At 49.7% G+C, this 57,671-nt stretch carries 56 protein-coding genes and 4 tRNA genes (2 of these 60 cut by a window edge); 51 read left to right on the top strand and 9 right to left on the bottom strand.

Features of this window, described 5'->3' with window-relative positions:
* Nucleotides 1–584, top strand: partial view of a glutamate synthase subunit beta gene (locus tag DW922_RS05615; RefSeq protein WP_118726070.1) — the end only. The gene continues 904 nt to the left of window position 1, outside the view; the window shows 584 of its 1,488 coding nt (coding positions 905–1,488); its start codon lies off the left edge, out of view; it ends in the stop codon at nt 582–584.
* Nucleotides 585–703: 119 nt separating this feature from the next.
* Here the strand turns inward: DW922_RS05615 and DW922_RS05610 are convergent, their stop codons facing one another.
* Nucleotides 704–1,150 carry a MerR family transcriptional regulator gene (locus DW922_RS05610; protein WP_118726069.1) on the bottom strand — a complete coding sequence of 149 codons (447 nt, stop codon included), beginning with the start codon at nt 1,148–1,150 and terminating at the stop codon, nt 704–706.
* Between the two features lie 242 nt (nt 1,151–1,392).
* On the opposite strand from DW922_RS05610, the gene DW922_RS05605 reads away from it, so the two are divergent.
* The 9 genes from DW922_RS05605 to DW922_RS05570 all read left to right on the top strand — a co-directional run bounded on the left by DW922_RS05605 (nt 1,393) and on the right by DW922_RS05570 (nt 7,727).
* Nucleotides 1,393–2,136 carry a carboxymuconolactone decarboxylase family protein gene (locus DW922_RS05605; protein WP_118726068.1) on the top strand — a complete coding sequence of 248 codons (744 nt, stop codon included), beginning with the start codon at nt 1,393–1,395 and terminating at the stop codon, nt 2,134–2,136.
* 18 nt (nt 2,137–2,154) lie between these two features.
* Nucleotides 2,155–2,631, top strand: coding sequence for a flavodoxin (locus DW922_RS05600; RefSeq protein WP_182431765.1), 477 nt, complete (start codon nt 2,155–2,157; stop codon nt 2,629–2,631).
* Nucleotides 2,632–2,714: 83 nt separating this feature from the next.
* A complete protein-coding gene (locus DW922_RS17460) occupies nt 2,715–2,864 on the top strand; it encodes a hypothetical protein (protein WP_154106744.1) in 150 nt (49 codons plus the stop codon).
* 3 nt (nt 2,865–2,867) lie between these two features.
* Nucleotides 2,868–4,085, top strand: coding sequence for a response regulator (locus DW922_RS05595; RefSeq protein ID WP_279221322.1), 1,218 nt, complete (start codon nt 2,868–2,870; stop codon nt 4,083–4,085).
* Between the two features lie 143 nt (nt 4,086–4,228).
* Nucleotides 4,229–4,302: transfer RNA gene (locus tag DW922_RS05590), tRNA-Asp, on the top strand.
* A 170-nt stretch (nt 4,303–4,472) separates the two neighbouring features.
* Nucleotides 4,473–4,751 carry an ABC transporter permease gene (locus tag DW922_RS05585; RefSeq protein WP_118726066.1) on the top strand — a complete coding sequence of 93 codons (279 nt, stop codon included), beginning with the start codon at nt 4,473–4,475 and terminating at the stop codon, nt 4,749–4,751.
* On the top strand, nt 4,748–5,386 hold the full coding sequence (locus tag DW922_RS05580) for a hypothetical protein (protein ID WP_118726065.1): 639 nt from the start codon (nt 4,748–4,750) through the stop codon (nt 5,384–5,386). The genes DW922_RS05585 and DW922_RS05580 overlap by 4 nt, the downstream gene beginning before the upstream one ends.
* 200 nt (nt 5,387–5,586) lie before the next feature.
* Nucleotides 5,587–6,858, top strand: a complete 1,272-nt coding sequence (gene hflK, locus DW922_RS05575; RefSeq protein ID WP_118726064.1) for an FtsH protease activity modulator HflK — start codon at nt 5,587–5,589, stop codon at nt 6,856–6,858.
* Nucleotides 6,858–7,727, top strand: a complete 870-nt coding sequence (locus DW922_RS05570; RefSeq protein ID WP_118726063.1) for a protease modulator HflC — start codon at nt 6,858–6,860, stop codon at nt 7,725–7,727. Before hflK ends, DW922_RS05570 begins: the two co-directional genes overlap by 1 nt.
* 105 nt (nt 7,728–7,832) lie before the next feature.
* Here the strand turns inward: DW922_RS05570 and hydF are convergent, their stop codons facing one another.
* The 4 genes from hydF to DW922_RS05550 form a co-directional block, all read right to left on the bottom strand.
* On the bottom strand, nt 7,833–9,086 hold the full coding sequence (hydF, locus tag DW922_RS05565; RefSeq protein ID WP_118726062.1) for a [FeFe] hydrogenase H-cluster maturation GTPase HydF: 1,254 nt from the start codon (nt 9,084–9,086) through the stop codon (nt 7,833–7,835).
* Nucleotides 9,087–9,221: 135 nt separating this feature from the next.
* Nucleotides 9,222–10,676 carry a [FeFe] hydrogenase H-cluster radical SAM maturase HydG gene (gene hydG, locus DW922_RS05560; protein ID WP_118726061.1) on the bottom strand — a complete coding sequence of 485 codons (1,455 nt, stop codon included), beginning with the start codon at nt 10,674–10,676 and terminating at the stop codon, nt 9,222–9,224.
* 49 nt (nt 10,677–10,725) lie between these two features.
* Complete coding sequence (gene hydE, locus DW922_RS05555) at nt 10,726–11,778, bottom strand: [FeFe] hydrogenase H-cluster radical SAM maturase HydE (protein ID WP_118718484.1); 1,053 nt, start codon at nt 11,776–11,778, stop codon at nt 10,726–10,728.
* 5 nt (nt 11,779–11,783) lie between these two features.
* Nucleotides 11,784–12,035, bottom strand: coding sequence for a TM1266 family iron-only hydrogenase system putative regulator (locus DW922_RS05550; protein ID WP_118726060.1), 252 nt, complete (start codon nt 12,033–12,035; stop codon nt 11,784–11,786).
* A 517-nt stretch (nt 12,036–12,552) separates the two neighbouring features.
* Between DW922_RS05550 and nhaC the strand changes: the two genes are divergently transcribed.
* The 4 genes from nhaC (at nt 12,553) to galE (ending at nt 16,967) form a co-directional block, all read left to right on the top strand.
* Nucleotides 12,553–13,932 carry a Na+/H+ antiporter NhaC gene (nhaC, locus tag DW922_RS05545; protein WP_118726059.1) on the top strand — a complete coding sequence of 460 codons (1,380 nt, stop codon included), beginning with the start codon at nt 12,553–12,555 and terminating at the stop codon, nt 13,930–13,932.
* 18 nt (nt 13,933–13,950) lie between these two features.
* Complete coding sequence (locus DW922_RS05540; RefSeq protein WP_118726058.1) at nt 13,951–14,826, top strand: MBL fold metallo-hydrolase; 876 nt, start codon at nt 13,951–13,953, stop codon at nt 14,824–14,826.
* 262 nt (nt 14,827–15,088) lie between these two features.
* Entirely contained in the window at nt 15,089–15,715 is a 627-nt protein-coding gene (gene sigK, locus DW922_RS05535) for an RNA polymerase sporulation sigma factor SigK (protein WP_118726057.1), read from the top strand.
* 226 nt (nt 15,716–15,941) lie between these two features.
* Nucleotides 15,942–16,967: a UDP-glucose 4-epimerase GalE gene (gene galE / locus DW922_RS05530; protein ID WP_118718481.1), complete on the top strand. Its 1,026-nt coding sequence runs from the start codon at nt 15,942–15,944 to the stop codon at nt 16,965–16,967.
* A 95-nt stretch (nt 16,968–17,062) separates the two neighbouring features.
* On the opposite strand, the gene DW922_RS05525 is transcribed toward galE, so the two are convergent.
* Nucleotides 17,063–17,593, bottom strand: a complete 531-nt coding sequence (locus DW922_RS05525; protein ID WP_118718480.1) for a DUF4364 family protein — start codon at nt 17,591–17,593, stop codon at nt 17,063–17,065.
* 146 nt (nt 17,594–17,739) lie between these two features.
* On the opposite strand from DW922_RS05525, the gene DW922_RS05520 reads away from it, so the two are divergent.
* The 19 genes from DW922_RS05520 (at nt 17,740) to DW922_RS05430 (ending at nt 34,195) form a co-directional block, all read left to right on the top strand.
* Complete coding sequence (locus DW922_RS05520; protein WP_118726056.1) at nt 17,740–21,225, top strand: DUF5717 family protein; 3,486 nt, start codon at nt 17,740–17,742, stop codon at nt 21,223–21,225.
* Between the two features lie 92 nt (nt 21,226–21,317).
* Nucleotides 21,318–22,544: a DUF5716 family protein gene (locus tag DW922_RS05515; RefSeq protein WP_118726055.1), complete on the top strand. Its 1,227-nt coding sequence runs from the start codon at nt 21,318–21,320 to the stop codon at nt 22,542–22,544.
* A complete protein-coding gene (locus tag DW922_RS05510; protein WP_118726054.1) occupies nt 22,541–23,353 on the top strand; it encodes a hypothetical protein in 813 nt (270 codons plus the stop codon). The genes DW922_RS05515 and DW922_RS05510 overlap by 4 nt, the downstream gene beginning before the upstream one ends.
* 131 nt (nt 23,354–23,484) lie before the next feature.
* Nucleotides 23,485–23,557: transfer RNA gene (locus DW922_RS05505), tRNA-Val, on the top strand.
* Between the two features lie 14 nt (nt 23,558–23,571).
* Nucleotides 23,572–23,645: transfer RNA gene (locus DW922_RS05500), tRNA-Met, on the top strand.
* 60 nt (nt 23,646–23,705) lie between these two features.
* Nucleotides 23,706–23,897 (top strand): hypothetical protein, encoded by a 192-nt coding sequence (locus DW922_RS17800; RefSeq protein ID WP_118726053.1) that lies wholly within the window; start codon nt 23,706–23,708, stop codon nt 23,895–23,897.
* A gap of 59 nt (nt 23,898–23,956) precedes the next feature.
* A complete protein-coding gene (locus DW922_RS05490) occupies nt 23,957–24,613 on the top strand; it encodes a phosphatase PAP2 family protein (protein WP_118726052.1) in 657 nt (218 codons plus the stop codon).
* A 199-nt stretch (nt 24,614–24,812) separates the two neighbouring features.
* Nucleotides 24,813–25,736 carry a diacylglycerol kinase family protein gene (locus DW922_RS05485; protein ID WP_118726051.1) on the top strand — a complete coding sequence of 308 codons (924 nt, stop codon included), beginning with the start codon at nt 24,813–24,815 and terminating at the stop codon, nt 25,734–25,736.
* Nucleotides 25,737–25,818: 82 nt separating this feature from the next.
* On the top strand, nt 25,819–26,394 hold the full coding sequence (gene ispF, locus DW922_RS05480; protein ID WP_118726050.1) for a 2-C-methyl-D-erythritol 2,4-cyclodiphosphate synthase: 576 nt from the start codon (nt 25,819–25,821) through the stop codon (nt 26,392–26,394).
* 116 nt (nt 26,395–26,510) lie between these two features.
* On the top strand, nt 26,511–27,920 hold the full coding sequence (gene cysS, locus DW922_RS05475) for a cysteine--tRNA ligase (RefSeq protein WP_118726049.1): 1,410 nt from the start codon (nt 26,511–26,513) through the stop codon (nt 27,918–27,920).
* On the top strand, nt 27,905–28,345 hold the full coding sequence (locus tag DW922_RS05470) for a ribonuclease III domain-containing protein (RefSeq protein ID WP_118726048.1): 441 nt from the start codon (nt 27,905–27,907) through the stop codon (nt 28,343–28,345). Before cysS ends, DW922_RS05470 begins: the two co-directional genes overlap by 16 nt.
* Nucleotides 28,342–29,082, top strand: coding sequence for a 23S rRNA (guanosine(2251)-2'-O)-methyltransferase RlmB (gene rlmB / locus DW922_RS05465; protein ID WP_118543731.1), 741 nt, complete (start codon nt 28,342–28,344; stop codon nt 29,080–29,082). The genes DW922_RS05470 and rlmB overlap by 4 nt, the downstream gene beginning before the upstream one ends.
* Before the next feature lie 100 nt (nt 29,083–29,182).
* The gene (locus DW922_RS05460; protein ID WP_347560269.1) at nt 29,183–30,295 is read left to right on the top strand and encodes a transglutaminase-like domain-containing protein; all 1,113 of its coding nucleotides are present in this window, start codon (nt 29,183–29,185) and stop codon (nt 30,293–30,295) included.
* 23 nt (nt 30,296–30,318) lie between these two features.
* Nucleotides 30,319–31,362 carry a type II secretion system F family protein gene (locus DW922_RS05455; RefSeq protein WP_118726047.1) on the top strand — a complete coding sequence of 348 codons (1,044 nt, stop codon included), beginning with the start codon at nt 30,319–30,321 and terminating at the stop codon, nt 31,360–31,362.
* A gap of 19 nt (nt 31,363–31,381) precedes the next feature.
* The gene (locus tag DW922_RS05450; protein WP_347560102.1) at nt 31,382–31,726 is read left to right on the top strand and encodes a hypothetical protein; all 345 of its coding nucleotides are present in this window, start codon (nt 31,382–31,384) and stop codon (nt 31,724–31,726) included.
* Nucleotides 31,710–32,204, top strand: coding sequence for a DUF4860 domain-containing protein (locus DW922_RS05445; RefSeq protein WP_118726046.1), 495 nt, complete (start codon nt 31,710–31,712; stop codon nt 32,202–32,204). Before DW922_RS05450 ends, DW922_RS05445 begins: the two co-directional genes overlap by 17 nt.
* Nucleotides 32,201–32,602, top strand: a complete 402-nt coding sequence (locus DW922_RS05440; RefSeq protein ID WP_118726045.1) for a hypothetical protein — start codon at nt 32,201–32,203, stop codon at nt 32,600–32,602. The genes DW922_RS05445 and DW922_RS05440 overlap by 4 nt, the downstream gene beginning before the upstream one ends.
* Nucleotides 32,603–32,687: 85 nt before the next feature.
* Complete coding sequence (locus DW922_RS05435) at nt 32,688–33,113, top strand: short-chain dehydrogenase (RefSeq protein WP_177303307.1); 426 nt, start codon at nt 32,688–32,690, stop codon at nt 33,111–33,113.
* Between the two features lie 17 nt (nt 33,114–33,130).
* Nucleotides 33,131–34,195, top strand: a complete 1,065-nt coding sequence (locus DW922_RS05430) for a PilT/PilU family type 4a pilus ATPase (protein ID WP_118726044.1) — start codon at nt 33,131–33,133, stop codon at nt 34,193–34,195.
* Between the two features lie 140 nt (nt 34,196–34,335).
* Here the strand turns inward: DW922_RS05430 and DW922_RS05425 are convergent, their stop codons facing one another.
* Nucleotides 34,336–35,304: a DUF4397 domain-containing protein gene (locus DW922_RS05425; protein WP_195715010.1), complete on the bottom strand. Its 969-nt coding sequence runs from the start codon at nt 35,302–35,304 to the stop codon at nt 34,336–34,338.
* 114 nt (nt 35,305–35,418) lie between these two features.
* On the opposite strand from DW922_RS05425, the gene DW922_RS05420 reads away from it, so the two are divergent.
* Genes DW922_RS05420 through DW922_RS05410 form a run of 3 tightly spaced genes read left to right on the top strand, consistent with a single transcriptional unit; the run spans nt 35,419 to nt 38,163 of the window.
* Nucleotides 35,419–36,096 (top strand): MBL fold metallo-hydrolase, encoded by a 678-nt coding sequence (locus DW922_RS05420; RefSeq protein ID WP_118726042.1) that lies wholly within the window; start codon nt 35,419–35,421, stop codon nt 36,094–36,096.
* A gap of 59 nt (nt 36,097–36,155) precedes the next feature.
* A complete protein-coding gene (locus tag DW922_RS05415) occupies nt 36,156–37,622 on the top strand; it encodes an HD domain-containing phosphohydrolase (protein WP_118726041.1) in 1,467 nt (488 codons plus the stop codon).
* 49 nt (nt 37,623–37,671) lie between these two features.
* Nucleotides 37,672–38,163: an adenylate/guanylate cyclase domain-containing protein gene (locus DW922_RS05410; protein WP_118726040.1), complete on the top strand. Its 492-nt coding sequence runs from the start codon at nt 37,672–37,674 to the stop codon at nt 38,161–38,163.
* Between the two features lie 50 nt (nt 38,164–38,213).
* Here the strand turns inward: DW922_RS05410 and DW922_RS05405 are convergent.
* Nucleotides 38,214–38,286 (bottom strand) — tRNA-Thr (locus DW922_RS05405).
* A 174-nt stretch (nt 38,287–38,460) separates the two neighbouring features.
* On the opposite strand from DW922_RS05405, the gene DW922_RS05400 reads away from it, so the two are divergent.
* A complete protein-coding gene (locus DW922_RS05400) occupies nt 38,461–40,158 on the top strand; it encodes a glutamine--tRNA ligase/YqeY domain fusion protein (protein WP_118726039.1) in 1,698 nt (565 codons plus the stop codon).
* A 20-nt stretch (nt 40,159–40,178) separates the two neighbouring features.
* On the top strand, nt 40,179–41,591 hold the full coding sequence (locus tag DW922_RS05395; RefSeq protein ID WP_118726038.1) for a PLP-dependent aminotransferase family protein: 1,413 nt from the start codon (nt 40,179–40,181) through the stop codon (nt 41,589–41,591).
* A 101-nt stretch (nt 41,592–41,692) separates the two neighbouring features.
* On the opposite strand, the gene DW922_RS17575 is transcribed toward DW922_RS05395, so the two are convergent.
* Entirely contained in the window at nt 41,693–42,367 is a 675-nt protein-coding gene (locus tag DW922_RS17575; protein ID WP_182436778.1) for a hypothetical protein, read from the bottom strand.
* 214 nt (nt 42,368–42,581) lie between these two features.
* On the opposite strand from DW922_RS17575, the gene DW922_RS05385 reads away from it, so the two are divergent.
* From DW922_RS05385 to ytvI, 13 genes are all read left to right on the top strand, one after another.
* On the top strand, nt 42,582–42,866 hold the full coding sequence (locus DW922_RS05385; protein ID WP_118543715.1) for a co-chaperone GroES: 285 nt from the start codon (nt 42,582–42,584) through the stop codon (nt 42,864–42,866).
* Between the two features lie 44 nt (nt 42,867–42,910).
* Nucleotides 42,911–44,533, top strand: a complete 1,623-nt coding sequence (gene groL, locus DW922_RS05380; protein WP_118726037.1) for a chaperonin GroEL — start codon at nt 42,911–42,913, stop codon at nt 44,531–44,533.
* 456 nt (nt 44,534–44,989) lie between these two features.
* A complete protein-coding gene (gene guaB / locus DW922_RS05375) occupies nt 44,990–46,444 on the top strand; it encodes an IMP dehydrogenase (RefSeq protein ID WP_118726036.1) in 1,455 nt (484 codons plus the stop codon).
* Between the two features lie 292 nt (nt 46,445–46,736).
* Complete coding sequence (locus DW922_RS05370; protein WP_118718465.1) at nt 46,737–47,183, top strand: hypothetical protein; 447 nt, start codon at nt 46,737–46,739, stop codon at nt 47,181–47,183.
* Nucleotides 47,161–48,120, top strand: a complete 960-nt coding sequence (locus DW922_RS05365; protein WP_118726035.1) for an ABC transporter permease — start codon at nt 47,161–47,163, stop codon at nt 48,118–48,120. The genes DW922_RS05370 and DW922_RS05365 overlap by 23 nt, the downstream gene beginning before the upstream one ends.
* 91 nt (nt 48,121–48,211) lie before the next feature.
* A complete protein-coding gene (cdaA, locus tag DW922_RS05360) occupies nt 48,212–49,108 on the top strand; it encodes a diadenylate cyclase CdaA (RefSeq protein ID WP_243032064.1) in 897 nt (298 codons plus the stop codon).
* Complete coding sequence (locus DW922_RS05355; protein WP_118726034.1) at nt 49,086–50,444, top strand: CdaR family protein; 1,359 nt, start codon at nt 49,086–49,088, stop codon at nt 50,442–50,444. The genes cdaA and DW922_RS05355 overlap by 23 nt, the downstream gene beginning before the upstream one ends.
* Before the next feature lie 16 nt (nt 50,445–50,460).
* A complete protein-coding gene (locus DW922_RS05350; protein ID WP_118718463.1) occupies nt 50,461–50,724 on the top strand; it encodes an HPr family phosphocarrier protein in 264 nt (87 codons plus the stop codon).
* A gap of 33 nt (nt 50,725–50,757) precedes the next feature.
* Nucleotides 50,758–52,473, top strand: a complete 1,716-nt coding sequence (gene ptsP / locus DW922_RS05345) for a phosphoenolpyruvate--protein phosphotransferase (protein WP_118726033.1) — start codon at nt 50,758–50,760, stop codon at nt 52,471–52,473.
* 100 nt (nt 52,474–52,573) lie between these two features.
* Complete coding sequence (locus tag DW922_RS05340) at nt 52,574–53,863, top strand: O-antigen polymerase (protein WP_118718462.1); 1,290 nt, start codon at nt 52,574–52,576, stop codon at nt 53,861–53,863.
* Nucleotides 53,864–54,018: 155 nt separating this feature from the next.
* Nucleotides 54,019–55,215 carry a pyridoxal phosphate-dependent aminotransferase gene (locus DW922_RS05335; RefSeq protein WP_118726032.1) on the top strand — a complete coding sequence of 399 codons (1,197 nt, stop codon included), beginning with the start codon at nt 54,019–54,021 and terminating at the stop codon, nt 55,213–55,215.
* 135 nt (nt 55,216–55,350) lie between these two features.
* Nucleotides 55,351–56,409 carry a histidinol-phosphate transaminase gene (gene hisC / locus DW922_RS05330; RefSeq protein ID WP_118726031.1) on the top strand — a complete coding sequence of 353 codons (1,059 nt, stop codon included), beginning with the start codon at nt 55,351–55,353 and terminating at the stop codon, nt 56,407–56,409.
* Between the two features lie 231 nt (nt 56,410–56,640).
* Nucleotides 56,641–57,671 carry the 5' portion of a sporulation integral membrane protein YtvI gene (gene ytvI, locus DW922_RS05325; protein ID WP_118726030.1) on the top strand. It continues 82 nt past the right edge of the window, so 1,031 of the gene's 1,113 nt are visible here — the first part of the coding sequence; the start codon lies at nt 56,641–56,643; its stop codon lies off the right edge, out of view.

Genomic DNA, 57,671 nt, shown 5'->3' with positions numbered 1-57,671 from the left:
ATACCGGAAATGACTGCGTCGGAACCGCGATCCGTCATGGCTGCGCATCCGTGACCCAGCTGGAAATGATGCCGAAGCTTCCGGAAAAACGCGCCGAAAACAACAGCTGGCCGGAGTGGCCGCGCATCTTAAAGACCGATTACGGCCAGGAAGAGGCCATTGCCGTGTTTGGTCATGACCCGCGCATCTACCAGACAACCGTGAAAGAGTTTGTGAAGGATGAGAGCGGGAAGCTGGTAAAAGCCATCTTAGTGAGCCTGAAAGCCGAGAAGAACCCGGAGACCGGATGCATGTCCATGGTGCCGGTGGAGGGCTCCGAAAAGGAAGTACCGGCAGATCTGGTGCTGATCGCAGCAGGATTTTTAGGCGCTCAGGCATATGTAGCCGATGCGTTTGGTGTCGAGTTAAATGCACGCACCAACGTGGCGACCGAAGCCGGGAAATACGCAACGAATGTCGAGAAAGTCTTCACAGCAGGCGATATGCACCGCGGGCAGTCCTTGGTCGTATGGGCCATTCATGAGGGCCGCGATGTGGCAAAAGAAGTCGATAAATATCTGATGGGATATACGAATCTGGCGTGAAAAGCAGTGGATGTGCCACAGGCACCTCCCGATATGCAATGAAAGAAAAAGAAACAGGATCAGGCATTTTGATTTTGCCTGGTCCTGTTTTTGTTTGGTGATGCTGCGCACAGCACAGCCTATTCAGCATCTTCATGCGCATGATCATAGATTTTCTGAATTTCGTCTGGTAATTTGTCCGGCATCATAGCGTGGATCCGATCTTCATTTCCGTCTGCGATCGCCTGGTCGTAATACCAGCATTTGAAACGGAGCATATCGAGCACGCGCTCCATTTTTTCAATCTCTTTTTCTGCGGCAGCTTTTTGCTGTTCAAAAAAGGATTTGCGTTTCTGGTAGGTAGCCGGTCCTTCGGCGCACCATTCCATAAACTGTTTAATATCTTTTAATTCCACACCGGCACGTTTCAGGCATTCGATGAGGTGCAGCGCATCGATTTCGCGCTGACTGAAGCGGCGGATGCCGGAGGTACGCTCTAAATACGGGAAAAGTCCTTCCTTATCATAATAGCGTAAGGTGGAGATGGGAAGATGGAACATCTCCGATACCTGTCCGATGGTATACATGTACATTCTCCTCTATATAAAAATAAATGATTCAAACCTAAAGTTATAGTTAAGGTTACGATAGCATGGGGGAGAAGAAAAGTCAACCATTCTCTTAAGCAGGAGTAAACGGTTAGTACTCAAGAAATGCCTGAAATATCAGTAAACGCTTGACGTAAAGTCAACTTTAGGGGATATAATACACAGCAGAGGGTGGAAATATGCCCGCGTGGATTTCAGAGAAGAACAGGAGGATGATTTGTATGGTAAAACAGACAGCAGGCAGAGACGCCTTAAATGATTTCGCACCGAAATTTGCACAGTTAAACGACGATGTTCTTTTTGGTGAGGTATGGTCCAGAGAGGACAAGCTTTCCTTAAAGCTTCGTTCCGTAGTCACCATTTCCGCACTGATCGGAAAAGGCATTGTGGACAGCTCTTTAAAATATCATCTGGAGAGCGCCAGAAAGAACGGTGTGACAAAAACCGAGATGGCAGAAATCCTGACCCATATTGCATTTTACGCAGGATGGCCGAATGCCTGGGCTGCATTCCGCATGGCAAGGGAAGTATACCAGGATGACTGCAGCAACGAGGAGCACGGCGGCTTTTTCGGACAGGGTGAGCCGAACACGGCTTATGCAAAATACTTTATCGGAAACAGCTATTTAAAACCGCTGACCGATCCGAAAAAGACCGTATTTATCGCAAACGTCACCTTTGAGCCTGGCTGCCGCAACAACTGGCACATTCATCACGCAAAATCCGGCGGCGGACAGCTTCTTATCTGTGTAGACGGCGAGGGCTGGTACCAGGAGGAAGGAAAACCGGCACAGAGCTTAAAGCCGGGTGACATCGTTACGATTCCGGCAGAAGTAAAGCACTGGCATGGTGCAAAGGCCGGAAGCTGGTTCTCCCATCTGGCAGTTGAGTGCCCGGGCGAGGAGACATCCAACGAATGGCTGGAGCCGGTAACCGATGAAGTATATGCAAAACTGGGAGAATAATCAAAGGAGGAAAACATCATGGCAAAATCATTAGTAGCATATTTTTCAGCAAGCGGAGTGACCGGAAAAGTGGCAGAAGTGCTCGCTAAAGCAGCAGGCGCAGACCTTCATGAGATCAAACCGGCAGTACCGTATACCAGTGCGGATTTAAACTGGATGGATAAAAAGAGCCGCAGCAGTGTGGAGATGGCAGACCCGTCTTCCAGACCAGAGATCGCGAATAAAGTAGAAAACATGGATCAGTATGATACCGTATTTGTTGGATTCCCGATCTGGTGGTATGTTGCACCGACTATCATCAACACGTTTCTGGAGCAGTATGACTTCTCCGGCAAGAAGATCGTGCTCTTTGCAACCTCTGGCGGAAGCGGCTTTGGAAAGACGGCCTCTGCATTGAAAAACAGTGTTTCCGCATCGGCCCAGATCGTGGAAGGCCGCCTGTTAAACGGAAGAGTCCAGGAAGCCGAGTTAAAAGACTGGGTAAAGACGCTGTAAAGAAGTTGTAAGTATTCTGAAAAATCAAGAAGCATTGGCATGAAAAGCTGACAAAAAACACCTGGTATTTTGACATTGCACCGGTGAATGGCTGGTATTCCCACAGACAGCTTGTGATTGCCAGCATTGTGTGCGTGACGATGGCAGCATTTATCGCGATTTCTTTTATGCAGACAGAAATGTGCCATTACCGGGAAGCCATCTATATGGAAGAAACCAGAAAATCGGCGTAGGAGATCCGGCATTCTGCAGAAGAAGCGCGGGCAGCCAATGCGTCAAAGACCAGTTTCTTATCGCGCATGAGCCATGATATCCGGACACCGCTCAACGGTATCATTGGTTTGCTGCAGATCAATGAAAAACATCCAGATGATCCAGGTCTGATCGAGAGCAACCGCAAAAAAATCCTGGTAGCGGCAAATCATCTGCTTGACCTGATCAACGATGTACTGCAGATGAGCAAGCTGGAAAACGGAGAGATCGTTCTGGCACATGAGATTTTGAATTTAAATGATCTGTCCAAGGATATCATTGCAATCCTGGATCAGCGGGATGCTGATGCCGGGGTTTCGCTGCAATATGATGAAACTTCTGAACGGGTCACCTACCCGTGGGTATATGGCAGTCCTTTACATATCCGGCAGTTATTTTTAAACATTTACGGCAACTGCATCAAATACAATCATGTTGGCGGAAGCGTCCGCTCAACGTTTCACAGTCTTGGCACATCAGATGACGGCAAGACCGTTACCTATCAGTGGGTAATCACCGATACCGGAATCGGTATGAGCAAAGAGTTCCTGAAGCATATCTATGAGCCATTTGCACAGGAACATTCGGATGACCGGAGCATCCGTCAGGGCACCGGACTTGGCATGGCGATTGTAAAGGGACTGGTGGAACAGATGCAGGGAAGCATTGAGGTACAGAGTGAAGTTGGTGTTGGCTCTGTCTTTATCATCACGATTCCATTTGAGATTGCAGAGGAAGCAGGAGGGAAGGACGAGTCTTGTGCACAGAATTACCAGATAAACGGACTGCATTTGCTGCTGGCAGAAGATAATGAACTGAATGCGGAAATTGCAGAAACGCTTCTGTGTGATGAAGGCGCAGCAGTAACGATTGTTCATGATGGAAAAGAGGCATTGGATTTATTTTTGTCGAAACCTGCACATACTTTTGATGCAATTTTAATGGACATGATGATGCCGAATATGGATGGAATTACTGCGACAAAAGAAATCCGTGCATCCAGCAATGTAAGACCAGATGCCGGACAGATCCCGATCATTGCCATGACTGCAAATGCGTTTGATGAAGATGCAAAGCGATGCACCGATGCAGGCATGAATGCGCACTTATCGAAACCGCTTCAGATGGAAAAAGTGATTCGCATCATCGCACAGTGCTGCGGAGAAGCGGATGTACAAATACAAACAGTTACGGATTGCTAATGGTGAAAATGGCAATGAAAAATGGAAAATTGAAAAAGTAAGGCAATGAAAAATTGGCGGTCCGCTAAAAAAACGCTTGACAGGAGAATGGTCATCTTATATAATGTTGTTATTGCATGAGCAATACATACAATTTATAAAATGGCCTGGTGGCTCAGCTGGTTAGAGCGCCGCCCTGTCACGGCGGAGGTCGTGGGTTCGAACCCCATCCGGGTCGTTATTTTAGAGGAGTCTTTTGCGGACTCCTCTTTTTTTATTTTAAAATTAGTTCGGGTTTTGAAATTCCCTCACAAAAAAATCCCGATTCTCTCACAAAATGAACACATTCTCCTGATATGTTTATAAAAACGAAAGACCGATTCAGAGAGGTCGGTATCGGCAGATGAAATGTATACGTTTTATGAGGAAAATACGGAGAGCTTCGATCATATGACTCCGATGGTGAACATCAGCGGAACCGTAAAAAACGGCACGGATTCCATGACGGCTACATCCATAAACGGTGTCAGTGAGGATTATCTTGGCATCAAAGACTGGAGCCTGAGTTATGGGCGCAATATCCAATATCCGCATATGCCTCCGATAAAGCCGTGGAAACCGTATATCTCGGCGCGCCGGAGCATGTCTGGTGGGAGACTGACACCACCGGAAAGTGGTCCTCTGTGAAGAAAGCCCATGAATACCAGGTGAAACTATACATTGCGGACAATGTGGAGCGGGAGGAGGACAACTGGCGCAAGGTGGATTTCGATGATGAAAGCCTGGAGGAAGCCGAGTGTGTGATGACCAGGAGCACCGGAGAAACCTCCTGCGATTTCAGTGCCTACATGAATGATCTGCACACCTATTTCTTTGTTGTGCGTGCAACTCCCAAAGTCAGCGAACAGGCCTACGTCAAAGCCGGCTCCTGGACAGGTTCCACGGATGTGGACTACCGGGCAAAACAGGTGATCGGCTATACAGATGGAAAATGGCGCAATTACCTGGAAGGAAGCCGCTACCAGCTGGTAGACGGAACGTATCTGGAAGCTGGCTGGCAGCTCATCGAAGCCAGCTGGTATCTGTTTGATGAGCAGGGATACCGTCTTACCGGCTGGCAGGAACGGGACGGGAAAAAATACTATCTCGGAGACAGTGGCCAGCTGGCAACCGGCTGGTTTGTCTGGAATGAAAACTGGTATTACGCAGATTCAGACGGCGTCATGCAGACCGGATGGATCATGACAGAACCGGGAAAATATTATTATATGGATGAAAATGGTATATGGGTAGAAGATAAAGAGAAGGACGTTGATGTGTGAGTCGGCGTCCTTTTTGCTGTTCAGAGAAGTTCACGTCTGTGACCGGCAAATTTTTTATCATGTATTCCGGGAAAGCTGTATTCAGATTCAATAGAATATCCCGCCACTTTATGGTATGATAGATAATATAGCGGACGGCGAGGCAATCGAGTGACGAAGTCACGAGAACGAGCGCACAATATAAAATAAGGAGGAACGCTATGAACCAGAATCCATTTGGGGGACAGGATCCGTTCGATTTTCTGCGCAGGCAGATGGAAGAACAGTTAAAACAGAAGCAGCAGAGCCAGCGGCAAAAAACAAACAAAACCAGCTGGCAGAACCAGGGAGAGGCGGGAGAAAAGCCGGACGGCAGTAAAGAGCAGGAACCGGAGCGCTTTGATTCCGATGGCAATCCGGTAAAAAAGAAAAAGAAGAAGCTTAAGCTTTTCCGGAATGCAGGAACAGCAGTGGTGGTTCTGGTCGTGGCATTTGCTGCCATGAACAGCTATTACATGCTGGATGAAGAAAATTATGCTGTGGTGACGACACTTGGAAGTCCGCAGGCCGAGTCACAGGCCGGCCTGCATTTTAAGATTCCGTTTATTCAGAATGTCCGTATGGTTTCCAAGGGAATCAAAGGCATGCCGATCGGCTATATCCCGGAAACCAGCGAGTCCGTGGATGAGGAATCCATCATGATCACCAAGGACTTCAATTTCGTTAACACGGATTTTTATCTGGAATACATGGTCAATGATCCGGTAAAGTATCTGTACGCTTCTTCAGACCCGGAGTCCACGCTGAAAATGCTGGCGCAGTCTTATATCCGCGACACGGTTGGCATTTATAATGTGGACGATGTCATTACCACTGGAAAAGCCGTGATCCAGTCAGAAATCAAAGAAAAGCTGACTAACCGCATGATCGCGGAGGATATCGGTCTTTCGGTGGTCAACATCACGATCCAGGATGCATTCCCGCCGACCGATGAAGTCTTGAGCGCGTTCAAAAACGTGGAAAACGCAAAGCAGGGAAAAGAAACTGCGATCAATAATGCCAATAAGGACCGGAATGAGAAGATTCCGCAGGCAGAGGCAGAATGCGACCAGATCATCAAGAACGCAGAGGCAGAAAAAGAAGCCCGCATCAATGAGGCGCAGGGCCAGGTAGCGCGTTTTGAACAGATGTATACTGAGTACAGCAAGTATCCGCTCATCACCAAACAGCGTATGTTTTACGAGACGATGGAGGATGTGCTTCCGTCAATGAAGGTTTACATTGTGGATGAGAGCGGAACCCAGAAAATGCTGCCGTTGGACAGCTTCACTTCAGCCATGCAATCTTCAGCAGCAGGAGCGGGGATTTCAGACGGTACTGCGTCTAAGAACAGCGGTGCATCCGGCAATAGCAGCACATCCGGTAGTGGCAGCGCATCCGGTACTTCTGGCAGTGCTGGAGTACCGGATAACACGGAAGGAGGAAACCAGTGATGAAGAAAATCGTAAAAGCTTTTAGCGGCCTGATCCTTGTAGCAGCATTGTTTGTGGCAGGAAGTGCATTGGTCATCACCTATCCGGACGAGTATACGATCGTGCGCCAGTTCGGCGAGATCGTGCGCGTGGTTGATACCCCTGGTGTATCCGTGAAAATCCCGCTGATGCAGACCAGCTCTACCATTCCGCGTGCGCTGCAGATCTATGATATCCCGAAATCGGATGTCATCACCAAAGATAAAAAGAGTATGATCGCAGATGCTTTCGTACTTTGGAAAATATCCGATCCGGTCCTGTTTACCCGCCATTTAAACGGGCAGGTAGCACAGGCACAGTCCCGCATCGCAGCCTCCGTCTTTTCCTCTATGAAATCCGTCATTTCCAATATGGATCAGACCGAAATCATCGAGAACCGTGATGGAAAGCTTGCGGAGGATATCAAGGAGAACATCGGTACCTCACTGGATGGTTATGGGATTGAGGTTCTGGCCGTGGAAACGAAATCCCTGGATATGCCGGATGACAATAAGCAGTCCGTGTATGACCGCATGATCTCCGAGCGAAACAACATTGCGGCATCTTACACCGCACAGGGCAATTCTTCCGCACAGAAGATCAAAAACGATACCACGAAAGAAGTATCAGTCATGAAGTCAGAGGCAAATGCAGAGGCAGAGAAAATCAAGGCGGAGGGCGAGGCACAGTACATGCAGATCTTGTCCAATGCCTACAACGATGCCAGCAAGGCAGATTTTTATAACTTTGTCCGCTCCCTGGATGCAGCGAAAGCATCCTTAAAGAACGGAAACAACACCCTGATCCTCGACAAGAGCTCGCCGATCACGCAGATCTTCTACGGATACTAAAATAACAATATCACACAGTAACGAACGAGGGCCGAAAGGTTTCGTCCCCGCCATTCGGCGGGGACGGAACCTTCCGGCCCATTTGTGTTTACTGTGCGATATTGTTTACTGCAGCTCCGCCTCCACATCCGGGAACATGCCTACGGAGCGTTTCAGGATCCCGTGCACCTGTGCGATGCAGATTCCGTAATTGGTGACCGGTACGTTTTGCGCGACGGCGTGTGCAATCCGGGACTTCATTTCCCGCTCGTTCAGCATGCAGCCGCCGCAGTGGACAACCAGCGCGTAAGGAGACAGATCTTCCGGAAATTCCCCGCCGGAGGTGAACACGAAGTTTAATTCCTTTTTGGTGTAGCTGCGGATCCAGGCGGGCAGCTTTACGGTTCCAATGTCACCGCACTGCCGGTGGTGGGTGCAGCCTTCGGAGATCAGGACTGTATCACCGTCCTGCAGTTTATCCAGCTGCGCGGCTCCATGTACCGCTTCCTTCAAGTCTCCTTTGTAACGGGCAAAGAGAATGGAAAATGAGGTCAGCGGGACATCGGAAGGCGTTTCCTGATCCACTTTTTTGAATGCCTGGGAGTCGGTGATGACCAGTGCCGGTTTTTTTGCAAGAGAATGTAAGGTCTGGGACAGCTCGGTTTCCCTGGTGACCACAGAGATGGCACCGGATTCCAGTACATCGCGGATAGTCTGCTGCTGGGGCAGGATCAGGCGTCCCTTTGGGGCAGCGGAATCGATCGGGACGACCAGGACAACCAGGTCTTGTGGCCGGATCAGGTCAGCGACAATGCGCTTTTCATCACTTTCAGAAGAAACAGCGTTCGCTAGCTTTCCGATCAGCTCTTTCAGCTCCTGAATCTGATCGCCGTTTTTGGCGCTGACGCAGATCTCGTTTTCTTGCTTTGCATATCGAGGATGTGCCGGTGGCACGTCCGCTGATTTTGCGGAGAGCGGAGTGGTGATGAGGTCCGCTTTGTTGTATACCGTGATATGGGGCAGCTTTTTCTCATCGAAGAGCTTCAAAAGCTCCTTGTCAGCCTGCTGCAGTCCTTTTTCTGAGTCCACTACCAGAATGGCAATGTCGGTTTTATCGAGAACCTGCAGGGCACGTTTTACACGCATTTCCCCCAGTGCTCCCACATCGTCAATGCCTGGCGTGTCGATGATGACAACTGGGCCGATGGGCAGAAGCTCCATGGCTTTCTGGACCGGATCGGTCGTGGTGCCTTTGGTTTCAGAGACCAGAGACAGGCTTTGCCCAGTCACAGCGTTGACAACGCTGGATTTTCCGGCGTTGCGCAATCCGAAGAAGCCGATGTGAACGCGTTCGGCGGATACTTTATCATTCAGACTCATGATTTTTCCTCTTTTCCTATTATGTTGCAGCCCGGCAAAGAAAACCGATTCTTTCCCGGGCTGTTTTGTTTCTGTGCATATCAAGAAGACACCAGTGGCGCATCCGCTGCCTGGTTATGCTTACTGTTGGAATTTTCAGAACCGGAAATCCCGGCGGCTGGATGCCTTGATATCTTCGATATTTTTTCTTGCGATCTCACGCACCTTTTCCTTTGGAATCTTTTCCAGTTCCTTTTCAATCAGTGCAAATCCATGTTGTTTCGTTTCCTCGCTGGCATAATCTACCAGATATTCGGTCAGGGTCATCAGTGCATTCGGATGGCAGCAGTTTAAAATCTGGCCGTTTTTGCACAGGCTCATAAAGCGGTCGCCGGTGCGGCCTTCCCGGTAGCAGGCGGTGCAGAAGGACGGAATGAAGCCGAGCTGCATCAGCCAGTCGACAACCTCATCTAAGGAGCGCTGGTCAGAAACATCGAACTGCTCGGAATCGTGCGGGCGTTCTTCCTCACAGTAGCCGCCGACGGAGGTTCTGGAAGCACCGCTGATCTGGGAAACACCCAGCTGCAGCATTTTTTCGCGTACCTCCTGGCTCTCTCTGGTGGAGATGATCATGCCGGTGTATGGGACCGCAATGCGGATGCAGGCTGCAATTTTTTCAAAAATATCGTCGGAAAGGCTGTTGTCAAACGCATCCGGGTCAATATCATCGGCGTGCTTAACACGCGGAACGCTGATGGTGTGCGGGCCGACACCATGCATGGCTTCCAGGTGCTCGGCATGCATCATCAGTCCGGCAAATTCGTACTGGTATCCTTCCAGGCCGAATAAAACGCCAAGACCGACATCATCGATCCCGCCTTCCATGGCGCGATCCATCGCTTCGGTATGGTAGTCATAGTTGTGCTTCGGGCCAGTCGGATGCAGTTCTTCGTAGCTCTTTTTGTTGTAGGTTTCCTGGAACAGGATGTAGGTGCCGATTCCGGCTTCCTTTAATTTCCGGTAGTTTTCCACGGTCGTAGCCGCAATGTTGACATTGACGCGGCGGATATCGCCGTTTTTATGGTGGATGGAGTAGATGGTCCTGATCGATTCCAGAATGTACTCGATCGGGTTGTTGACCGGATCTTCCCCAGCCTCGATGGCTAATCGTTTGTGCCCCATATCCTGCAGGGCGATGACTTCCTTTTTGATCTCCTCTTGGGTCAGCTTGATGCGGGCAATGTGCTTGTTCTTCATATGGTAAGGACAGTATACACAGCCGTTCACGCAGTAGTTGGAGAGATAGAGCGGGGCAAACATGACGATGCGGTTTCCGTAGAAGGCCTGCTTGATCTCTTCTGCCAGCTGGTACATTTGGGCAACCTTTTCCGGAATGTCGCAGGCAAGGAGAACGGATGCCTCACGGTGAGAGAGTCCGGCACAGTGCGTTTGGGTGCCATCAGCACTTTTGACGGGTCTTGCTTTTGCCAGGATCTCATCGATCAGGGCGATGTTATGTTTGTTTTCCTCCGCGTAGCGGATGGTGTCGAGGATTTCCCCGTGGTTGATAAATTCCTCTGCTTTTAAAGATTTTGGGTTGTAGATAGCCATATTGTTTTCTTCCTTTCTTTGCGGTTGGAAGCATTTTAGCAACCTTCCGTCAGAATTTTTCAAGTATGATGTCACCACGTGCGGTGACGATGGAGTAGCCGATGGATTCCATACGGCGGTTTAAACAGGAGCGGCACTGGGCCGATTCATCCCCGGTACAGATCTTATTGTCGTAGAGCGCATATTTTTTCCGCTCGGACACCGGGGAAAGGTTTGGCATGACCACATTGGCGCCTGCCAGGATGCCTTTTTCCCTGCCCTTTGGATCAATCGTGCCAAGGGCCGTGGTCGCGGGCAGCAAAATATTCGGCTTGATCAGCCGGATGAGAGAGAGCAGGTAGATCGTCTGGTCTGCGGTTCCTGCCGGCATATCACGGAAAGGAGTATCTTTCTGCGGGATGAACGGGCCAATACCGCACATTTCGGGCTGAAAGGCCTCGATAAATTTTAAATCCTCCGCGAGGCAGTCTGCGGTCTGGTAAGGAGAACCAACCATAAACCCACAGCCCACCTGATAACCAATCTCCTTTAAATCCCTCAGACAGCGCATCCGGTTATCAAAGGACATGGATGCGGGATGCAGCTTTTCGTAGTGCGCTTTGTCTGCAGTCTCGTGGCGGAGCAGATACCGGTCCGCTCCTGCATCGAACATTTGCTGGTAATCCTCTCTGGAGCATTCTCCGAGGGAGAGCGTTACCGCGCAGTCCGGATAGCGCTCCTTGATCTCGCTAACAAGGCTGCAGACTTCATGTACCGGGACAATGCCTTCGCCGCCCTGCAGCACAAAGGTGCGAAAACCTAGATTCCATCCCTCTTCGCAGCATTCTAAGATCTGTTCTTTCGTGAGCTGGTAGCGGTCGCAGCTTGTGTTGGATCTGCGGATGCCGCAGTAGATACAGTCGTTTCTGCAGTAATTTCCAATCTCGATCAGTCCGCGCACATAGACACCGGTGCCGTAAATTTTGCGGCGCAGGGCATCGGCTTTTTTTGCAGCATAGTCTGCCAGTTCTTTCGTCTGACCTTCCACCAGCGCCCGGTATTCTTCCTGCGCCAGGGCGTGACGCTCCGCCAAAAGGTCGATCAGGGTAAAAAGCTTTGTCATGGCACTTACCCGATGATGTTGGAGTAAGCGGTTTTGACGCTGACCCCGTCCAGATTTCCAAGCTTTCCGGCCAGGGCGGAGATCGTATCCTGCGGTGCGTCCATGGCAATGGATACGATGCTTATATGCTTCTGGCGGTAGGGAATTCCCATTCTTCCGATGATATACGGGCCGTACTCATGAAGCATGGAATTCAGCTTCTCTACGGAATCCGGGTTTTCTACGATGATACTCATAACAGCAACACGTGTTTCCATAAAACCTCCTGTTTGTTGTAGTGGTGGATGACTGCGGAAGCAGCAGGCAGTCATAAAGACAGAGAAAAAATGCTACCGGGTATGAATGCATGAACTGTAACAGAAAAAGCCGCGCCCCGAAGGGTGCGGCTGGAGAGACTACGACTTTAGACCATGAACCAGACGAACCTTTCACGCAGGGGGAAGCTGTCAGTCTACAGGGAAATGACAGAACCTCCTTAATGTCGGGAAGCGCTTTTTGATTGATTGTTACTGTTCACGCAAGCGTGCCCAGCTTTTTGATTCTCAATAACTCCAGAATACCATAGAAAAAAACAGATTTCCAGTAGTACTTGAAATTTTACGGAAAGTCCAGTATAATAAAACAATATTTGACGGTTTAACGCGTTAAACTGTTGAAAACATTCTGCGAGTTAGAAAAATCTTGCGTCTGCATATTCCGTATATTGCATGTGCAGCCGCATGACTGAGAAATGCTTCGGAATGGAAGAGAAAGAGGATAAGAGAGGGAAACACAATGAACGAAGAAAAGAAACTGAATATGCTTCAGTCGCTGGTGCTTCTGCTTCTGATCATCGGATCGGTGGCAGTCTGCATCCGGTTGAAGACGGGAGGCCCGATGATCGGATTGTTTATGAGCTGGATCATCATTTATCTGTTTTGCAAAGTCTTAAAAATGGATTATGACAAGGTGGTAAGCGGTGCTTACGATGCCATCCGGGTTGTTGTGCCGACGCTGTGCCTGCTTATGGCAATCGGTGTTATGATCGGTACCTGGCTGCAGAGCGGTACCATTGCATCGATCATTGTAGGTGGTTTAAAGATGATCAATCCGACATGGCTGCTTCCGCTGACCCTGGTGTTCTGTGCGGTATTAAGCCTTGTGACCGGAACCTCCTATGGTTCTGTAGGAAGTGCCGGAGTAGCCATGATGGCGATCGGTAACGCCATGGGGATCAATTCTGGCATGGTGGCTGGTGCCGTGATCTGCGGTGCCATGTTTGGTGATAAATTAAGCCCGCTTTCAGATACGACAAACCTGGCCCCGGCAGTAGCAGGCGCAAAGCTAAACGACCATGTCCGTTCCATGCTTTGGACAACCCTGCCGACCTTTGCGATCAGCCTGGTGCTCTTTACCATTCTTGGTATCAGCCAGACCTCTGGCGGTTATGAGGAAGGAAATCTGCTGGTTTACGTCGATGCCCTCCAGGGCGAGTTCAAACTTGGGATCGTGACGCTGATCCCGGCCATCGTGATCATTGTCCTGCTTTTATGCAAGGTCAATGCCATCGTGTCGCTGGGACTTTCAGCAGTCTGCGCCGGTGCAGTGTCCTGGTTCTGCCAGGGCGCAACCCTGCAGAGTATCATCCGCGTGGCTTATAACGGCTACAGCACCCAGATCGAGGAGGATATTTTAAAGACGATCTTAAACCGCGGCGGAATGAGCAGTATGCTGCAGTATGTGGCTATCATCTGCTTTGCAGTTGGAATGGGCGGAATGCTGGACCGTCTTGGAGTGTTGGAGAATATCTTAAATGCGATCACGGACCGGATCCACAGCGACGGAAGCCTGATCCTGGCAAGCCTTTTGGTCGGTTATGTGACCAGCCTGATCAGCTGTTCCCAGCCGATGTCCCATGTGCTGACTGGCAACATGATGAAGCCGTTATTCAAGGAACGGAAGATTGCACCGGAGATCTTATCCCGTACGCTGGAAGATGCAGGAACCTTGTCTGGACCGATGATCCCGTGGCACGGTTATTGTGTATACATGGCGGGTACGCTGGGTGTGGCATGGTCTGCATTCTTCCCGTATCTGTTCCTTTTGTATTTAACACCGTTATTCAGTATTTTTTACGGATTTACGGGAATTTCCATCAAACATATTGAAGAATAGGAAGGGAAGCATCTGATCATGGAAACAAAACTTGTACTTCTTGGCACCGGCACGCCGAACGCGTGCCCCAATGCCAGCGGACCATCTTCCGCAGTTGTTGTAGGAGACCGGGCATACCTGGTTGATTTTGGGCCGGGTGTGGTCCGTCAGGCTGCAAAGGCCTATCAGAAGGGGGTGGATGCCCTGCGCCCAGACCGCCTGACTGTGGCCTTCTGTACGCATTTGCATACCGACCACACAGCCGGGTATTCTGACCTGATCTTTACCCCGTGGGTGTTGGAGCGGAAAGAGCCGTTGAAGATGTTTGGCCCAAAGGGCATCAGGGAAATGACCGGTTATATCCAGAAGGCTTACGCAGTGGATATCGATTTCCGCATCAACGGCTTTGAAAAAGCAAATGAAGTGGGGTACAAAGTAGAAGCAGCGGAAATTCAGCCGGGCGTGATCTACCGGGATGACCGGGTAACGGTAGAGGCATTCCCAGTCAGTCACGGGACACTTGAAAGCTACGGCTTTAAATTCACGACTCCGGATAAGGTGATCGTGATCAGCGGCGATACCGCACCGCTTGAAATCGTGGCAGAGAAAGCGAGAAACTGTGACATTCTGCTGCATGAGGTGGAGTACACAGCCGGACTTTCTGCCCGGGAGCCAAAATGGCAGAAGTATCACAGGGAGGTGCATACCTTAAGTGTGGACCTGGCTAAGGTGGCACAGAAAGCGCAGCCAAAGCTTCTTGTCACATATCACCGGATCTATCATATGGAAATCCAGGATAATACGGTGGATGTGGAAGCGGAGATGGAACGCAGAAACGAAGCAATCCTGCAGGAAATAAGGGATGCTGGTTATGAAGGTGCTGTCGTGAACGGACAGGACCTGAATATTTTCTAAAAACGTTATTTTGAACAATATTTTATAATGTTTTCATTGAAACCAGACGTCCTGCATGATGAGATATACGTACAAGAAAAAACACATTGGCTCTGCATCAGAGGACAAAAGAAAATGAAAACAGGACATAAAAAATTGCAGCCAGTAATAAGGTTTTCCGTGGAACTGGAAAACAGCATAGAAACTCGGACGCGCAGAATGCGCACTGGAAAAGCCACCGGAGCATAAACTATCATAAGAATGCTTCAGGGTGGCTTTTTCTTTGCAGACATTTCCAAAGCCGTTGACACCTGGAGAGGAACGGGCCTGCCTGGAACGCTTGCAGGAGGGCGACCGTGAGGCACGCGATATCCTGATCGAACGAAACCTGAGACTGGTAGCGCATGTAGTCAAAAAATACCAGGGGACGGAATATGAAACCGAGGATCTTTTATCGGTAGGCACGATCGGCCTTATCAAAGCCGTAAATACCTTCCGGCCGGACCGTGGGAGCAGGCTGGCAACATACGCGGCGAAATGCATTGAAAATGAAATCCTGATGCTGTTTCGCGCAGGGAAAAAGTATAACCGGGAGGTCTCTTTATTTGAGCCGATCGGGGTAGACAAGGATGGGGAGTCGGTCAGCTTGGTGGATGTGATCGAGCTGGAAACCAGGGAGACGCTGGAAGACCTGATCCTGGAACAGGACAAAAAAGAGCTCTATGAGGCATATGCCTGCTGCTTAAAGCCACAGGAGCAGACGGTGGTAAAGCTGCGCTATGGCCTGTTCGGGACAAAGCCGCGCACCCAGCGGGAAATTGCAAAGCAGCTTGGGATATCGCGCTCCTATGTTTCGCGAATCGAAAAGCGCGCACTGAAAAAGCTGGCAGAGCAATTGAAAACAGGTTAATGTACAGGAGTAGGAATTTTTAAACCCCAAACCCAAAATAATCATATAAGTTGCAAGAAATTTGCATTGTTTTCAGATGCTTTCCCATATATAATGTATGGGAAAGCATTTTTACAGTGCGGTCTAGGCACTAAGTTTATGTTTGCAGTTTATTGCATTGCAGACTGGAAAGGCGCCGGTGGTGCGTCTGTGGATTGAAACAAACAATCAAAGGAGGGGTATTATTATGTCTACTATTTTAGTGACAGGCGGTGCAGGTTATATCGGAAGCCACACCTGCGTGGAGCTTTTAAATGCTGGATACGATGTGGTTGTTGTGGACAACCTGTGCAATTCCTGCAGAGAGTCTTTAAAGCGCGTGGAGGAGATTACCGGAAAGAAGCTGACATTCTATGAGGTGGATCTGTTAGATGAACCGGCTCTGGATTCTGTATTCCAGAATGAAAAGATAGACGCAGTCATCCATTTTGCAGGCTTAAAGGCAGTTGGGGAGTCGGTATACAAGCCGCTTGAGTATTACCATAACAACATTACCGGAACGCTGATCCTGTGCGATGTCATGCGCCGCCATGGCTGCAAGAGCATTGTCTTCAGTTCTTCTGCAACCGTCTATGGAAATCCGGCTTTTGTGCCGATCACCGAGGAATGCCCGAAGGGCGAGATCACCAATCCTTACGGACGCACCAAGGGTATGCTGGAGCAGATCTTAACCGATCTTCACACAGCAGATCAGGACTGGAAGGTTATGCTGCTCCGTTACTTTAACCCGATCGGAGCCCATAAATCCGGACGTATCGGTGAAAATCCGAAGGGAATCCCGAACAACCTTCTTCCATATATTACCCAGGTGGCAGTCGGCAAGCTGGTATGCCTCGGCGTATTTGGCAATGATTATGATACCCCGGACGGCACCTGTGTCCGTGACTACATCCATGTTGTTGACCTGGCAGACGGCCATGTAAAGGCTCTGGACAAGCTGGCAAAGGAACAGGGCGGTGTCTGGATCTACAATCTGGGAACCGGAGTCGGCTACAGTGTTCTGGATGTGATCAATGCCTTTGAGGAGGCCAACAACTTAAAGATCAACTACGTATTCAAGGAGCGCCGTGCAGGCGATGTCCCGCAGTGCTACGCAGATTCCTCCAAGGCGGAGCGTGAGCTTGGCTGGAAGGCAAAATACGGCATCCGTGAGATGTGTGAGGATTCCTGGAGATGGCAGAAGAACAATCCGAACGGATACGAGGAGAAATAAGGAACGCGTTTTTACAATGCACGGACAGCGAAAAGCATCCTAAGCTAAGGAGCACCGGAAAATAAAAAGAATAGTAAGATAAAACGAGGAGGCCGTCAGGCCTCCTCGTCGCTCATTAAAGACTTCATGATAAACGAATAAATTTCTTTGCTTTTATGTTCCCACTGGGCACTCATGGCAGCAGCCTGGTCGCGGTCCGGAACGGACAGGTTCAGTTCAATCAGGGGAGAACGCCCCTCGCGGACTTCACAGTGGACGATATAATCCTGGCTGGTGGACTTATAATAATCGGAAACAAGGCTGACCTCATTGCGCAGGCGCAGGCGGTTTTCCTTTAAATAGGTGTCCATGTCCTCAATGATCGCAGGGGAAATGCTGCTCTCGAAAAAATGAAGGGTTTCTTCGCCTTCTTTTGTGATCTCATAGCGGGTTGTGCTGTGTGTGGATTCTGCGTGGATCAGCCCGGAATCCTTTAACTCACCGAGTGCCTGCTGGAGTGTAAAATAGCTGGCATACTCATGCTGGAGGAAAAAATCCGTCAGCTGTGCGTTGGTCAGCGGGAAATTTACTTTCTTGAGCATGTACAGGTTCATCAGTTTATATAACGTCATCGGTTCAGATAACATAGAAAAAAGCCTCTTTCATCTGGAAAATTTTCTTCATGATTTTGTAAACATAAAGTTACAAATTTTTCTTAATCATACCAATTTAAACCTTTTAAATCAAGTAGAATTATGCTAAACTAATTTCACATGTGATAAAGAGGGATACTATGAGAGAAAAAATTAACCGCCTGGCAAAGGGCATTGTTGATACAGAAATCCCGGAGGTCCTGATTCTGCCGGAAACGTGCGGGGGAACGGTGACAGCCGGACAGATATGCAGAAAAGAACTTTATGTGTCGGACCGTTATGGCTTTTTTGTAAAGGGCCTGATCTATTCGTCCCATCCGTGTGTGAAGGTGCTGGGCTCTTCCTTTGGAGGAAACCGGAACCGCCTTTTTTATGAGGTAGACTGCCGTACCCTGTCAGATGGAGACAAAATCGAGGGAGTGTTTGATCTGGTGACCAATGGCGGCGAAAAAAAGCTGCCATATTCTTTTGTTGTGGAACCGGATCCGGTTGGAAAGATTCTGGCAGATTTAAAAACGCCGGAGGCATTTGCGAAGCTGGTACAGTGCGATGCGGAATTTGCGAAGCGCCTGTTTGCGTACCAGGATTTTACGGATGCACCATTTTTACAGGATCTGCACGTCCGTGCCCTTTATGATGGATTAAAGGGCAAGCCGGACCGCCAGAATGGGCTGGAGGAATTTCTTGTCGGGCTGAATGTAAAAAAGCCTGTAGAATTAGAGGCAGATACTGCGGTGCGCAGTCTGGAAAATCCGCCTGCCGGCCATCAGGAAATGATCCGGGTGGAGAAAAATACCTGGGGCTATGTTCGCTTTGAGGTCCGGACAGATGGTGAATTTATCACACTTCCAAAGACCACATTTACCGAAGATGATTTTCAGGATGGGGTTTGCGAAGTCCCGTATCAGGTAAATACAGCACATCTCCACCAGGGGAAAAATCTGGGAGCGCTTATGGTGTCCTCCATGCGCCAGGACATCTGCATTCCGGTGGAGGTGCAGTATGGAGAAGAACGGAAGGACCATCAGGCCTATGGCAGGCGTGAGGCCTTTGGAAAGTACCTGGAGCTGAGACTGGAATATGAGCTGGGCCTTTATGGGGAAGCACTAATGCTGAACCAGCTAAAGCAGCAGCTGGAGCTGATCCAGAACCAGTATGGGGAGAGCCTGGCAGTCAGCCTGTACAGGGCAGATCTTCTGCTTCTGGAGGGTGACATGGAAGGCGCCGGAAAGGTGCTGGAAGATTGTAAAGAAGAAGCGGATTCCGTGCGTAAGTACCGCCCGGAGTATGCAAAACTTCACCTGTACCTGTCAAAGCAGGTGATGTCCGGCTCTGGACAGGCTGAACAGGAGGAGATGCCGGCGGAAGAACTGCTTAAAGAGCTTTGCGGAGAGTTTGAACAGGGCAGCCGCAGCCCGTATCTTTATGTCCGGGTGTGGGAGGTATACCAGAAAAATCCACAGCTTCTCACAGAGCTGTCCGGCTTTACGGTCCAGGTCCTGATGTTTGCTGCAAAACGCAAGCTGGTGGATGAGGACTTTGCCAGACGCGCGGCAGAACTGGCGGTTTCCAGAAAGTACGGGGGAAGGCTCCTGCTGCGCCTTATGACGATGCTGTATCAGCAGCATCCGGATACCGGGCTCTTAAATGCAGTCTGCAGTATCCTGATCAAGGCAGACTGCCGCGACAAAAAGTACTTTCCGTGGTATCAGAAGGCGCTGGATGAAGGCGTGAGCCTGACCCGTCTGTACGAATATTATCTGTATGCGCTTCCGGAGAATTATCCGTATCTGCTCCCAAAGGAAGTCCTTTTGTATTTTTCGTATGAAAAATCGATGGATGCTGCTAACCGTGAGGTCCTTTACAACAACATCGTGAAATTCATGAATCCAGAATCGTCCTTATACCGTCAGTATGAGCGGGATATCGAACAGTTCACCATGGAGCAGCTGCTTGCATCACGCGTGAACCAGCGTCTGGTGACCTTGTATCATCATGTCCTTTATAAGGAAATGATCGATGAACAGGTGGCAAGGGTGCTGCCTGCCATTTTGCGTTCCTACCGCATTACTGTGCCGGACCGGAATATCTGCTCGGTAGTGGTTTGTTATGAAGAACTGGACCGGGAAGATGTTTTCCCGGTGAAGGATACCGTGGCGTATGCACCGTTGTTTTCCAGTCATCCGGTGCTTTTGTTCCAGGATAAATACGGAAACCGGTATACCAATATCTCTTACCGGAAACAGCGGGCCATGACCGGGGATACAGAGAAGCTTCTGGAACGCTGCTATGAGATCTGTCCAGAACAGCCGATGCTGCTTCTGGAGCGCTGCAGTGCCATTGTACGAAACGGCATGACGGATCCTGCTGACCGCCGCATCTTAAAGCGGGAGCTGGGAGAGTTAAGACTGCATGCTTTATTCCGCACAAAGCTGCTCCACTGTCTGCTCGATCATGACAGCAGACGGCAGAATGCAGAGGAAACTATGCCGGGAGTACTGGATTATCTGGGACAGGTAAAACCGGAACGTCTGTGCAGGGAAGACCGGGCGAAGCTATTACAGCTTCTGATCCGGCAGGGGTGCAGTACGCAGGCTTTTGCCATTGGAAAGGAATACGGCTTTTGCGGTGTCAGAAAACGGGACCTGTTGGAGCTTTGCAGCCAGATGATCTTAAAACAGCTGCCGGAATCCGATGACACGCTGCTCGGGCTGGCCTGGGAGCTTTTTTCCGGTGGACAGTGGGATGGAGCGCTGCTTGATTATCTGTGTGAGCATTTTAACGGAACCTCTGCGCAGATGTACAGCCTCATGCAAAAGAGCGAAGAAGAGCATGTGGAATTATACGACCTTCCGGAGCGCCTGCTTGCACAGATGATGTTCAGCGGCGAAACCGGGCATATTGATCCGGTTTATGATTGCTACCGGAATGGAAAACAGACCAGCGTCCTGGTGAATAAAGCTTACTTTACCATGAAGTCAGCGGATTATTTTTTAAAGAACCGCACGACAAGGGACATGGTATTTGCGTATCTGGAGGATGCAGTCCGGGAAACAGAAGAAAAGAAACGGATCCCGACCATCTATCTTCTGGCGCTGACGCTATGGTACAGTCGCCAGGATACTTTGTCAGAAGAACAAAAGAAACTGGCGCGCAGTATGGCAGACCAGCTTTTAGAGGAGGGAAGGATCTTTGCGTATTTCCATCAGCTTGGACAAAAAATCCCAATGCCGGATTCTGTGATGGACCAGATTACTATTGAATACCGGGGGAGCAGGGAGGTGCGCCCGGAGCTTAAGATCCGGGTGCTTCCTTTGGAAGAGGATAGCCATAATGCAGAGCTTACAAAGGTCTATCCTGGTATTTACATTCACCAGCATGTGCTGTTTGAGGGCGAGGTGCTGGAATATGAGGTTTATGAGAATGGTGCAGAGGGAAAAATACAAAAAGACAGTGGGCGTCTCTCCTATGACAGCCTGCAGACAAGCGGACATATAAGCCGTTTTAGTGCACTTAACGATATGAGCCGGTGCCTGATGGAGCACAATACACCAGAACTGAAAGAAAAAATGGAAAAATATCTGACAGACCATGCGGCTATGGAGTCTTTGTTTACCCTGATGTAAAGGCCCGGTCCTGTCAGAGAAGGCAGAATGCGGAAACGGTTCCTGAAAAAACGGGGGAACCGGAAGCATAAATGCCGGATAAGAGGAAGTATATGAATGAATTGGTAGCAGGCATTGATCTGTGCGATGAATACACGCAGATCAGTTGCGGAGACGAAGAACAAATATGGACATTTCCTACGGTGCTCTGCCGCCATAAGCTGGCAGATGCCTGGTATGTCGGGGAAGATGCCTATGCGCATACACTGAGCGGTGAGGGGAACCTGACCGATAAGCTGGTGAAGCTGGTCCTAAAGGATGGGACAGCCACACTGGATGGAAGGCGTTATACGGCCCAGGAGCTTCTGACCCTGTTTTTGGAGCGTGTCCTTCAGATTGTGATGAAAGAGTCAGGCCAGACCGGGATGTTTGCCGGACTGGTATTTACCGTGCGGAGCCTGGATGAACGTCTGGTGAAGGCACTGTATGAAAGCGGTGAAAAGCTTGGCTTTTCAAAGGAGCAGATCCAGATCATCGGGCATTCGGAAAGCTTTATTTACTATATGCTGAGCCAGAAGAAGGAAATCTGGAACGGAACGGTCGGGATGTTTGACCTGGCAGAGGAGGAGCTGCGTTATTACGAAATGAAGGTCCAGCGTGGCTTAAAGAAAAATGCGGTGCTGGCAGAATATGAAAAAATAGAAGAAAGCTTCAGCCTGGATATCCTGGAAACGCCTTCCGGGGCGAAGCTTGGCGATAAGATCTTATGTACCTGCGCAGACCGGCTGATGCAGAGAAAGCTGTATTCTGCCGTATTCCTCATGGGAAAGGGCTTTGAAAAGCGTGACTGGGCAGAGGATTTCATGAAGCTGCTCTGCACAAAACGCCGTGTATACATGGAAACCGCAGTGTTTGCGAAGGGTGCTGCCTACTGTGGCGCAGACCGGCAGCGCCCACAGACCTCCTACCCATATGCCATGATCTGCGAGGGACGCCTGAAGGCCTCGGTTACCATGCAGGTGTTGTTTAAGGGGCAGGAAAAGGAAGTGACGCTTGCGGCAGCCGGAGATAGCTGGAGGGAGTTTCGTGCCATGCTGGAGGTTATTCCGGAAAAGCAGAATGCGGTCGAGCTGGAGGTCACACCCTTTGATTCCAAAAAGAAAAAGGCAGTAACCATTCTATTGGAGGGTTTTCCGGAGCGCCCGGAAAAGACAACAAGGGTAAGGATCGAGCTTGCCTTTCTCGATGAAAAAACCATGAAAGTAACGCTGACAGACCGTGGGTTTGGAGAATTATTCCCGGCATCCAGCGCAAAGATCGTACAAGAGGTTATGCTATGAGCTTAAGATTATGCAGGTCAGAACAGGTGAAAAATCCATATTATGTGGGCTTTCTGGGTATCCATGTATATTCTGTCCAGGAGATGGCGTATGTGATCTATCATTATCCGCTTCTTGTGATGGACCGTCTGGTAGATGAACGCCTTCTGGATTTTTTGCGGGAAGAATTAAATCTTGGTTTTCTGGCACTCAAGCTGGAAAACTGGAAAAAAAGCGGGGAAGACCCGGATGAGATGCTGGTCCTTCTGCTGCAGGAGAGCGATTACTATTCCCAGGGAGAAATTGCGGAATATAAGCAGACACTGGCGGCTTACCGGAAACAAAAGCCGGAGGAAATGAAAAAGCTGTGTGCAGACGCAGTGTTTGGCATGCGCCAGTATGGAAAAGCAGCCCGCCTATACCGGGAAATTCTGGAAGAGTCCGGGGAAACGCAGGCAGACAGAATGTTTACAGCCAGAGTCTGGAATAATCTGGGGGCCTGCTATGGCCGCATGTTTTTGTTTGGCAAGGCTTATGATGCGTTTGAGAAGGCTTACAACCGGAGTGGAAGCCGGGAATGCCTGCGGAGTCTGTACTGGATCGAAAAGCTGGATAGCCGCATAGTTCTGGGAGAGCGCTTCCGGGCTGCAGTTACAGAAGCAGAAAAAGCAGACTGGGATGCAGCGTTTTTGGGGGCGCAGGAGCAGGCCGGGCAGTCAGAACTGGTAAAGCAGGTCGAAGACTGGTTTCGGGAAGGAACGGCAGATGGGGAAAAAGCTGCCGCTGAGCTGATCGAAACATGGAAAAGTGAATACCGTGCCATGGTATAGCGCATGAAAATGATAGTTTTGCATAAAATTTAAAAAAATTTAAAAAAATGAAAAATAATGCTTGACATATCTTGGAAAACACGGTAAACTATCGGAGCAGTCGCAAGTGAGACATCCTGCGACAGTCATATGGGGTCTTAGCTCAGCTGGGAGAGCATCTGCCTTACAAGCAGAGGGTCATAGGTTCGAGCCCTATAGGCCCCATAGTAACCGAATATGGCGGAATAGCTCAGTTGGCTAGAGCACACGGTTCATACCCGTGGTGTCGAGAGTTCAAATCTCCCTTCCGCTATGAATTTAGAAGTTCTGGTTTTCCAGAACTTTTTTTTTGTTTCATAGGAAATTGCGTCCTATGAAACAAAAAGCGCTCCGCTGGGATGCGCACTCGGCGCAAAGGTGGATGGTTGCCAAAGCAACCGCGCCTCGGCGCGAGAATGTGCCAAGGCACATTCTTTTTGCGGCTTGGCATACCGGGGAGGCGCCAGTGGCACCTACGCTGATTATTTATGATATTAAAATTTTTCTAAAATCCCTTGTATCCTGAAAATGGGTGTGTTATAATCCGAAAAAGTCAAACGAAACATTATCTGAAAGGAAAGTCAAGTGAAAAATCTGTTAAAAAAATATGGACACATCTGGGTCTGTGGGTACATCCTTCTCTACCTTCCGTATTTTTTCTGGCTGGAGAGTGTGGTCACAGACAATTATAAGATCATGCATGTGGCGTTGGATGACATGATTCCATTTTGCGAGTACTTTATCATTCCCTACATCATCTGGTTTTTTTATGTATCCGGTGCGGTGCTGTATTTCTTCCTTACCAGTAAACCGGATTATTACCGGCTGTGTGCTTTTTTGTTTATCGGCATGACCATCAGCATGCTGATCTGCACCATTTATCCGAATGGTACCGATCTGCGCGTTGAGGTAGATCCAGATAAAAGTATTTTCTGCTATCTGGTGCAGAAGATCCACGACAGCGATACCCCGGCCAATGTATTCCCGAGTATTCATGTATACAATTCCCTGGGCGTCCACATCAGCGTCATGAACAGCGAACGCTTGAAAAACTGTAAATGGGTGCGCCGGTGCTCCTTCATCATTATGGTAGCAATCTGCCTGTCCACGGTATTTTTAAAGCAGCATTCCGTGGTAGATGTAACCGGTGCAATGGTGCTGGCCTACGTGATGTATCTGTTTGTATATGGAAATGTTTATGTAGAGAGCCGCAGAACAGCAAGACAGAAAGTAACAGGATAATCATACAGAATGGAAAGTCAGGTCCCACGGGCCTGGCTTTTTTTGATTTATCTGTAGTTTTTGGAATCCTTTTTTTGGATTGTCAGAATTGATTTTATTTTTATACAAAATTTCTTAGGAGATTTTGTGGTTTTATGATATACTTATAGGTAATAATGTGTGGGTAACTGCTTTGCAGTTACAAATGCGGGAGGTGCCCATGTACTATTTTATTGTAAATCCGAACGCGCACGGCGGACGGGGAGAGAAGATATGGAAAAAACTGGAAGTTAAGATCCAGAAATCAGGAATCTGCTATGAGGCATATCTGACGAAAGAGCCCGGGGATGCCAGACGCATGGCGTCAGAGCTGTCTGCAGATATGCAGGAGCCGGCTACCATTGTTGCGGTGGGCGGGGACGGTACTGTGAACGAGGTTTTGAATGGCCTTGCGATCACGGATCTTCTGACCTTTGGGTATATCCCGACCGGGTCCGGCAATGATCTGGCCCGCGGCCTTAATCTTTCGCGGAATCCGCATAAGTGCCTAAAGCGGATCTTGAGCCCGGTAGAAATCTGCCGGGTGGATTACGGAATCCTCTCCTATGAGGAGGAAGAACCTGTTTACCGGCGTTTTATGGTCAGCAGCGGAATCGGCTTCGATGCTGCCGTCTGTCACCGCCTGTTAGACCGCTCCGGAAAAGGCGGGCTGAAACAGCTTGCCGGAAGGGGACGTTATATTCTGGAAGGACTCAGACAGCTTCTGACTGCAAAAGCCGCCAGAGGGTACCTGATCTTAGACGGAGTCCGCCGGGTGGAATTTAACCATATTTATTTTGTATCTGTGCATAATCATGGCAGTGAGGGCGGTGGCTTTTTCTTCGCTCCCAAGGCGGTCTGTGACGATGGGGAGCTGGAGCTTTGCGTGGCACATACAGCCTCGAAGCTCCGCCTGCTCCCGGTCCTTTTAGATGCATACCGTGGCCATCTTGGCAGGCGGCGCGGGGTCCATTTCTACCGTTGCAGGGAGGCAGTCATTCATGTAGACTGCCCGCTTCCGGTCCATGCGGATGGGGAAAACTGTTATTGCCAGGAAGAACTCAGGGTGCGCTGCGTAAAGCAGAAGCTGCGCATGATCCTGTAAAGAAAATGGAGCAACAGGACTGTGAAAAACAAACACGCAGTTACCAAAACAAAAACGAAATAGAAATAAAGGAGAGACAACAATGCGAATTGGACAAGGATACGACGTCCACAAGCTGGTAGAGGGTCGGGATCTGATCCTGGGAGGCGTTACGGTTCCTTATGAAAAAGGTCTTCTCGGACATTCCGACGCGGATGTGCTGGTTCATGCAGTCATGGACGCTCTTTTGGGAGCTGCCGCACTGGGAGATATTGGCCAGCATTTTCCGGATACCGATCCGAAATATAAGGGAATCTCCAGCATTGCCCTGTTAAAAGAGATAGGTGCACTGTTGGAAAAAGAGGGGTATATCATCGAAAACATCGATGCAACCATCATTGCGCAGCGGCCAAAGCTTGCAGCTTACCGTCCGCAGATGGCAAAAAACATTGCAGAGGCGCTGCATCTGGAAGTAAATCAGGTGAGCGTAAAGGCAACGACCGAAGAGGGGCTTGGCTTTACCGGAAGCGGCGAGGGGATCTCCTCTCAGGCAATCACCCTGCTTTCCCATATGCGTGATTTTGCGGCAGATAACCGCATGGTATACCGCGACGACGCTTACAGCGGCGGCTGCGGCGGCTGTCCGGGGTGTTGCGGCAGTAAGAGTGCAGAAGAATAATTCTAAAAGCACAGCATCAGCAATCCTGCTGCAGGCCATCTGCAAGTGAGCAGCGGCAGAGACCGCACAGGAAAGAAACAGCCAAAATAGTAGGAGAAGACAAGGAGAAAACGATTATGAAAATTTTTAATACTCTGAGCAGAAGAAAAGAAGAGTTTGTGCCATTGGAGCCGGGAAAGGTAAAAATGTATGTGTGCGGCCCGACTGTATACAACTTTATCCATATCGGAAACGCACGTCCGATGATCATTTTCGATACTGTGCGCCGTTATTTCGAGTATAAGGGCTACGATGTCAACTACGTTTCCAACTTCACGGATGTAGATGACAAGATCATCAAAAAAGCCATTGAGGAAGGCGTCGATGCGGAAACCATCTCTAAACGCTATATCGCAGAGTGCAAGAAAGACATGGCGGACATGAATGTAAAACCGGCAACCACCCACCCGCAGGCAACCCAGGAGATCGCAGGTATGCTGGAGATGATCCAGACCCTGATCGACAAGGGACATGCTTATGTGGCAGCAGACGGTACCGTATATTTCCGCACCAAATCCTTTAAGGGCTATGGCAAGCTTTCCCACAAGAACTTAGATGAGATGCAGTCCGGCTTCCGTGAGCTGAAGGTAACCGGTGAAGAAAATAAAGAGGATCCGTCAGACTTCGTGCTCTGGAAACCGAAAAAAGACGGGGAGCCATACTGGGAGTCTCCGTGGTGCCAGGGCCGTCCGGGCTGGCACATTGAGTGCTCTGTGATGTCCAAAAAGTATCTGGGCGAGCAGATCGATATCCATGCAGGCGGCGAGGACTTAATCTTCCCGCACCACGAGAACGAGATTGCGCAGTCTGAGGCAGCAAACGACAAGACCTTTGCAAATTACTGGATGCACAATGGCTTCTTGAACATCGATAACAAGAAGATGTCCAAGTCTCTTGGAAATTTCTTTACCGTTCGCGAGATCGGCGAAAAGTATGACCTTCAGGTTCTGCGCTTCTTTATGCTGAGCGCCCACTACCGCAGCCCGATCAACTTCAGTGCGGAGCTCATGGAGGCTTCCAAGAACGGACTGGAGCGTATCATTACCTCCGTTGAGAAGTTAAAAGAGCTGCAGGGCAAGGTATCCGGCGATGCACTGACTGAGGCAGAGCAGGAGAACCAGAAGACTGTAGATGAGCTGATCGCGAAATTCGAGGCAGCTATGGACGACGATTTCAACACCGCAGATGCGGTTTCTGCAATCTTCGAGCTGGTGAAGCTGGCAAACAGCACCGCAAACGAAGAAAGCAGCAAAGCCTATGTAGATCTGCTTAAGGAAACCATCAGCAAACTGAGCGATGTTCTTGGTATCATTACCGAGCGCAAGGCAGAGGTTCTGGACAGCGAAATCGAGGAGCTGATCGCGGCAAGACAGCAGGCAAGAAAAGAGAAAAACTTTGCCCGTGCCGATGAGATCCGCCAGCAGCTTCTGGATATGGGCATTATCCTGGAAGATACCAGAGAGGGTGTAAAATGGAAGAGAGCATAAAGATCGAGGAGGCTATCGCGAAAGCTTTAAAGCTGGAAGCGGTGGATCCGCGGACCTACTCGCCGCTGGTGCTGGCCTACATCGGAGATGCCGTTTACGAGCTGCTCATCCGCACGAAGGTCATCAACCACGGCAGCATGCAGGTCAACAAGATGCATAAAAAGAGTGCGAGCCTGGTAAAAGCCGAGACACAGGCGAATATCATCAAAGCCATTCAGGAGGACCTGACGGAGGAAGAACTGGCAGTATATAAGCGCGGGCGCAATGCCAAGTCAGCCACCACGGCCAAGCACGCCACCATGATCGATTACCGCATGGCAACCGGCTTTGAGGCACTTGTCGGCTATCTGTACCTGCAGGCACGTCACGACCGTCTCCTGGAACTGATCCAGGACGGACTGGAAAAGATTGGAGAACTTTCATGAGATACGAAGAATTAACCATTGAAGGACGCAATGCCGTGTTAGAGGCATTCCGCTCCGGCAAAACGATCGATAAGCTGTTCGTGCAGGATGGCTGTAAGGACGGACCGGTCCAGACCATCGTAAGAGAGGCAAGAAAGGGCGATACCATCATCAATTTCGTGCCGAGAGAGCGCCTGGACCAGATGTCCGAGACTGGAAAGCACCAGGGTGTCATCGCCTACGCTGCGGCTTACGAGTATGCAGAGGTAGAGGACATCTTAAAGGCAGCAGAAGAAAAGGGTGAGCCGCCGTTCATCTTCCTGCTCGATGGAATTGAGGATCCGCACAACCTCGGCGCGATCATCCGTACCGCAAACCTGGCAGGTGCACATGGTGTCATCATTCCGAAGCACCGCGCGGCAGGTCTTACTGCAACGGTAGCAAAAACCTCCGCTGGTGCATTAAACTACACGCCGGTGGCAAAGGTTACCAACCTGGCGCAGACGATCGAAGACCTGAAAAAACGTGGCTTATGGTTTGTCTGCGCGGATATGGGCGGTGAAGTCATGTACCGTCTGAATTTAAAAGGACCGATCGGTCTGGTGATCGGAAACGAAGGAAACGGAGTCGGCAAGCTCATCCGTGAAAAATGTGATATGATCGCTTCGATTCCTATGAAGGGCGACATCGACTCCCTGAATGCATCCGTGGCAGCCGGAGTTCTGGCTTACGAGATCGTGAGACAGCGGCTGAACTAAGAAGAGCAGATTTGCTAGGCAGTTACCAGATGTATGAAATTGTTTAGCAGCAAGGTACTCCTGGAATCCAGGGGCGTTTTCGCAAAAGAGGTGTTAACGTATGAAAAAAAGAAATATCTGTGTCAGTGCAGCAGCTGTGATGACGGCAGTTATGCTGTACGGGTGCGCGGGCAGCAGCGTTCCGGCAGAAACGGCGGCTTCTGCGAACGTCGCAGCATCTGCGGAAAATGGGAAAGAGTCTGTGGAAAACGAACAGAAGACCGAAACCGCAGAGGCAGGTGAAGCAACTGCAGCAGTGACGGAGACTGCAGAAGATTCTCAGGAATCTCTGGGGATGGCAGACGCTGGTGCAGCAGAGACTCTGGCTGTCATCGAGGACGAAGCTGTTCCGCTCTACCAGAAACCGGCAGGCAGCGATGTGCGTACCCCGGTGGCAAGCGGCAGTGTGACCTATGGAAATGGTCGTGCCACCATCGATGCATCCAATACATCCAAGGGCTATGTCATGATCAAGTATACCGGCGGACAGAGCCGCATCAAGATCCAGATTGCAAAGTCAACCACTTATACGTACGACTTAAACGCGCGTGATGCCTACGAGGTGTTCCCGTTTACCGAGGGAAGCGGAACCTACAGCATCAAGATTTTCGAGAATGTCAGTGGCAACCAGTACGCACAGGTTATGAGCCAGAACGTATCGGTTAGCTTGAGCGATGAGTTTGCCCCATTCCTGACCCCGAACCAGTATGTAAACTTCTGGAACGGAAGCGCGGCAGTCAATAAGGGCGCGGAGCTGGCGGCTTCTGCGGCAGATGCGATCGGCGTGGTCACCAATGTATACAATTATGTGATCAACAACATTACCTACGACACTGCTAAGGCCGCTTCGGTACAGAGCGGTTATCTTCCGAATGTGGACCAGGTACTGGCGCAGAAAACAGGCATATGCTTTGACTATGCAGCTCTGATGACAGCAATGCTGCGTTCTCAGGATATCCCGACGAAACTGGTTATCGGCTACAGCGGCGGGCTGTATCACGCATGGGTCAATGTTTACATCGATAATATCGGCTGGGTCGACAACTTCATTTACTTTGACGGACACAACTGGTCTCTGATGGACCCGACCTTTGCTTCCTCAGGAGGACAGAGTGAGTCTATCAGGCAGTACATTGGAAACGGATCCAATTATCAGGCGAAATATACCTATTAAGATACACAGAGGGGGAGTGAACGATGGCAGCGAAAGTTTATTCCGGACGGGAACTGTCGGCATTCTGTCTTCAGATATCCATTCTGCTGAAGGCCGCGGTTCCGTTAGATGAGGGGCTCTATCTGATGGCAGAGGATGCCCCGACGGAAGAGGAAAAGAAGCTTCTTCACACAATGGGTGAGGATGTGGAGCTGGGGGATCCGTTCTTTGAATCCCTGGAACGTACCGGCGCATTTCCGCCCTACGTGGTGCGCATGGCAAAGCTGGGACAGCAGAGTGGTACCCTGGACCAGATGATGGAGTCCCTGGCAGATTATTATGAAAAAGAATATTACATGATGAAAAATATCCGCAATGCTATTACCTATCCGGTGATGATGGTCGGCATGCTTCTGATTGTACTGTTTGTCCTGTTCACCCGCGTAATGCCGGTTTTTGAGCAGGTATACGCACAGCTTGGTGTACAGATGTCTCCGCTTTCCCAGGCGGCCTCCAGGCTTGGCGGTATTTTAAGCGGTGCAGCTCTGGTGGTGTTTGTACTTCTGGCAGTGGCAGTCCTGATCGCGGCGATCGCGGCTGGCGCAGGAAAAGAACTGATGATTGCTCACAAGCTTATGGAGAGGCTGAAACGAAACAGCAAGACAGCGCTGGCAGCTGCAGGCCGCCGTTTCACCGCAGTGCTTGCACTGACCATTCGCAGCGGTATGGAACTGGATAAAGGTATGGAGCTGGCAAGAGAGCTGGTAGACAATGGCAAGGTGGCAGAAAAAATCGATGTCTGCAGCGAAAAGCTGCAGCTGGGTGAGGGCTATTATGAGGCCATGAAGGAATCCGGACTGTTCAGCAGCTTTCATATCCAGCTTATCAAAGTAGGTGTGCGAAGCGGTAAGATGGACGAAGTGCTGCAGGAAATTTCAGATGACTATGAACAGCAGGCAGATGCTTCCATTGATGCTATGGTGGCAAGACTGGAACCTACTCTGGTGGCAGTCTTGGCAGTGGCAGTCGGGCTGATCCTTCTTTCTGTTATGCTTCCGCTGGCAGGAATCCTGGCTGGGGTAGGCTGAGACTGACGGAGGGATGAACATGAAAAAGAAATGGGACAAACGCTTTGTTGCTGGCTGTATCGTGTCGGCCGCAGTATTTGGCGTGATCATGGCGCTGTTTATGAATGGCGTATTCTCTTTTCTGGGAAAGGCAAAATCGGAAGGCTCCGATACACTTATCAAGGCGATCCGTCAGGCATCGGTCCAGTGCTATGCGATTGAAGGGCGCTATCCGCCAAGTGTCGAGTATCTGGAGGAAAACTATGGAATCCAGATCGACCGGGAACGCTACAACGTGTTCTACAGCGGTTTCGCTTCCAATATCATGCCAGACATCACCGTGATCCCTGTAGAAGGAGGTGAAGACAATGACTGGCAGCCATAACCGCAACGACGGACAGACCATGAGTGTCCTCTTTACCATGCTCCTGTTTCTTGTCTTCATCATGTGTGCCCTGTTTACGGTACTTGCAGGAAGCAAGGTGTATGAAAATATCAGCAGGCGTATGGACCAGACTTATACCGGAAGTGTCGCGCTCCAGTACGTGGCGAACAAGGTACGACAGGGCGATACGGAAGGTTGTGTAGATGTAAAAACGATTGACGGACAGCAGGTTCTGGAAATCCGGGAAAGCATCGAAGGCGGGGACTACGTCACCTGGATCTACTATCTTGAGGGCAGCATCCGCGAGTTATTTACCTATGAAGACAGTGGACTCGGGCTTGCAGACGGTCTGGAAATTCTGGAATGCGACGGTCTGGAATTAGAGCAGGATGGCGCGTTGCTTCATGTAAAAACCATGGGAACAGGCGGAGGCAGTCTGACGTTATCTTTGCGCAGCGGAAGGGCGGTGACGGAGTGACGAATAAACGAGGTGGTTCCGGCTCCGGCATTTTCCTGATGGAAATGATGGTAGTCGTATTTTTCTTTATGCTCTGCGCATCTACCTGCATTCTTGCATTTGCAAAATCAGACCGGATGAGCCGTCTGGCCTGGGAGCGTGACCATGCTGTCAGCGCGGCACAGTCGGAGGCAGAGCTCTGGAAGCTTTCAGATGAGCGCATGGATGGGAAGCAGGACCGCTACTGGAATGCAGACTGGGAAGAGACACAAGACCCTGCTGCGGCGGTCTATACGGGTGTCCTGACAGAGTCCGTGCAGGATACCGGCATGCGAAATCTTCAGATTGTGATCTGGGAAGCCGGAGAACGCGGCGAAGAACTGTTTGTGCTGGAAGCAGCGAAATATGTGAGACCATAGCCAGGCGGACGGCAAATGGGAAAAACAAGGAACCGGGACGGACAGCAGGTGGAGGATCATAGGAAACATCCGGAGGATGAGACAGATGGCAAAACAGGAAATCAGAAGAAAAGCGAATATCGGAAGTTCCAGTCTGATCCTGATCTTTATTGTGCTTTGCCTGGTGACATTCAGTGTATTGTCCCTTGGCAACGCAAAGCGGGAGGACGCACTTTCACGCAGAAGCGCAGATTCTGTGCAGGAATACTACCGCGCGGATGCGGCGGGAGAGGCATTTTTACAGCTGGCAGACCAGGCGCTCTTAAAGGGCGACAAAGACAGTCTTATGCCATATCTGCAGAGTGCTTCCGGCACCTATTGTACCGATGTGGCCATGAATGCAGGTCAGGCGCTCCGGGTAGAACTGGCGCTGGACTGGGAACAGAAAACGTATCAGGTGCTTTCCTGGAAGGTATATCACCAGGAAGACTATGAGATCGATCAGTCCATTCCGGTATGGAGTGGCAATTAAAGCAGGAGGGAGTGCCTTTGTTTACAGAAGATGTACTGCGCAATGCAGTAGAACAGGGTGCGGCAGATATATTCCTGATCCCAGGCATGCCGCTTTCCTGGAAGGTAGGCGGAAAGATCATGTATCAGAGTGACGAAAAGATTTTTCCGAAAGAAATTGAAGAGATGGTGCGGGAAATTTACGCACTGGCAAATAACCGCAGCATGGATCATGTCGTGGAATGCGGTGACGATGACTTTGCAATGGCACTTCCGGGCGTTTCTCGTTTCCGTGTCAATGTATTCCGTCAGAGAGGTTCTCTGGCTGCAATCATCCGTGTGATCACATTTGACCTGCCGGATTTTCGAAATCTGAACATCCCTCAGGTGGTGATCGATATTTCCCGTATGACGAAGGGCTTTGTTCTGGTAACGGGACCTGCGGGAAGCGGTAAGAGTACTACGCTGGCCTGTATCATTGACCAGATCAATAAGACACGCAACGTGCATGTGATCACGCTGGAGGATCCGATCGAGTACCTGCACCGGCATAATCAGAGTGTTGTTACCCAGCGAGAGATCGGCCTGGATACCGAAAGCTACGTGACGGGTCTTCGCGCAGCGCTCCGTCAGGCACCGGATGTTATTCTGGTTGGTGAGATGCGCGATGAAGAAACGATCAAGACAGCACTGACTGCGGCAGAGACCGGTCATCTGGTCATTTCTACCCTGCACACAGTCGGCGCGGCCAACACCATAGACCGAATCATTGACAGTTTCCCGCCGGCACAGCAGGAACAGGTGCGGGCACAGCTCTCCATGGTCATGCAGGCCGTGGTTTCCCAGCAGCTGATCCCGAAGGTGGAGGGCGGTGTGGTCCCTGCCTTTGAGGTTATGTTCTTTAACAATGCGATCCGAAACCTGATCCGTGAGTCCAAGATCCACCAGATCGACAATATCATCGCTACCTCCCAGGAGGAAGGCATGATCACCATGGACAACAGCCTCATAAAGCTGTTTAAGGATGGAAAGATCAGCAGGGAAAATGCTGTTATTTACAGCAGCAACGGTGAGCTGATGGAAAAGAAGCTGGCAAGGCTGTAATAGAAGACAGAATGCGAAAAAGGCGTTCTGGCAGTGGAATTTGCTGCCAGAGCGCCTTTTTCATATGATAGGAAATTACGTCCTATCATATAAAAACACTCCGTGAGAATGTGCCAAGGCACATTCTTTTGTGAAAAAAATCAGGAATCCTCTACGGTCAGCAGCCGCAGACCGATATCGGACCAGGTGTTCCCGATCAGATAAGAGGTATAATTCTGGCCGGCGGTAATTTCAATCTGCGCGGAGAGCAGTGCCTCTGCCTGATTGTTTCCGGCAATGGTGCCGGAGCCGCCAAAGCCAATGACTATGATCGGAATCTCGCGCAGGAAGGAGTAATTGCCTGAGCTTGTTACGTAGAACTGGTAGGTACCGGCCATAGCCTGCTTATATGGGGTGACGGTCTGGAAGGCCACGTTCCGGAATATGGTTTCACCGCCGTAAAGCAGCAGATCATACCGGGAGCCGCTGTAGGTCATGTTGGCAAAGCGGTAGCAGCCGGTATTATAGGCGCGGGTATTACAGCCGGTGTCGGAAATCTGAACCATTTCCAGACCGCCGGAGGCAGAATCTACCAGAACCATAGTTACCTTTTTGCTGGCGGTAAACGGAAAGTTCTGCCGAAGAAGCACGGAACGCATGCCGGAGGCACGGTGGACGGTAACCGTATGGAAACCATCCGAGATCCAGTCATAGTTCGAGATGGTGCCAAAGCGGGAATTGATGGCATACGCAGTGCCATCAATGCTGATGTTGACGGCAAAGCTGTTGGTGGAGGCATTTAAGAACCGCACCTGTCCGTAATAACGCGGGGAAATTGCGGGGTTCGTGGGAGTAAGAGGCAGGAAGCTGTTGCCCCAGCTGTTTCCATGATGTCCCCAGTGGTTGTTGATGTTATTGCCCCAGTCCCAGTTTCCGCCGATGGCTCCGCTTGTGCTGTTTCCCGGATAGACCGGTCCGCCCTCGCCGGGGTCCGGCAGCGGAGCCACAGGGATGTTTGCTGCATCGTCCGGATAGACTGCCTTTTCTTCTTCCAGCTCCGGGAGCGGAGCCGCTGCATCGTTGTCACTGATATCAGATGTTCCATTGTAATGTGTATCATTTTCAGCCATATTGCGCCTCATTGCTTTTTACTGTACTGTATGAAATGACAGGCCGCACGGTGCCGGAAAATATAAAGTTTTCGGGCTTCCATTGGGACAGATCATGGATTATAATGAAATAATATGGATGGAAAGCGCAGACGTCTGGATCTTCTGCTCAGTCATTTCCATATGGATCATCTGATGGGACTGTACGGTAGTTCCTTTCTTTTTGATCCGCAGATGGAAGTCCATATTTATGGGGAGCGTCCGGGAGAGAAAAGTCTGAAGGAATGCCTGTGCCAGATGTTTGGACCGCCTTACTGGCCGCTTCCGTTAGATCAGCTTCCGGCCCTTATCCGGTTTCATGAAATTCAGGCGGGAGATGTGTTTTTGCTGGAGGATCAGATCCGGGTGCAAACACTTAGCGGCGTACATCCGGGCGGAAGCATTTTATACCGGCTGGAGGAGGCAACGCAAGGGTCTGAGCCAGCCAGCGTCGTGTACGGGCTTGACTGCGAGCTGACCGATGCGATGTTTCAGAAACTGAAAGAGTTTGCCGGAGCCTGTGGCCTGCTGATCTGTGATGCCTGTTATACGGAGGCGGAGCTTTTGCTCAGGCAGGGATGGGGACATGGTTCCATCGAACGGTGCCGGAAGCTGCGGCAGGCAAGCGGAGCGCAGCAGGCGCTTTTCATGCATTATGAACGGAGCTATCAGGATACGTTTCTGCGAGAGCAGGAGAAAATATCACTGGCGCAGGATCCGGCCTGTCTGTTTGCGCGGGAGGGTATGGCTCTCAAAGTACATGGGCAAGGATGACTGCCAACAGAAATACGGTTTGGAGAATAGCCTGAACTGAAAATCTGGAGGAGCTACTTATGACGCAAAAGGAAATGCAAAGCATTCTTGAGATCGGCACAGCCATTTCTTCGGAAAAGGATTATAACCGGCTGCTGGAGATGATCTTAAACCGGATCATGGAACTGACTCACGCCGATGCCGGAACTCTTTATCTGGCAGACGGGGATCTGCTGCGATTCAAAATCATGTGCAACAATACCATGCACACCTGTGAGGGAGGAGATGGAAAGGAACCAAATCTTCCTCCGATCAGGATGAGCAGGGAAAATGTCTGTGCCATGTGTTATCTGGAAAACAGGACTGTCTGCATTGAAAATGTGCAGACTTCAACGGAGTACGATTTCTCCGGTCCGGTCCGTTATGATGCCATGACCGGATATCACCCCCAGTCCATGCTGGTAGTTCCCATGCATAACCGGCAGGGAGAGCGCCTTGGTGTGATCCAGCTCATCAACGCTATGGATGCAGCGGGGAATATCTGCGCTTTTCCGGCAGATATCATTCCGGCGGTGGAATCCGTAGCTTCTCAGGCAGCCATTACCATTCAGAATGTTCTTTATATTGAGAATATCAAGGAACTGTTCGAGTCTTTCGTACGCGTCATGTCCTCCGCGGTTGACGAAAGAACCCCTTACAATGCAAGTCATACACGCCATATGGTGGAATACGGACGTCATTTTATTGATTATCTCAATGAAACGGCGAAAGCAGAGGGCAGGGAACCATGGTTTGACGCGGAACACAGGCACGAGCTTCTTATGAGTGTCTGGCTGCACGATATCGGAAAGCTGGTAATCCCGCTGGAGGTCATGAATAAAGAGGCGAGACTGCTGCCGGAGCAGAAGTCCGAAATCTTGCACCGCTTTGAGAAGATGCGCCTGCTGGCACAGATTGCATGCTTAAAAGGAGCTATTTCCGGGGAAGCCCTGGAAAAGCGGCTGGAAGAATTAAAACAGGCCGGGGACACCATTCTTCGTGCCAATACAGCCGGATTTTGCCCGGACGATCTGCGGGAGGAGATCTGCCGAATCCGTGAGAAAACCTATACGGAAGAGGATGGCAGTGAAAAGCCGTGGCTTGAGGAGGAAGAATTTCAGATGCTTATGATCCGCAAGGGAACTTTGTCGGAGAAAGAACGTGCTGTCATGGAAAGTCATGTGGTCATCACCGACAAGCTGCTTTCTGAGATCCGTTTCTCCAAAGAGCTGTCCCATGTAAGGGAATGGGCGGTTGGTCATCACGAGCTTTTAAACGGAAGCGGTTATCCGGAGCATCTGATGGCAGAGCAGATCCCGATGGAGGTGCGCATCATCACGATCCTGGATATATTTGATGCGCTGGTGGCAGATGACCGGCCGTACAAGCCGGGCATGCCCGTGGAAAAGGCACTTGGAATCCTGGATATTATGGCAGACAAAGAAGGAAAGCTGGATCCGGAGCTGACCCGGCTGTTTAGGGAAAGCCGCTGTTGGGAAAAAGAGTGATAGCGTTATTTAAAAAGAAAAAATGTAATTTGATGTTACAGCTGTCGAGGTGGTAGAGATCTTAAATCAGTATCTGACTCTGATCGCGGACTGTATTATGCGAAACGGAGGAACACTGGACAAATTCATCGGCGATGCAGCCATGGCATTCTGGGGAGCTCCGCTTCCGCAGGAGGACTACGTGATGAAGGCTGTCCGGGCAGCAGAAGATATGCGCCAGGGTTCCGATGAGCTTTCTAAAGTCCTGATGGAAAAATATGGGCGAACCGTATCCTTTGGCATCGGGGTTCATGTAGGAGATGCGGTGGTTGGAAATATCGGTTCTCCGCAGCGCATGGATTATACTGCCATCGGTGATACGGTCAATACCTCGGCACGTCTGGAGGCAAATGCCCCGGCCCGTACGATTTTCATATCCCGCGAGGTAGCAGACTGTCTGGAAGGGCGTATCCGTGTAACATCTCTGGGAAGCAGTATTAAGCTGAAGGGAAAATCAGATATGGAAATCCTGACGATGGATGAGATCCTGGAATCAGATTAAAAGAAAAAGCAGAAATCCTTAAGATGTAAGGATTTCTGCTTTTATGAAAGAGCTGCTGACGGGAATCGGACCCGTGACCTCCGCACTACCAATGCGACGCTCTACCGACTGAGCCACAGCAGCGAACCTCGTATAATATAGCATGGGATTTACGGATTGTCAACAGTATTTTTGAAAAAAATGAAAAAAATTTGGAACCCATTTACCCCCTTTCCCATTTCATGGAAATGTGTTATGATAAGTTATTATCATGCGGCATAAAGCAAGACGTCCGCAAACAGTATGGAGGACTTCACGATGGAAAAAGAAAAAGAAGTTTTAGAGACAGCGGAAGAGAAAGATGTTGTTTCCAAGAACTTTATCGAGCAGGAGATCGACAAAGATCTGGCTGATGGTGTTTATGATCATGTCCAGACCCGTTTCCCGCCGGAGCCGAACGGCTACCTGCATATCGGACATGCAAAGTCTATTTTATTAAACTATGGTCTTGCCCAGAAGTATCACGGCAAGTTTAACTTACGATTCGACGACACCAACCCGACCAAGGAGAAAACCGAGTTCGTGGAATCCATCAAGGCTGATGTACAGTGGCTGGGTGCCGATTTCGAGGACAGACTGTTCTTTGCATCCAACTATTTCCAGCAGATGTATGAGTGTGCCGTTCTTTTAATTAAGAAGGGAAAAGCATTCGTCTGCGACCTGACTGCAGACCAGATCCGTGAGTACCGCGGTGACTTTACTACCCCTGGTAAGGAGAGCCCGTACCGCAACCGCAGCATCGAAGAGAACTTAAAGCTCTTTGAGGAGATGAAAGAGGGCAAGTACCAGGACGGTGAAAAGGTTCTGCGTGCGAAGATCGATATGGCATCTCCGAACATCAACATGAGAGATCCGGTTATCTACCGTGTGGCACGTATGACTCACCATAACACTGGGGATGCATGGTGCATTTACCCGATGTATGACTTTGCACATCCGATCGAGGATGCGATCGAGCATGTCACCCATTCCATCTGTACCCTGGAGTTTGAGGACCACCGTCCACTGTATGACTGGGTGGTACGTGAGTGTGAGTTCGAGAACCCGCCGCGCCAGATTGAGTTTGCAAAGCTGTATCTGACCAATGTCATTACCGGTAAGCGCTATATTAAGAAACTGGTGGAAGATGGCATCGTAGACGGCTGGGATGACCCGCGTCTGGTTTCCATCGCTGCCCTGCGCAGACGTGGCTACACTCCGGAGTCTATCCGCAAGTTCGTAGACCTGGTTGGTGTTTCCAAGGCAAACAGCTCTGTTGATTACGCAATGTTGGAGTACTGCATCCGCGAGGACTTAAAACTGAAAAAATCCCGTATGATGGCAATCCTCGATCCGGTGAAGCTGGTGATCGACAACTATCCGGAGGGACAGACTGAGATGCTGGAGGTTCCGAACAACCTGGAGAATCCGGAGCTTGGTTCCCGTATGGTTCCGTTTGGCAGAGAGCTTTACATTGAGCGTGAGGATTTCATGGAGGAGCCGCCGCGAAAATACTTCCGTCTGTTCCCAGGCAACGAGGTTCGTCTCATGAGTGCGTACTTTGTAACCTGTACCGGCTTTGAGAAAGATGAAAACGGCAATGTTACCGTGGTTCACGCTACTTACGATCCGGCTACCAAGAGCGGTTCTGGCTTCTGCGAGCGCAAGGTAAAGGGCACCATCCACTGGGTTGCAGCCGAAACTGCAAAGCAGGTTGAGGTACGCCTGTACGAGAACATTGTCGATGAAGAGAAGGGCAAGTTAAATGAGGATGGAAGCCTGAACTTAAATCCGAATTCCCTTACCATCTTAAAAAACTGTTATGTGGAACCGGCTCTTGCAGAGGCAAAGGCTTACGACAGCTTCCAGTTCGTGCGCAATGGTTTCTTCTGCGCAGACTGCAAGGACAGCAAACCGGGCGAGCCGGTATTTAACCGTATCGTTTCCTTAAAGAGCTCTTTCAAGATCCAGAAGTAATCAGATTAGGGGATAAGACTATGGAACTTTTGATTCCGCTTGATTCCCGGTCGAAAAAACCACTGTATGAACAGATTTACTCCCATATCTGCGCAGAGATCCGAAGCGGTGCCTTAAAGGCAGGCGACCGTCTTCCTTCTACGCGGGTACTGGCAGAGCATTTGAAAGTTAGCCGCAGCACAACGCAGATGGCCTATGACCAGCTGCTGGCCGAGGGGTATATGGAAGCCCGGCCGTGCCGCGGCTATTTTGTCAGTCATCTGGAGGAATTGGTGGAGACCGGGCCGTCCGGCACGGAGGAGATGCAGACTGCGGCAGAGCCAGATGCAGGGTGGCGTGTGGATTTTTCCCCGCGGGGAATTGATTTGGACAGCTTCCCTTATCATGTGTGGCGCAAGCTGAGCCGCAATACGCTGGTTGATGACAACAAAGAGATGTTTCACTCTGGAGACCACCAGGGGGAGCCGGGGCTTCGCGAGGCAATCCGCAGCTACCTGCATTCTGCCCGTGGGGTCAACTGCAGCACAGAGCAGATCATTGTGGGTGCGGGAAGTGAGTACCTGCTGATGCTGTTATCCCAGATTTTAGAGGGGAAGCATGTGATCGCCATGGAGAACCCGACTTACAAGCAGGCGTACCGGGTGTTTCACAGCCTGGGTTATGAGGTCTGCCCGGTGGAGATGGATGCCAATGGTATGGATCCATCGATTCTGTCAGAGAGCGGTGCCAATGTCGCTTATGTGATGCCGTCCCATCAGTTCCCTACCGGAGTTGTGATGCCGGTCGGGCGGCGCCAGGAGCTTTTGAAGTGGGCAGTGGAAGAAGCGGGGCGTTATATCATAGAAGATGATTACGATAGTGAATTCCGCTACCGTGGAAAGCCGATTCCGGCGCTTCAGGGTATGGACCGCAGCGGAAAGGTGATTTATCTTGGAACGTTTTCCAAGTGCATTGCCCCGGCAATTCGTGTCAGCTATCTGGTGCTGCCGAAGCCGCTCCTTGTGCGTTATCGCAGCCAGACATCATTCTATGCGTCTACGGTATCGCGCATTGACCAGAATATTTTGTACCAGTTTTTGTCACAGGGATATTTTGAGCGGCATCTGAACCGTATGCGAGCGATATACAAGACAAAACACGATCTTTTGATCGAACTGATCGAGCCGTTGAAAGAGCAGTTTGAAATCCGCGGGGAACATGCCGGGATCCATATTCTGCTGACTTCGAAATATAATCGGTCCGAGCAGGAACTGATCAGCCTGGCGGCAGAAGCCGGGGTTAAGGTTTATGGACTGAGCAGTTATTTTATCCATCCGGAGCATAACCACCGGTCAGCCACGGTTGTGCTGGGCTATGCCAGCCTGAATGAAGATGCGATCCGGGAGGGCGTAGGAATTTTGACCCGATGCTGGAAGAAAGGGGCATGTAAGTAAAGCCTGGAACAAGCGGGCTGGAAGAAATGAAAAGAGACAGACCGGAAAAAAACGGATCGCGCATCCCCCGAAAAGGAATGCGGATCCGTTTTTTATACCTGTTATGCTTCGGTATCGTCGCTGACTGTGGTTGCGGCTGGCTCTTTAGCAGATGCCTGTCCGTTATTTACCTGTTTTTCTTCCTCAGCCACATCCTCTGCGGAAGTGTCCGTGACCGGAGTATCTTCTGGGGTGATGTCCTCTGCCTTGTCTGCAGCATCCTCCAGTTTTTCTGCGGTTTCAGCCATGGCGTCTTCTACGGTTTCTGTGATGTTCTCAACAGCATCCTCGGTTTTAATGACAGCGTCTTCTACCGCACTTTCCGTTTTTTCTACGACATCTTCTACAACAGTTTCTGCTTTTTCGGCAGCATCCTCAGCGGCACTGCCTGCCTTCTGTGCACCGTCGCGAGCTACGCTGACAGCCTCGCGGGTATTGTCTGCCACGATCGCAGCAGCATCCTTTACCATGTTTTTGGCTGCACTTGCGGCGTCCTTAGCGGCATTCATCATGTCACCTGCAGCTACGAGAAATTCATCCTTGTCGGCGTGAAGAGAAACGTAGTTGCGGCTCATGGTGCTGTCCGGAACCTCGGTGTCGTCCTCATCCTCGAAATCGTGAAAATCCTCGTCCAGTTCCTTATTGAATGACCGGTATTTCGTGAGATAAGAAATGCCGGCAGCAGCAGCTCCTGCAATCGTTGCCAGGACCATAAGCTTCCCAAATTTTTTTGCCATAATACACTACCCCTTTCCTGAATATCTGTCTTGCGTTTATTTTAATACGAAGATGTGAAAAAGAAAAGGGTCAACTTATAAAAAAATAATAAAATTAGCACTCAATACTTGACAGTGCTAACAACTCGTGCTATAAATGGTAATGTACATCAGAGAGGGGAGTTTTTAAGGCCCCGTGAAAGAAAAAAAGATTCGATGTAAGGAGGAGTTATCCATGAAATTAGTACCGTTATTTGATCGGGTTGTATTAAAACAGCTTGTGGCAGAGGAGACTACCAAATCTGGTATCGTACTTCCGGGCCAGGCAAAAGAAAAACCACAGCAGGCAGAGGTTATCGCAGTAGGTCCTGGCGGTGTGGTTGACGGCAAAGAGATCACCATGCAGGTAAAACCGGGTGATAAGGTTATCTACTCCAAGTACTCCGGAACCGAAGTAGAGGTTGAGGACGAGAAGTACGTTGTTGTAAAACAGAATGATATTCTGGCAGTTATTGAATAAGAGATTAAACATTATTTATTGATAGAAACTGGAGGAATTTAGTCATGGCAAAACAGATTAAATATGGCGTAGAAGCAAGAAAAGCCCTGGAGACAGGTGTTAATCAGTTAGCAGATACCGTTCGTGTAACCCTTGGACCGAAAGGAAGAAACGTTGTCCTGGATAAGTCTTTCGGTGCTCCGCTCATCACCAACGATGGAGTGACCATCGCAAAAGAGATCGAGCTGGAAGATCCGTTTGAGAACATGGGCGCACAGCTGGTAAAAGAAGTAGCAACCAAGACCAACGATGTAGCTGGTGATGGTACCACCACCGCAACTGTTCTGGCACAGGCTATGATCAACGAAGGTATGAAGAACCTGGCAGCAGGCGCTAACCCGATCGTATTAAGAAAGGGCATGAAGAAAGCAACCGAGGCTGCAGTTGAGGCAATCGCAAAGATGAGCCAGCCGATCTCCGGCAGAGACAGCATCGCACGTGTTGCATCTATTTCTGCAGCAGACGATGAGGTCGGCGAGATGGTTGCAGACGCTATGGAGAAAGTTTCCAAAGACGGCGTGATCACCATCGAGGAGTCCAAGACCATGAAGACTGAGCTTGACCTGGTAGAAGGTATGCAGTTCGACCGTGGTTATGTTTCCGCTTATATGTGCACCGATATGGATAAAATGGAAGCAAATCTGGATGATCCGTACATCCTCATTACCGATAAGAAGATTTCCAACATCCAGGAGATCCTTCCGGTTCTGGAGCAGATCGTACAGTCTGGTTCCAAACTGCTGATCGTTGCAGAGGACATCGAGGGCGAGGCACTGACCACCCTGATCGTCAACAAATTAAGAGGTACCTTCACTGTTGTTGGTGTGAAAGCACCGGGCTACGGCGACAGAAGAAAAGAGATGTTAAAGGATCTGGCTATCCTGACCGGCGGTACCGTTATCTCCGAGGAGCTTGGTCTTGAACTGAAAGATACCACCATGGAGCAGCTTGGCCGTGCGAAATCTGTGAAAGTCCAGAAAGAAAACACCATCATCGTTGACGGCTGCGGCAACAAAGACGAGATCGCAGCAAGAGTTGCACAGATCCGTGCACAGATCGGTGAGACCACTTCTGAGTTCGATAAAGAGAAACTGCAGGAGCGTCTCGCAAAACTGGCAGGCGGCGTAGCAGTCATCCGTGTCGGCGCTGCAACCGAGACCGAGATGAAAGAAGCAAAGCTTCGTATGGAAGATGCACTGTCTGCAGCAAGAGCAGCAGTAGAAGAGGGTATCATCGCAGGCGGTGGCTCTGCATATGTTCATGTAACCCAGGAGATCAAGTCTGTAGTAGACAGCCTTGAGGGCGATGAGAAGACCGGTGGTAAGATTATCCTGAAAGCTCTGGAGGCTCCGCTGTTCCACATTTCTGCAAACGCAGGTCTGGAAGGCTCTGTTATTATCAATAAGGTAAAAGAGTCTCCGGTAGGCTATGGCTTCGATGCATACAAGGAAGAGTATGTTGATATGATCAAGGCTGGCATCCTGGATCCGGCTAAGGTTACCAGAAGCGCACTGCAGAACGCAACCAGCGTAGCATCTACCCTTCTGACCACCGAGTCTGTAGTAGCAAACATCAAAGAAGAAACTCCGGCAATGCCAGCCGGCGGCGGCATGGGTGGAATGATGTAAGACGCGACCAGGGAAAACAAGCGGCTGCGAAGCAGACATTTGTTTTCCCAGCGCCTTAACGAGTGAACCGTCTGCGATAGCAGACATAGAGCGCGTCAGCGCGGGGTTCACGAGTCTAGACTACTAACGAGCGAACTGTCTGCGCAAGCAGACGGTAGAGCGCGTCAGCGCGGGTTCGCGAGTGGACCTTTCAACAAGCAACAATATAATCCCCACAACCTCACAGGCGGAATTGCCCCTTTCGGAGCAGTTCCGCCTCTTCTTTTTTCAATAAAATTCTTCACGGACAAATTCCTTTCAGAAGTATTTGACAAGCGGACAGAAATTTGCTACAATATGCAATTAATAAGTTCAATAGATTCAATGGAGCCGAAATATTAGCTGTGCTAATAAAATAACGGCGCTACACATTGAAATATTATGAACCAAAAAACAAAAGAAAGAGAGGAACGAATAATGGGTACAATTATTGGTGAGGGCATTACGTTTGACGATGTGCTCCTGGTGCCGGCTTATTCCCAGGTTATTCCGAATCAGGTAGATTTAACCACTTATCTGACCAAGAAGATTAAACTGAACATTCCGCTTATGAGTGCGGGCATGGATACCGTTACAGAGCATCGTATGGCAATTGCCATGGCGCGTCAGGGCGGTATTGGTATCATTCACAAGAATATGTCAATTGAAGCGCAGGCAGAGGAAGTAGACAAGGTGAAACGTTCGGAGAATGGTGTCATCACTGATCCGTTTTTCCTCTCCCCGGAGCATACCTTAAAAGATGCTGACGAGCTTATGGCAAAGTTCCGCATCTCTGGTGTCCCGATCACAGAGGGTCGCAAGCTGGTTGGTATCATCACCAACCGTGACTTAAAGTTCGAGGAGGATTTCACTAAGAAAATCAAAGAGTGCATGACCTCCGAACATTTAGTTACCGCAAAAGAGGGCATTACCCTTACTGAGGCAAAGCGTATCCTTGCAAAGGCAAGAGTAGAGAAGCTGCCGATCGTTGATGATGATTTCAACTTAAAAGGACTCATCACCATCAAGGATATTGAAAAACAGATCAAATATCCGCTGTCCGCAAAAGACGAACAGGGCCGTCTGCTCTGTGGCGCGGCTGTCGGTATCACCGCAAACGTGCTGGAGCGTGTAGAGGCTCTGGTAAAAGCACATGTTGATGTTGTTGTTCTGGACTCCGCACACGGACATTCCGAGAATGTTCTGCGCTGTGTCAGAATGATCAAGGAAGCATACCCGGATCTACAGGTTATTGCAGGAAACGTTGCAACCGGTGAGGCAACCAAGGCTCTGATCGAGGCTGGTGTAGACGCAGTTAAGGTTGGTATCGGACCTGGTTCTATCTGTACCACCCGTGTGGTTGCTGGTATCGGTGTTCCGCAGATCACGGCAGTTATGGATTGCTACGCAGTTGCAAAAGAGTACGGTATTCCGATCATCGCCGATGGCGGTATCAAGTACTCCGGAGACATCACCAAGGCAATCGCTGCCGGCGGTAATGTCTGCATGATGGGCAGCATGTTCGCAGGATGCGACGAGAGCCCGGGAACCTTCGAACTGTATCAGGGAAGAAAATACAAAGTTTACCGTGGCATGGGTTCTATCGCAGCGATGGAGAATGGAAGCAAAGACCGTTACTTCCAGTCCGATGCGAAGAAGCTGGTTCCGGAAGGCGTTGAGGGACGTGTGGCATACAAGGGTATGGTAGAGGATACCGTATTCCAAATGCTCGGCGGACTTCGTTCCGGTATGGGTTATTGTGGAGCAAAAGATATCCCGACCCTGCAGGAAACCGGACGTTTCGTGAAGATTTCTGCAGCTTCCTTAAAAGAGAGCCATCCGCATGACATCCACATCACCAAAGAGGCTCCAAATTACAGCGTGGATGAATAAACGTTGCCGGATACGTGCGCGTGTGCAGTAACGAATAAAAACGTTATAAAACAGACAAAATAAGTTTGAAAAGATACCGCCGTGTTTTACATGGCGGTATTTTTATGTTATACTGAAAAAGAACAAAAAAACCGTCCGAACGGTGGCATTGACAGAATAAATGTGTTAAAATGTAACGAGTGCAAGAGAGCCAGAAAGATGTTTACATGTTTTCGGCGAACGACGAGGCAAACGAGTGACAAAGTCACGAGTAACGAATATTCTTTTTAATAGATGATGGAGAACATTTTTTATGCTGAATGAAGACAAGATCAAGCTGATGACAAGCATTGCCATGTTTGAAAAGCGGGAAGGCAAGCACATCGCTCCGGCAAACCGCTTTTTCCGCAGCGATTATATCAGTGGCCGTATCATGCGGTCCTTCTTTGTGTATACGGTCTGCTTCATTTTATGTGCGCTGATCTGGGTATTGTACAGCATGGAGCGTCTGCTGAATGTTATGGAGCTGGATGAGGTGGCTGGTGCCGCAAAAGCTGGTGCAGTCCTGTATCTGGCAGGTCTGGTCCTGTATCTGGTCATAACCTGGTTTGTGAGCAGCAAACGCTACGAATATGCAAGGCGTGGCATGCGCGTTTATATCGCAAAGCTGAAAAGGCTGGAAAAACGGTATGATGTTCAGAGTCGTACCAGAGAACTGACGAAGGAGGGCAGCCGCTATGATGATATTTCTCGCACTTAAAGAACGGCTGAAGGAATTTTACGGAAGGTATGCGACACTGGTGAATGGTGCCGTGAAATTTTTATATAGTATGTCAGCGGTAACACTCTTAAATGGAAATATTGGTTACCAGACAGAGCTGACCAGTATGGTAGCCATGCTGGCTATTGCGGTGATCAGCGCATTTCTTCCTTACGGGGCGATCGGCTTTTTGCTGGGTATCGTTATGCTGGCGCACATTTATGCAGTTTCCATGGAAACTGCACTGATCACGGCTGTGGTCCTGATCATTCTGATCCTGCTGTATTATGGCTTTCAGCCCGGTGACAGCTTCTGGCTGGTGCTGGCTCCTATGGCATTTTTACTGAAGATCCCGTTCGCTGTGCCGCTTTTAGCAGGCTTATCCGGCAGCCTTCTTTCTGTGATCCCGGTAAGCAGCGGCGTTGTGATCTATTTCATTATTTCTTATGTGAAACAGAATGCCGGGGTACTGACCAACGATGCATCGGTTGATATTACCCAGAAATTTGTACAGATCATCCGTGGGCTGCTTTCCAACCAGGAAATGGCAGTCATGATCATGGTATGTGTGGTTGGAATCCTTTGCGTTTATATGCTTCATAATATGTCTCTGGATTATGCCTGGGAGATTGCAATCGTGACCGGGACGATTGCACAGCTCGCCGCAGTATTTGTGGGAGATTTTATGTTCCATGTATCCATGCCGGTGCCACAGCTTCTGGCGGGTGCACTGGTTTCCCTGCTAGTGGCATTGCTATATCATTTTTTTGTCTTTACGGTAGATTATACCCGTACAGAGTATGTGCAGTATGAGGACGACGATTACGTATACTATGTGAAGGCAGTGCCGAAGGTAGCCGTTGCAAGAACCGATGTTAAGGTCCAGCGCATCAACGATCCGGCAAGAGGCAGACATGAGCGCAGAAATATACGGTAAATGAAAGGCTGCTGGACACGGAGGCGCCGGCACCTCAATTGCTGTACACGTATGCGTGTCCGGCAAATGAAATAGAAAGAGAGGACCAGGTATGGTTGGCATATTCCAGAATTTGGAGATGGTTTTTCAGGGCATGCGCTCCTGGATCTCCTTTTTGCCAAGAATTACATTTTCTAATATCACCGAGATCATCATTCTGACGATCCTGGTGTATTACGCATTGTTATGGGTCAAGAGCACCAGAGCCTGGTATCTGATGCGGGGCATTGCCATGATCATGGCATTTGCAGTAGCAGCAGCGATCTTTCACTGGGACACTATTTTGTGGATCCTGGGAAAGACCGGTGGTATTGCGGTAACAGCACTGGTGATCATTTTCCAGCCGGAGCTGCGCAAGGCCCTGGAACAGCTGGGAAGCAGGAATCTGATCTCAGAGCTTTTTTCGTTTGACGACAATAAAGAAAACCAGGGCTTTTCTGAGCGTACCGTAAATGAAATTGTGAAGGCTACCTTTGAGATGGCAAAAGTAAAGACCGGGGCACTTATGGTAATTGAGCGGAACGTATCCTTAAAGGAAATCGAGCGGACCGGTATTGAGATCAATGGTCTGGTCAGCAGCCAGCTTCTGATCAATATATTCGAACACAATACACCGCTTCACGACGGTGCAGTTGTAATCCGTGGCAACCGGGTTACGGCGGCAACCTGTTACCTGCCGTTATCCGATAATATGACCATCAGTAAGGACCTGGGAACGAGGCACCGTGCGGCAGTCGGTATCAGCGAGATCACGGACAGTCTTACCGTGGTCGTGTCGGAGGAGACCGGAAGAGTCTCGGTAGTGGAAAAAGGCGGACTGAGGAGAATTTCTACAGCAGACGATCTGAGAAGGGCGCTTGCAGTAGCAGAAACCCAGGAAGAAACCAATGGCACACTGTTAAAGATTTGGAAGGGAAAGCGCAGAAATGAAAGAAAAACTGATAAATAACCTTGGACTTAAGATTCTTTCCTGCTTTCTGGCGTTTTTTGTATGGCTTGTTGTAGTCAATGTTTCAAACCCGGAGGTGACAGGAAGCAAAGAGGTCCCGCTGGAGATTGTAAACGAACAGGTCCTGACCAAGGCAGGAAGAACCTATGAATTGGGCGGAAAAGATACAGTAACCGTGTACTTTGATGTGCGGACCAAGGATGCATACAAGATCCGTTCATCAGATTTCCGCGCCTATGTAGATCTGGCAGAGCTCTACGATGTAACAGGCTCTGTGCAGGTAAAGATCGAGGTACTAAATAATAAAGAACTGGTCTCCAATGCAGAAAGCAGGCCGGGCGTAGTCCGTATCCAGACGGAGGAGCTGCAGAACAAGCAGTTTTCGTTGATCATGAACACCTATGGCAGCCTGGCTGAGGACTATGCGATCAACAAAGCAATCCTGAACCCGGACCATGTAACGATAGAAGGTCCGACCTCCCAGGTTGGCCTGATCAACCATGTGGGAATTGAATTGAATGTGAATGGTCTGGAAAGCAGTACGGATGGAACTGCTGAGCCGGTCTTTTACGATGCCAACGGCAACGAGATTACCGTCAGCGACCGGGTGAGCGTGAGTCCTGCTGAGATTCAGTACAGTCTGGAAATCAGCAAGGTAAAAACGTTGCCGCTCGATTTTGAGGTGACAGGAGCTGCGGCGTCTGGGTACCAGTACACAGGAGTGGAGTGCAGTGTGAAGAGTGTATCCGTGCTTGGGTTGAAAAATAGTCTGGCAGCGGTCAATAAGATAACCATTCCGTCTTCCGTACTGAGCGTGTACGGGGCAACCCAGGACAAGGTTCTTACCGTAAACTTAAATGATTATCTTCCGGAGGGCGTCACCCTGGCGAACGCAGACGATACAACGATTACCATCCGCCTGAAGGTGGAACAGCTTACTACCCGCACGATCACTTTGACGGAGTCGGATATTTCCATGGAAAATGGAGCAGATTATTATCATTACCATCTGTCCCCGTCCAGGATCGAGGTAAAGCTTCAGGGCTTAAAGGAAGATCTTGACACATTAAAGCAGGCAGATTTAAAAGCTACGCTGAATCTGTCTGGCCTGCAGCTTGGTTCCCATACCGGAAATCTGGGTATGAGTGGACTTGGCAAGAATTTTAAATTGATTTCTGTTTCCGCATTTAGTATAGAAGTTACGGCCGGTGGACCGACAGCGCAGCTGGAGCAGACCACTGCATCCGAGGAAGAAACAACGGAATCAGAGACCAGCAATGAAAATGATATGACAAAATTACAAGACACAGAGACGAGCGGCGCAAGCGCCGGCTGACAGAAAGAGGGATAACATGGTTAGCAGAAAAATTGTTATCAGAAACGTATCGGGACTTCATCTTCGCCCTACCGGGGTGCTTTGCAATGAGGCAATCAAGTATAAGTCCTCCATTAAATTCCATTTTGGAAATACCACGTCCAATGCAAAGAGTGTGCTCAGTGTACTGGGTGCCTGCATCAAATGCGGGGACGAGGTAGAGTTCATCTGCGAAGGACCGGATGAACAGGAGGCACTTGACGGAATCATTGGAGTCATTGAGAGTGGGCTAGGGGAGTAATAATAAATAATTAATTAATAAGGAGGACGTATCATGTTAAAAGGTACAAACGCTTCTTCTGGAATCGGCATTGGGAACGCCGTGATCGTAGAAGAAAAGGAACTGGTGATCAAGAGAGAGGCAGTTGCAGACACAGCAGCTGAGGTAGAACGCTTTAAGGGGGCGCTCGAGAAAACTCTTAAGAAAACCGAGGAGCTTGCAGCAGATCTCGCAACCAGAGTAGGGGAGAAGGAAGCGGAGATCATGCAGGGCCATATGATGCTTTTGATGGATCCGATGCTGACTGGGGAAATTGAAACCGCCATTACCGGCGAAGGCATTTGTGCAGAATATGCGATCGAGCAGGTATGTACGACCTATGCAGATATGTTTGCAGCAATGGATGACGAGCTGATGCAGCAGCGTGCAACCGATATGCGCGACATTAAGACCCGTATGCAGCGGGAGCTGCTCGGGATAGAGAGTGTGGACATCGCATCGCTTCCGGCAGGCAGCATTCTGGTAGCGAAGGACCTGACCCCGTCCATGACGGCAGGAATCAACCCGGAACATGTGACTGGTATCGTGACAGAGCTGGGTGGTAAGACCTCCCATAGTGCGATTCTTGCCCGTGCGCTGGAAATTCCGGCAGTTGTTGCAGTTCCGGATTTAATGAACCAGGTCCACAACGGTCATGTAATCGTGTTAGACGGCAGTGAAGGTCTTGTTTATGTAGATCCAGACCAGGAGGTTGTAGATGAATTCTCCGCAAAACGGGAAAAATTCCTGAAAGAAAAGCAGGAGCTGGAGCAGTATATCGGCAAGCAAACCGTGACAAAGGATGGCGTGCATATTGAGTTGGTCGCAAACATCGGTAAGCCGGAAGACTTAGAAAAGGTTCTCCAGTACGATGGAGAAGGCGTTGGTCTTTTCCGCACAGAGTTTTTATTTATGGACCGCACAGCAATGCCGACCGAGGAAGAACAGTTTGAGGCATATAAAGCTGTGGCAGAAGGCCTGAAAGGCAAGCCGGTCATTATCCGTACCCTGGATATCGGCGGCGATAAAGAAATCCCGTATATGGGCCTGACCAAAGACGAAAACCCATTCCTGGGCTACCGTGCGATCCGTTTCTGTCTGGACCGCAAGGAAGATGTATACAAGCCGCAGCTTCGTGCTCTGCTTCGCGCCAGTGCTTATGGCAACATCAAGATCATGGTGCCGATGGTGACTTGCATCGAAGAGCTTCGCGAGGCAAAGGCACTGATCGAAGAGATCAAGAAGGAATTAGATGAGAAAAATATCCCGTACAAGAAGAATATCGAGGTTGGTATCATGGTAGAGACGGCAGCAGCATCTTTGATGGCAGATGTATTTGCCAAGGAAGCAGCCTTCTTCAGCATCGGAACCAACGACCTGACCCAGTACACGATGTCTGTGGACCGCGGAAATGACAAGGTATCTTACCTGTATTCTACCTTTAACCCGGCAGTGCTTCGCAGCATCAAGCGGATCATTACCTGTGGCCGCGAGGCTGGCATTATGGTAGGCATGTGCGGCGAGGCGGCAAGCGATCCTCTTATGATCCCGCTGCTTCTGGCATTTGGCTTAAATGAGTTCAGTATGAGTGCATCTGCAATCCTGTATTCCAGAAAGCTGATCACCAGCTATAGCATCGGTGAGCTTCAGGCGGTGGCCGACAAGGCCATGAGCTTTGCGACTGCGGCAGAGGTGGAAGCATATATGAGAGAGTTTGCTGAGCGGGCTTAATGAAATTTAGATTTTCGGCTGTCACCTGCATTGCAGGAGGCAGCCATTTATAAAACGATAAAACAGCTACACAAATACATTCACACGAGGAGAAAGAAATATGGCAGTCTACGTGATCTGTTATCTGGCATCTTATATTCTGGCAAGGTTTGGCCATTACCTGATATCTGGTCTGCTGCTTTTGGCAGCAGCCGGATGGCTTTACATGGAGGATTACCGGAAATATAAGAACCTGATCCATTTGCGTGGACTGTTTTCTTTATTCTGGGTAGGCGGCGAGGGATTAGCCTGTATGAAGCTTAGCAATCTCCAGACCGACTGGTCCCGCATGACCTGGTTTTGCCTGTTCCTGGCGTACATAGGCTTCTGGCTGGTATTTGAGATACTGGTCCGTGTGTATGGCTCCGGGTACGATGGCTATGGGCGCTGGAGAAGCTTTTCCGGTGATCCAAAGCCAGTATTTACCATGATCTGCGTTCTGACGGTATTATCGTTTGGCTGTTTTATCGCAGAGGCCGTGACCTTGGGCTATGTTCCCCTGTTTTTGCGCGGGGTGCCGCATGCCTACTCGGAATTTCATCTGACAGGCGTTCATTATTTTACGGTCTCCTGTGTGCTGGTGCCATCGCTTACCGTGCTTTACATCCATATGCGGAATGGAAGAGGAAGCGAGAAGCTTCTCATGGCATCACTCATCATGACCGGCATTTCCCTGCTGGTCCCGATTCTTTGCGTATCCAGGTTTCAGCTTGTATTTGCAGTGCTGCTGGCAGTATTTACCTACATTTCCCTGCAGAAAATGTTCCATCCGGGCTGGCTTTTAGCGCTGTTTGCGGTGCTGCTTCCGTTTTACCTGATCCTGACAGTGGCGAGAAGCCATAACATTGAGTATTTGAATGGAATTTTTGAGATGAAGCGAGCATCCATGCCGATCTTCATCAGCCAGCCGTATATTTACATTGCCAATAACTACGACAACTTCAATTGTCTGGTGGAGGCACTGCCGGGACATAGTTTTGGACTGAAGGGCTTGTTCCCGCTGTGGGCATTGTCGGGACTGAAATTTTTCTTCCCGCAGCTGATTAATTTCCCGATTTATGTGGATAAGACAGAACTCACGACCCTGACGCTGTTCTACGATGCTTACTATGATTTTGGATGGATCGGAGTCCTGATTTTTTCCTGTATCCTCGGTGCCATTGCCTATATTCTGGTGGTAAAGCTCCGGGAAATGAGAAATCCGCTTGGGTATCTGCTGTATGCGCAGCTTGCAGCATACCTGATGCTATCCTTTTTTACGACCTGGTTTTCCAATACGACAACCTGGTTTTACCTGATCGTGACAGGTGCTATGGCTTTGTTTTACCATTTGAGGGCAAGCCGCTGGTAATTTTATAAAGAATCCTGTATAATAATGCAAAGGAATACATTGCAGCTTTCGCTACAGAGTAATCTGGTGGGAGCTGCTTTGCTATATGCCGTAACTGCGAAGCTATCAAGCAGTTATGTGATACCAAACAATTTTGTGATGAGGAGGATATGAAAATGATCTCAAAAAAAATGAATCCGCTGGTCCAGAATAACTCTGTGATCCGTGTCATGTTCGAAGAAGGAAAGCGCCTGGCAGCTATTTACGGTGCAGAAAATGTCTACGATTTCAGCCTCGGAAATCCGAATGTACCGGCACCGCAGGAGGTAGAAGACTCCATCATCGAGACTTTGAAGGAAGAGGATTCCACCTTTGTTCACGGATATATGAGTAACTCCGGCTATGAGGATGTGCGGGAGACCATCGCACAGGATTTAAACCGCCGTTTCCAGACAAATTTCCACCAGGGTAATATCCTGATGACCGTAGGAGCAGCTAGCGGCCTGAACATCATTTTAAAGACCATCCTGGACCCGGAGGATGAGGTCCTGACTTTTGCTCCTTACTTCGTAGAGTATGGTAACTATGTGCGCAACTACGATGGAAAGCTGATCGTGGTCTCACCGAATACGAAAGACTTCCAGCCAAACCTGGAGGAGTTTGCAGAAAAGATCACGGCACGTACCAAGGCAGTCATCATCAATACCCCGAACAACCCGACCGGTGTTATTTATTCCGATGAAACTCTCACCCGTCTGGCAGACATTCTCCGTGCAAAGAGCGCAGAGCTTGGAACCGAGATCGTGCTGATCTCTGATGAGCCGTACCGTGAGCTGGCTTACGACGGAGCGGTTGTACCGTATGTGACAAAATATTACGCAAACACGGTTGTATGCTATTCCTACAGCAAATCCCTGTCCCTGCCTGGTGAGCGTATCGGCTATCTGGTGATCCCGGATGAGCTGACAGACAGTGCAGAGGTCTTCACGGCAGCCACTATCGCAAACCGCGTCATGGGCTGTGTCAATGCGCCGTCCCTGATCCAGAGAGTCATCAAACGTTGTATTGAGAAAGGCGCTGCAGTCAACTTAGACGCTTACGATAAAAACCGCAACCTCCTCTACAACAGCTTAAAGAAGTTCGGTTTCGAGTGCATCAAACCAGAGGGTGCCTTCTATCTTTTTGTAAAGGCTCCGGTCGCAGATGATAAAGAATTCTGTGCACAGGCCCAGAAGCATAACCTGTTACTGGTACCGGGAAGCTCTTTTGCATGTCCTGGCTATGTGCGTATCGCTTACTGCGTATCTTATGAGCAGATTGAGCGTTCCCTGCCGGCATTCGAGGCAGTAGCAAAAGAATACGGACTGTGCTAAAATCCGAGGTAGTCTTGCACGGAACATGTACGGAAAAAAGAATCTGAGATTACACCAGCTGCTGTGCCGGATGGCAAAGCTTTGCCTGGCACAGCAGCTGTTATTCGGACAGACAAACGACAGGAGGACACGAAGATGAGAGCATGGGAGAGTAATATCCGCAAAGTAGTTCCTTATGTACCGGGGGAGCAGCCGAAGGGGGACCGGCTGATCAAGTTAAATACCAATGAAAATCCATATCCGCCAGCACCAGGGGTAGAAAAAGCGCTGAAAAATATGGAAATTGAATGTTTCCGCAAGTATCCGGACCCGACGGCATCCGAGCTGGTCCATGTGCTGGCGGAGTATTACGGTGTGGGAGATGATCAGGTATTTGTAGGCGTTGGCTCAGACGATGTCATTGCCATGAGCTTTTTGACCTTCTTTAATTCCCAAAAGCCGGTTTTATTTCCGGATGTGAGCTATTCCTTCTATAAGGTATGGGCAGATCTGTTCCAGGTTCCTTATGAGACACCGGCTCTGGATGAAAGCTTTTGCATCCGTCCGGAGGATTATTACCGTGAAAATGGCGGAGTGATCTTCCCGAACCCGAATGCACCGACCGGACTTCTCTTATCTTTGGAAGACGTAGAGGATATCATCCGTCACAATCAGGATGTGGTGGTGATCGTGGATGAGGCTTATATCGATTTTGGCGGAAAATCAGCCCTGGAGCTGATCCAGAAATACGAGAATCTGCTGGTCGTACAGACCTTTAGTAAGTCCCGTTCCATGGCTGGTATGCGTATTGGCTTTGCAATCGGCCACCCGGACCTCATCAAGGCGCTTAATGATGTGAAATATTCCTATAATTCCTACACCATGAACATGCCATCCCTGATTTTAGGAACCGAAGCTGTGAAAGATGATGCCTATTTCAAGGAAACCGTGCAGAAGATCATCGATACCAGGGAATGGTCCAAAACCCGTCTGACGGAACTTGGCTTTACTTTCCCGGATTCCATGTCCAATTTTATTTTTGCGTCCCACAGCCGTGTCCCTGCAAAAGAATTGTTTGAGGAATTGAAACAGCAGCAGATCTATGTGCGTTACTTTGATCAGCCGCGCCTTTCTAACTATCTGCGCATCAGCATCGGTACGCGGGAAGAGATGGAAGCATTGTTTGCATTTTTGGAGAAATATCTGGCAGAGTAGGTTATTTTGCGGTTTCCTGCTGGGAAAAGCTGGAAAATCAATGGAAATGAAGCAAATTGGGCCGCTTGTGCTTGGATGGCTGCCAGAAAAGCAGAAACGGACCATAAGGGCATTTTGGCGATCATGAATTTTGGGAAGAATAAAAGGAGAATGATCGGGGAAAAGTATGAAAACAGTCCACTGATTCCACGTAATCTGATGTAAGGCAGATAAGGATAAGAAGGTGATTGTATGGACAGACGTTATGCCCGTTTGATTTTAAATATTGTGGTTCCGGCAGTGGAGATCTTACTGGTCTGCCTGCTGGGACCAAAGCTCTTGAAATTTTTCATGCCATTTGTGATCGGCTGGATCATTGCCATGATCGCAAACCCGCTGGTCCGTTTTCTGGAGAGTAAGGTAAAAATCGTGCGAAAACACAGTTCTGCATTGATTGTGATCGCGGTACTGGCACTGATCATCGGACTAGGCTATTTCCTGATCTCGCGGCTGGTTATGCAGGCAGTCGAACTGGCAAAAGACCTGCCGCTGTTATATGATACATTATCGGAAGACCTGCAGGCAATTGCGGCCCGGTTCTCCAGCCTGTTTTCCAGACTTCCGGCCGATGTGCAGGCAAGCTGGCAGGAACTGGTTGGAAACATCGGTCATGCCGCCAGCCTGCTGGTGCAAAAGATCGCATCGCCGACGGTGGAAGTGGCTGGAAATGTAGCAAAGGGAATTCCGAATGCACTGGTCAATGTTGTGGTGACGATTCTTTCGTCCTATTTCTTCATTGCAGAACAGGATAAAATCATCGAATTCTGGAAAAAATATCTGCCGGAAAGTGCGAAAGATTATGGCCGGTATTTAAAAAACGATGTCAAAAAACTGATTGGCGGCTATTTTCTTGCCCAGTTCCGCATTATGTTTGTCGTAGGTGCTATCCTGATTGCCGGGTTTCTGATTCTGGGAATCAAGTATGCATTCCTGCTCGGTGTGCTGGTGGCGATTCTTGATTTTTTGCCGCTCTTTGGAACCGGAACGGTTCTGATCCCGTGGGCACTGTTTAAGCTTTTGTCTGCGGATTACGCGCTGGCAGCAGGGCTTGCGCTTCTTTATGTACTGACGCAGGTAATCCGACAGGTGATCCAGCCAAAGATCGTGGGTGATTCCATGGGACTTCCCCCGCTGTGGACGCTGGTTTTTCTGTATCTGGGATTTAAACTTCATGGGATATCCGGCATGATCATCGCCGTGCCGATTGGGATCTTTGTGATGAA

The organism is Clostridium sp. AM42-4 (genome assembly GCF_003480105.1).
Classification (GTDB): domain Bacteria; phylum Bacillota; class Clostridia; order Lachnospirales; family Lachnospiraceae; genus Brotaphodocola.
This window is presented reverse-complemented; position numbering and strand designations above follow the sequence as displayed.

Bases quoted from the DNA above. Each gene is read 5' to 3' on its own strand.
- DW922_RS05610 (WP_118726069.1), bottom strand. From the start codon at position 1,150: ATGTATACCATCGGACAGGTATCGGAGATGTTCCATCTTCCCATCTCC.
- DW922_RS05605 (WP_118726068.1), top strand. From the start codon at position 1,393: ATGGTAAAACAGACAGCAGGCAGAGACGCCTTAAATGATTTCGCACCG.
- DW922_RS05600 (WP_182431765.1), top strand. From the start codon at position 2,155: ATGGCAAAATCATTAGTAGCATATTTTTCAGCAAGCGGAGTGACCGGA.
- DW922_RS05585 (WP_118726066.1), top strand. From the start codon at position 4,473: ATGTATACGTTTTATGAGGAAAATACGGAGAGCTTCGATCATATGACT.
- hflK (WP_118726064.1), top strand. From the start codon at position 5,587: ATGAACCAGAATCCATTTGGGGGACAGGATCCGTTCGATTTTCTGCGC.
- DW922_RS05570 (WP_118726063.1), top strand. From the start codon at position 6,858: ATGAAGAAAATCGTAAAAGCTTTTAGCGGCCTGATCCTTGTAGCAGCA.
- hydF (WP_118726062.1), bottom strand. From the start codon at position 9,086: ATGAGTCTGAATGATAAAGTATCCGCCGAACGCGTTCACATCGGCTTC.
- hydG (WP_118726061.1), bottom strand. From the start codon at position 10,676: ATGGCTATCTACAACCCAAAATCTTTAAAAGCAGAGGAATTTATCAAC.
- hydE (WP_118718484.1), bottom strand. From the start codon at position 11,778: ATGACAAAGCTTTTTACCCTGATCGACCTTTTGGCGGAGCGTCACGCC.
- DW922_RS05550 (WP_118726060.1), bottom strand. From the start codon at position 12,035: ATGGAAACACGTGTTGCTGTTATGAGTATCATCGTAGAAAACCCGGAT.
- nhaC (WP_118726059.1), top strand. From the start codon at position 12,553: ATGAACGAAGAAAAGAAACTGAATATGCTTCAGTCGCTGGTGCTTCTG.
- DW922_RS05540 (WP_118726058.1), top strand. From the start codon at position 13,951: ATGGAAACAAAACTTGTACTTCTTGGCACCGGCACGCCGAACGCGTGC.
- galE (WP_118718481.1), top strand. From the start codon at position 15,942: ATGTCTACTATTTTAGTGACAGGCGGTGCAGGTTATATCGGAAGCCAC.
- DW922_RS05525 (WP_118718480.1), bottom strand. From the start codon at position 17,593: ATGTTATCTGAACCGATGACGTTATATAAACTGATGAACCTGTACATG.
- DW922_RS05520 (WP_118726056.1), top strand. From the start codon at position 17,740: ATGAGAGAAAAAATTAACCGCCTGGCAAAGGGCATTGTTGATACAGAA.
- DW922_RS05515 (WP_118726055.1), top strand. From the start codon at position 21,318: ATGAATGAATTGGTAGCAGGCATTGATCTGTGCGATGAATACACGCAG.
- DW922_RS05510 (WP_118726054.1), top strand. From the start codon at position 22,541: ATGAGCTTAAGATTATGCAGGTCAGAACAGGTGAAAAATCCATATTAT.
- DW922_RS17800 (WP_118726053.1), top strand. From the start codon at position 23,706: ATGAAACAAAAAGCGCTCCGCTGGGATGCGCACTCGGCGCAAAGGTGG.
- DW922_RS05485 (WP_118726051.1), top strand. From the start codon at position 24,813: ATGTACTATTTTATTGTAAATCCGAACGCGCACGGCGGACGGGGAGAG.
- ispF (WP_118726050.1), top strand. From the start codon at position 25,819: ATGCGAATTGGACAAGGATACGACGTCCACAAGCTGGTAGAGGGTCGG.
- cysS (WP_118726049.1), top strand. From the start codon at position 26,511: ATGAAAATTTTTAATACTCTGAGCAGAAGAAAAGAAGAGTTTGTGCCA.
- DW922_RS05470 (WP_118726048.1), top strand. From the start codon at position 27,905: ATGGAAGAGAGCATAAAGATCGAGGAGGCTATCGCGAAAGCTTTAAAG.
- rlmB (WP_118543731.1), top strand. From the start codon at position 28,342: ATGAGATACGAAGAATTAACCATTGAAGGACGCAATGCCGTGTTAGAG.
- DW922_RS05460 (WP_347560269.1), top strand. From the start codon at position 29,183: ATGAAAAAAAGAAATATCTGTGTCAGTGCAGCAGCTGTGATGACGGCA.
- DW922_RS05455 (WP_118726047.1), top strand. From the start codon at position 30,319: ATGGCAGCGAAAGTTTATTCCGGACGGGAACTGTCGGCATTCTGTCTT.
- DW922_RS05450 (WP_347560102.1), top strand. From the start codon at position 31,382: ATGAAAAAGAAATGGGACAAACGCTTTGTTGCTGGCTGTATCGTGTCG.
- DW922_RS05445 (WP_118726046.1), top strand. From the start codon at position 31,710: ATGACTGGCAGCCATAACCGCAACGACGGACAGACCATGAGTGTCCTC.
- DW922_RS05435 (WP_177303307.1), top strand. From the start codon at position 32,688: ATGGCAAAACAGGAAATCAGAAGAAAAGCGAATATCGGAAGTTCCAGT.
- DW922_RS05425 (WP_195715010.1), bottom strand. From the start codon at position 35,304: ATGGCTGAAAATGATACACATTACAATGGAACATCTGATATCAGTGAC.
- DW922_RS05420 (WP_118726042.1), top strand. From the start codon at position 35,419: ATGGATGGAAAGCGCAGACGTCTGGATCTTCTGCTCAGTCATTTCCAT.
- DW922_RS05415 (WP_118726041.1), top strand. From the start codon at position 36,156: ATGACGCAAAAGGAAATGCAAAGCATTCTTGAGATCGGCACAGCCATT.
- DW922_RS05400 (WP_118726039.1), top strand. From the start codon at position 38,461: ATGGAAAAAGAAAAAGAAGTTTTAGAGACAGCGGAAGAGAAAGATGTT.
- DW922_RS05395 (WP_118726038.1), top strand. From the start codon at position 40,179: ATGGAACTTTTGATTCCGCTTGATTCCCGGTCGAAAAAACCACTGTAT.
- DW922_RS17575 (WP_182436778.1), bottom strand. From the start codon at position 42,367: ATGGCAAAAAAATTTGGGAAGCTTATGGTCCTGGCAACGATTGCAGGA.
- DW922_RS05385 (WP_118543715.1), top strand. From the start codon at position 42,582: ATGAAATTAGTACCGTTATTTGATCGGGTTGTATTAAAACAGCTTGTG.
- groL (WP_118726037.1), top strand. From the start codon at position 42,911: ATGGCAAAACAGATTAAATATGGCGTAGAAGCAAGAAAAGCCCTGGAG.
- guaB (WP_118726036.1), top strand. From the start codon at position 44,990: ATGGGTACAATTATTGGTGAGGGCATTACGTTTGACGATGTGCTCCTG.
- DW922_RS05370 (WP_118718465.1), top strand. From the start codon at position 46,737: ATGCTGAATGAAGACAAGATCAAGCTGATGACAAGCATTGCCATGTTT.
- DW922_RS05365 (WP_118726035.1), top strand. From the start codon at position 47,161: ATGATGATATTTCTCGCACTTAAAGAACGGCTGAAGGAATTTTACGGA.
- cdaA (WP_243032064.1), top strand. From the start codon at position 48,212: ATGGTTGGCATATTCCAGAATTTGGAGATGGTTTTTCAGGGCATGCGC.
- DW922_RS05355 (WP_118726034.1), top strand. From the start codon at position 49,086: ATGAAAGAAAAACTGATAAATAACCTTGGACTTAAGATTCTTTCCTGC.
- DW922_RS05350 (WP_118718463.1), top strand. From the start codon at position 50,461: ATGGTTAGCAGAAAAATTGTTATCAGAAACGTATCGGGACTTCATCTT.
- ptsP (WP_118726033.1), top strand. From the start codon at position 50,758: ATGTTAAAAGGTACAAACGCTTCTTCTGGAATCGGCATTGGGAACGCC.
- DW922_RS05340 (WP_118718462.1), top strand. From the start codon at position 52,574: ATGGCAGTCTACGTGATCTGTTATCTGGCATCTTATATTCTGGCAAGG.
- DW922_RS05335 (WP_118726032.1), top strand. From the start codon at position 54,019: ATGATCTCAAAAAAAATGAATCCGCTGGTCCAGAATAACTCTGTGATC.
- hisC (WP_118726031.1), top strand. From the start codon at position 55,351: ATGAGAGCATGGGAGAGTAATATCCGCAAAGTAGTTCCTTATGTACCG.